This window comes from Arthrobacter sp. Z4-13 (genome assembly GCF_054792705.1).
Genome location: NZ_CP096458.1, coordinates 112747 through 168545, shown reverse-complemented (window position 1 = coordinate 168545; position 55799 = coordinate 112747). Strand labels below are relative to the sequence as shown.

At 60.2% G+C, this 55799-nt stretch carries 59 protein-coding genes and 1 pseudogene (1 of these 60 running past the window's edge); 24 read left to right on the top strand and 36 right to left on the bottom strand.

Annotated elements, in window-relative coordinates; translation table 11 throughout:
* Together M1E07_RS00830 and M1E07_RS00825 are read right to left on the bottom strand one after the other, a co-directional pair.
* A protein-coding gene (locus M1E07_RS00830) for a hypothetical protein (protein WP_461186810.1) crosses the window boundary here: on the bottom strand, positions 1 to 193 show its 5' portion. The gene continues 320 nt to the left of window position 1, outside the view; the window shows 193 of its 513 coding nt (coding positions 1-193); it begins with the start codon at positions 191 to 193; its stop codon lies beyond the left edge, outside the window.
* Entirely contained in the window at positions 190 to 1269 is a 1080-nt protein-coding gene (locus tag M1E07_RS00825) for a CHAP domain-containing protein (protein WP_461186809.1), read from the bottom strand. Before M1E07_RS00825 ends, M1E07_RS00830 begins: the two co-directional genes overlap by 4 nt.
* A 245-nt stretch (positions 1270 to 1514) precedes the next feature.
* On the opposite strand from M1E07_RS00825, the gene M1E07_RS00820 reads away from it, so the two are divergent.
* Positions 1515 to 2585, top strand: a complete 1071-nt coding sequence (locus M1E07_RS00820; protein WP_461186808.1) for an alpha/beta hydrolase family protein — start codon at positions 1515 to 1517, stop codon at positions 2583 to 2585.
* Here M1E07_RS00820 and M1E07_RS00815 read toward each other — a convergent pair.
* Genes M1E07_RS00815 through M1E07_RS00805 form a run of 3 tightly spaced genes read right to left on the bottom strand, consistent with a single transcriptional unit; the run spans position 2582 to position 4399 of the window.
* Positions 2582 to 3493, bottom strand: a complete 912-nt coding sequence (locus tag M1E07_RS00815) for a hypothetical protein (protein ID WP_461186807.1) — start codon at positions 3491 to 3493, stop codon at positions 2582 to 2584. The genes M1E07_RS00820 and M1E07_RS00815 overlap by 4 nt on opposite strands.
* A 6-nt stretch (positions 3494 to 3499) precedes the next feature.
* Positions 3500 to 3946 (bottom strand): hypothetical protein, encoded by a 447-nt coding sequence (locus tag M1E07_RS00810; protein WP_461186806.1) that lies wholly within the window; start codon positions 3944 to 3946, stop codon positions 3500 to 3502.
* Positions 3947 to 4399: a hypothetical protein gene (locus M1E07_RS00805; protein ID WP_461186805.1), complete on the bottom strand. Its 453-nt coding sequence runs from the start codon at positions 4397 to 4399 to the stop codon at positions 3947 to 3949.
* A gap of 651 nt (positions 4400 to 5050) precedes the next feature.
* Between M1E07_RS00805 and M1E07_RS00800 the strand changes: the two genes are divergently transcribed.
* Both M1E07_RS00800 and M1E07_RS00795 read left to right on the top strand, forming a co-directional pair.
* Positions 5051 to 5287: a hypothetical protein gene (locus tag M1E07_RS00800; protein WP_138605593.1), complete on the top strand. Its 237-nt coding sequence runs from the start codon at positions 5051 to 5053 to the stop codon at positions 5285 to 5287.
* Positions 5288 to 5587: 300 nt separating this feature from the next.
* Positions 5588 to 7330, top strand: a complete 1743-nt coding sequence (locus tag M1E07_RS00795; protein ID WP_461186804.1) for a MarR family transcriptional regulator — start codon at positions 5588 to 5590, stop codon at positions 7328 to 7330.
* Between the two features lie 140 nt (positions 7331 to 7470).
* On the opposite strand, the gene M1E07_RS00790 is transcribed toward M1E07_RS00795, so the two are convergent.
* The 12 genes from M1E07_RS00790 to M1E07_RS00735 all read right to left on the bottom strand — a co-directional run bounded on the left by M1E07_RS00790 (position 7471) and on the right by M1E07_RS00735 (position 21165).
* Positions 7471 to 8244 carry a hypothetical protein gene (locus M1E07_RS00790; RefSeq protein ID WP_461186803.1) on the bottom strand — a complete coding sequence of 258 codons (774 nt, stop codon included), beginning with the start codon at positions 8242 to 8244 and terminating at the stop codon, positions 7471 to 7473.
* Positions 8241 to 9182: a ParA family protein gene (locus tag M1E07_RS00785; RefSeq protein WP_461186802.1), complete on the bottom strand. Its 942-nt coding sequence runs from the start codon at positions 9180 to 9182 to the stop codon at positions 8241 to 8243. Before M1E07_RS00785 ends, M1E07_RS00790 begins: the two co-directional genes overlap by 4 nt.
* Before the next feature lie 1090 nt (positions 9183 to 10272).
* The gene (locus M1E07_RS00780; RefSeq protein ID WP_461186801.1) at positions 10273 to 11163 is read right to left on the bottom strand and encodes an AAA family ATPase; all 891 of its coding nucleotides are present in this window, start codon (positions 11161 to 11163) and stop codon (positions 10273 to 10275) included.
* A gap of 20 nt (positions 11164 to 11183) precedes the next feature.
* Positions 11184 to 12635 carry a transposase gene (locus M1E07_RS00775; protein ID WP_461186800.1) on the bottom strand — a complete coding sequence of 484 codons (1452 nt, stop codon included), beginning with the start codon at positions 12633 to 12635 and terminating at the stop codon, positions 11184 to 11186.
* Positions 12632 to 13213 (bottom strand): recombinase family protein, encoded by a 582-nt coding sequence (locus M1E07_RS00770; RefSeq protein WP_461186799.1) that lies wholly within the window; start codon positions 13211 to 13213, stop codon positions 12632 to 12634. Before M1E07_RS00770 ends, M1E07_RS00775 begins: the two co-directional genes overlap by 4 nt.
* A gap of 265 nt (positions 13214 to 13478) precedes the next feature.
* On the bottom strand, positions 13479 to 13727 hold the full coding sequence (locus M1E07_RS00765; RefSeq protein WP_461186798.1) for a hypothetical protein: 249 nt from the start codon (positions 13725 to 13727) through the stop codon (positions 13479 to 13481).
* Complete coding sequence (locus tag M1E07_RS00760; RefSeq protein WP_461186797.1) at positions 13724 to 14620, bottom strand: carbohydrate ABC transporter permease; 897 nt, start codon at positions 14618 to 14620, stop codon at positions 13724 to 13726. The genes M1E07_RS00765 and M1E07_RS00760 overlap by 4 nt, the downstream gene beginning before the upstream one ends.
* Complete coding sequence (locus M1E07_RS00755; RefSeq protein ID WP_461186796.1) at positions 14617 to 15654, bottom strand: carbohydrate ABC transporter permease; 1038 nt, start codon at positions 15652 to 15654, stop codon at positions 14617 to 14619. Before M1E07_RS00755 ends, M1E07_RS00760 begins: the two co-directional genes overlap by 4 nt.
* 6 nt (positions 15655 to 15660) lie before the next feature.
* The gene (locus M1E07_RS00750; RefSeq protein ID WP_461186795.1) at positions 15661 to 16944 is read right to left on the bottom strand and encodes an ABC transporter substrate-binding protein; all 1284 of its coding nucleotides are present in this window, start codon (positions 16942 to 16944) and stop codon (positions 15661 to 15663) included.
* Between the two features lie 236 nt (positions 16945 to 17180).
* Positions 17181 to 18869 carry a glycoside hydrolase family 13 protein gene (locus M1E07_RS00745; protein WP_461186794.1) on the bottom strand — a complete coding sequence of 563 codons (1689 nt, stop codon included), beginning with the start codon at positions 18867 to 18869 and terminating at the stop codon, positions 17181 to 17183.
* A 145-nt stretch (positions 18870 to 19014) separates the two neighbouring features.
* On the bottom strand, positions 19015 to 20040 hold the full coding sequence (locus M1E07_RS00740) for a LacI family DNA-binding transcriptional regulator (protein ID WP_461186835.1): 1026 nt from the start codon (positions 20038 to 20040) through the stop codon (positions 19015 to 19017).
* A 681-nt stretch (positions 20041 to 20721) separates the two neighbouring features.
* Positions 20722 to 21165, bottom strand: a complete 444-nt coding sequence (locus M1E07_RS00735) for a hypothetical protein (RefSeq protein ID WP_461186793.1) — start codon at positions 21163 to 21165, stop codon at positions 20722 to 20724.
* Positions 21166 to 21805: 640 nt separating this feature from the next.
* Between M1E07_RS00735 and M1E07_RS00730 the strand changes: the two genes are divergently transcribed.
* From M1E07_RS00730 to M1E07_RS00720, 3 genes are all read left to right on the top strand, one after another.
* Positions 21806 to 23704: a DUF262 domain-containing protein gene (locus M1E07_RS00730; RefSeq protein WP_461186792.1), complete on the top strand. Its 1899-nt coding sequence runs from the start codon at positions 21806 to 21808 to the stop codon at positions 23702 to 23704.
* Positions 23705 to 24090: 386 nt separating this feature from the next.
* Entirely contained in the window at positions 24091 to 24489 is a 399-nt protein-coding gene (locus M1E07_RS00725; protein WP_461186791.1) for a hypothetical protein, read from the top strand.
* A 104-nt stretch (positions 24490 to 24593) separates the two neighbouring features.
* Complete coding sequence (locus M1E07_RS00720; RefSeq protein WP_461186790.1) at positions 24594 to 25082, top strand: hypothetical protein; 489 nt, start codon at positions 24594 to 24596, stop codon at positions 25080 to 25082.
* A 138-nt stretch (positions 25083 to 25220) separates the two neighbouring features.
* On the opposite strand, the gene M1E07_RS00715 is transcribed toward M1E07_RS00720, so the two are convergent.
* The 4 genes from M1E07_RS00715 to M1E07_RS00700 form a co-directional block, all read right to left on the bottom strand.
* Positions 25221 to 25493 (bottom strand): hypothetical protein, encoded by a 273-nt coding sequence (locus M1E07_RS00715; protein WP_461186789.1) that lies wholly within the window; start codon positions 25491 to 25493, stop codon positions 25221 to 25223.
* A 179-nt stretch (positions 25494 to 25672) separates the two neighbouring features.
* Positions 25673 to 26419 carry an ATP-binding protein gene (locus tag M1E07_RS00710; protein ID WP_461186788.1) on the bottom strand — a complete coding sequence of 249 codons (747 nt, stop codon included), beginning with the start codon at positions 26417 to 26419 and terminating at the stop codon, positions 25673 to 25675.
* On the bottom strand, positions 26416 to 27978 hold the full coding sequence (istA, locus tag M1E07_RS00705) for an IS21 family transposase (protein ID WP_461186787.1): 1563 nt from the start codon (positions 27976 to 27978) through the stop codon (positions 26416 to 26418). Before istA ends, M1E07_RS00710 begins: the two co-directional genes overlap by 4 nt.
* Positions 27979 to 28194: 216 nt before the next feature.
* Entirely contained in the window at positions 28195 to 28989 is a 795-nt protein-coding gene (locus tag M1E07_RS00700; protein WP_461186786.1) for a hypothetical protein, read from the bottom strand.
* A 191-nt stretch (positions 28990 to 29180) separates the two neighbouring features.
* Here M1E07_RS00700 and M1E07_RS00695 point away from each other — a divergent pair, with 191 nt between their 5' ends.
* The 4 genes from M1E07_RS00695 (at position 29181) to M1E07_RS00680 (ending at position 32969) form a co-directional block, all read left to right on the top strand.
* Complete coding sequence (locus M1E07_RS00695; RefSeq protein WP_461186785.1) at positions 29181 to 30956, top strand: IS30 family transposase; 1776 nt, start codon at positions 29181 to 29183, stop codon at positions 30954 to 30956.
* Positions 30957 to 30960: 4 nt separating this feature from the next.
* Positions 30961 to 31326 carry a hypothetical protein gene (locus M1E07_RS00690; RefSeq protein WP_461186784.1) on the top strand — a complete coding sequence of 122 codons (366 nt, stop codon included), beginning with the start codon at positions 30961 to 30963 and terminating at the stop codon, positions 31324 to 31326.
* A gap of 421 nt (positions 31327 to 31747) precedes the next feature.
* Positions 31748 to 32401 (top strand): hypothetical protein, encoded by a 654-nt coding sequence (locus M1E07_RS00685; RefSeq protein ID WP_461186783.1) that lies wholly within the window; start codon positions 31748 to 31750, stop codon positions 32399 to 32401.
* Positions 32402 to 32540: 139 nt separating this feature from the next.
* Positions 32541 to 32969 carry a hypothetical protein gene (locus M1E07_RS00680; protein ID WP_461186782.1) on the top strand — a complete coding sequence of 143 codons (429 nt, stop codon included), beginning with the start codon at positions 32541 to 32543 and terminating at the stop codon, positions 32967 to 32969.
* Between the two features lie 119 nt (positions 32970 to 33088).
* On the opposite strand, the gene M1E07_RS00675 is transcribed toward M1E07_RS00680, so the two are convergent.
* The gene (locus M1E07_RS00675; RefSeq protein ID WP_461186781.1) at positions 33089 to 33304 is read right to left on the bottom strand and encodes a hypothetical protein; all 216 of its coding nucleotides are present in this window, start codon (positions 33302 to 33304) and stop codon (positions 33089 to 33091) included.
* A 195-nt stretch (positions 33305 to 33499) separates the two neighbouring features.
* On the opposite strand from M1E07_RS00675, the gene M1E07_RS00670 reads away from it, so the two are divergent.
* Entirely contained in the window at positions 33500 to 34015 is a 516-nt protein-coding gene (locus M1E07_RS00670) for a hypothetical protein (RefSeq protein WP_461186780.1), read from the top strand.
* A 241-nt stretch (positions 34016 to 34256) separates the two neighbouring features.
* Here the strand turns inward: M1E07_RS00670 and M1E07_RS00665 are convergent, their stop codons facing one another.
* Entirely contained in the window at positions 34257 to 34736 is a 480-nt protein-coding gene (locus M1E07_RS00665) for a hypothetical protein (RefSeq protein ID WP_461186779.1), read from the bottom strand.
* Positions 34737 to 35003: 267 nt separating this feature from the next.
* On the opposite strand from M1E07_RS00665, the gene M1E07_RS00660 reads away from it, so the two are divergent.
* Complete coding sequence (locus M1E07_RS00660; RefSeq protein ID WP_461186778.1) at positions 35004 to 35912, top strand: hypothetical protein; 909 nt, start codon at positions 35004 to 35006, stop codon at positions 35910 to 35912.
* A gap of 221 nt (positions 35913 to 36133) precedes the next feature.
* Here M1E07_RS00660 and M1E07_RS00655 read toward each other — a convergent pair whose 3' ends face one another.
* Positions 36134 to 36904 (bottom strand): hypothetical protein, encoded by a 771-nt coding sequence (locus M1E07_RS00655; protein ID WP_461186777.1) that lies wholly within the window; start codon positions 36902 to 36904, stop codon positions 36134 to 36136.
* A gap of 274 nt (positions 36905 to 37178) precedes the next feature.
* Here M1E07_RS00655 and M1E07_RS00650 point away from each other — a divergent pair, with 274 nt between their 5' ends.
* Entirely contained in the window at positions 37179 to 37703 is a 525-nt protein-coding gene (locus M1E07_RS00650) for a hypothetical protein (protein ID WP_461186776.1), read from the top strand.
* Positions 37704 to 38031: 328 nt separating this feature from the next.
* Here the strand turns inward: M1E07_RS00650 and M1E07_RS00645 are convergent, their stop codons facing one another.
* Positions 38032 to 38592, bottom strand: coding sequence for a phosphoribosyltransferase family protein (locus tag M1E07_RS00645; RefSeq protein WP_461186775.1), 561 nt, complete (start codon positions 38590 to 38592; stop codon positions 38032 to 38034).
* A gap of 202 nt (positions 38593 to 38794) precedes the next feature.
* On the opposite strand from M1E07_RS00645, the gene M1E07_RS00640 reads away from it, so the two are divergent.
* The 5 genes from M1E07_RS00640 to M1E07_RS00620 all read left to right on the top strand — a co-directional run bounded on the left by M1E07_RS00640 (position 38795) and on the right by M1E07_RS00620 (position 43569).
* Positions 38795 to 39361, top strand: a complete 567-nt coding sequence (locus M1E07_RS00640) for a hypothetical protein (RefSeq protein ID WP_461186774.1) — start codon at positions 38795 to 38797, stop codon at positions 39359 to 39361.
* Positions 39362 to 39385: 24 nt separating this feature from the next.
* Positions 39386 to 39937, top strand: coding sequence for a hypothetical protein (locus M1E07_RS00635; protein WP_461186773.1), 552 nt, complete (start codon positions 39386 to 39388; stop codon positions 39935 to 39937).
* A 343-nt stretch (positions 39938 to 40280) separates the two neighbouring features.
* A complete protein-coding gene (locus M1E07_RS00630) occupies positions 40281 to 41432 on the top strand; it encodes an MFS transporter (RefSeq protein WP_461186772.1) in 1152 nt (383 codons plus the stop codon).
* Positions 41433 to 41558: 126 nt separating this feature from the next.
* Positions 41559 to 42023, top strand: coding sequence for a hypothetical protein (locus M1E07_RS00625; protein WP_461186771.1), 465 nt, complete (start codon positions 41559 to 41561; stop codon positions 42021 to 42023).
* Positions 42024 to 42396: 373 nt separating this feature from the next.
* Entirely contained in the window at positions 42397 to 43569 is a 1173-nt protein-coding gene (locus M1E07_RS00620; protein WP_461186770.1) for a hypothetical protein, read from the top strand.
* Positions 43570 to 43946: 377 nt separating this feature from the next.
* Here M1E07_RS00620 and M1E07_RS00615 read toward each other — a convergent pair whose 3' ends face one another.
* The 3 genes from M1E07_RS00615 to M1E07_RS00605 form a co-directional block, all read right to left on the bottom strand.
* Entirely contained in the window at positions 43947 to 44231 is a 285-nt protein-coding gene (locus tag M1E07_RS00615) for a hypothetical protein (RefSeq protein ID WP_461186769.1), read from the bottom strand.
* Between the two features lie 668 nt (positions 44232 to 44899).
* Positions 44900 to 45313 (bottom strand): DUF1990 family protein, encoded by a 414-nt coding sequence (locus tag M1E07_RS00610; protein WP_461186834.1) that lies wholly within the window; start codon positions 45311 to 45313, stop codon positions 44900 to 44902.
* Between the two features lie 56 nt (positions 45314 to 45369).
* Positions 45370 to 45516, bottom strand: coding sequence for a hypothetical protein (locus M1E07_RS00605; protein WP_461186768.1), 147 nt, complete (start codon positions 45514 to 45516; stop codon positions 45370 to 45372).
* A 248-nt stretch (positions 45517 to 45764) separates the two neighbouring features.
* Here M1E07_RS00605 and M1E07_RS00600 point away from each other — a divergent pair, with 248 nt between their 5' ends.
* Entirely contained in the window at positions 45765 to 45947 is a 183-nt protein-coding gene (locus M1E07_RS00600) for a hypothetical protein (RefSeq protein WP_461186767.1), read from the top strand.
* Positions 45948 to 45979: 32 nt separating this feature from the next.
* On the opposite strand, the gene M1E07_RS00595 is transcribed toward M1E07_RS00600, so the two are convergent.
* From M1E07_RS00595 to M1E07_RS00585, 3 genes are read right to left on the bottom strand one after another with little or no spacing between them, the layout of a single operon-like run.
* Positions 45980 to 46366 carry a hypothetical protein gene (locus M1E07_RS00595; protein ID WP_461186766.1) on the bottom strand — a complete coding sequence of 129 codons (387 nt, stop codon included), beginning with the start codon at positions 46364 to 46366 and terminating at the stop codon, positions 45980 to 45982.
* Entirely contained in the window at positions 46359 to 47003 is a 645-nt protein-coding gene (locus tag M1E07_RS00590) for a signal peptidase I (RefSeq protein ID WP_461186765.1), read from the bottom strand. Before M1E07_RS00590 ends, M1E07_RS00595 begins: the two co-directional genes overlap by 8 nt.
* Positions 47004 to 47046: 43 nt before the next feature.
* A complete protein-coding gene (locus tag M1E07_RS00585; RefSeq protein WP_461186764.1) occupies positions 47047 to 47655 on the bottom strand; it encodes a TasA family protein in 609 nt (202 codons plus the stop codon).
* A gap of 357 nt (positions 47656 to 48012) precedes the next feature.
* Between M1E07_RS00585 and M1E07_RS00580 the strand changes: the two genes are divergently transcribed.
* Positions 48013 to 48453 (top strand): hypothetical protein, encoded by a 441-nt coding sequence (locus M1E07_RS00580; protein WP_461186763.1) that lies wholly within the window; start codon positions 48013 to 48015, stop codon positions 48451 to 48453.
* A gap of 248 nt (positions 48454 to 48701) precedes the next feature.
* Positions 48702 to 49571: a hypothetical protein gene (locus tag M1E07_RS00575; RefSeq protein ID WP_461186762.1), complete on the top strand. Its 870-nt coding sequence runs from the start codon at positions 48702 to 48704 to the stop codon at positions 49569 to 49571.
* Between the two features lie 144 nt (positions 49572 to 49715).
* On the opposite strand, the gene M1E07_RS00570 is transcribed toward M1E07_RS00575, so the two are convergent.
* Positions 49716 to 50453 carry a hypothetical protein gene (locus M1E07_RS00570; protein WP_461186761.1) on the bottom strand — a complete coding sequence of 246 codons (738 nt, stop codon included), beginning with the start codon at positions 50451 to 50453 and terminating at the stop codon, positions 49716 to 49718.
* A gap of 452 nt (positions 50454 to 50905) precedes the next feature.
* Here M1E07_RS00570 and M1E07_RS00565 point away from each other — a divergent pair, with 452 nt between their 5' ends.
* The 3 genes from M1E07_RS00565 (at position 50906) to M1E07_RS00555 (ending at position 52016) form a co-directional block, all read left to right on the top strand.
* Positions 50906 to 51067 carry a hypothetical protein gene (locus M1E07_RS00565; protein WP_461186760.1) on the top strand — a complete coding sequence of 54 codons (162 nt, stop codon included), beginning with the start codon at positions 50906 to 50908 and terminating at the stop codon, positions 51065 to 51067.
* Positions 51068 to 51164: 97 nt separating this feature from the next.
* Positions 51165 to 51863: an SOS response-associated peptidase gene (locus M1E07_RS00560; RefSeq protein WP_461186833.1), complete on the top strand. Its 699-nt coding sequence runs from the start codon at positions 51165 to 51167 to the stop codon at positions 51861 to 51863.
* Positions 51864 to 51872: 9 nt separating this feature from the next.
* Positions 51873 to 52016, top strand: coding sequence for a hypothetical protein (locus M1E07_RS00555; RefSeq protein ID WP_461186759.1), 144 nt, complete (start codon positions 51873 to 51875; stop codon positions 52014 to 52016).
* Here M1E07_RS00555 and M1E07_RS00550 read toward each other — a convergent pair.
* The 4 genes and pseudogenes from M1E07_RS00550 to M1E07_RS00535 form a co-directional block, all read right to left on the bottom strand.
* Positions 52013 to 52927, bottom strand: coding sequence for an ATP-dependent DNA ligase (locus M1E07_RS00550; RefSeq protein ID WP_461186758.1), 915 nt, complete (start codon positions 52925 to 52927; stop codon positions 52013 to 52015). The genes M1E07_RS00555 and M1E07_RS00550 overlap by 4 nt on opposite strands.
* Positions 52928 to 53430: 503 nt before the next feature.
* A complete protein-coding gene (locus M1E07_RS00545) occupies positions 53431 to 53766 on the bottom strand; it encodes a hypothetical protein (protein WP_461186757.1) in 336 nt (111 codons plus the stop codon).
* Positions 53767 to 54007: 241 nt separating this feature from the next.
* Positions 54008 to 55216 (bottom strand): IS110 family RNA-guided transposase, encoded by a 1209-nt coding sequence (locus M1E07_RS00540; RefSeq protein WP_461186756.1) that lies wholly within the window; start codon positions 55214 to 55216, stop codon positions 54008 to 54010.
* Between the two features lie 247 nt (positions 55217 to 55463).
* Positions 55464 to 55772 (bottom strand): annotated as a pseudogene (locus M1E07_RS00535) (hypothetical protein); the annotation flags it as partial.
* Positions 55773 to 55799 lie beyond the last annotated feature (27 nt).

The window sequence follows — 55799 nt, the reverse complement described above, 5'->3', positions numbered from 1 at the left end:
CCTGATCCCAGGTGATGCCAATCGTGGCCGGGACCGTGCCCCCGGGAGCCTGCGGGCCACTGCTGGCGCTCAACGAAACCGGCGCGGAAGGCGTGACGGTCGTGGGTTCCGCCGGTGGTGGCGTGGTGTTCGCTGCCGGTGCGCACGCGGCGCAGAGCAGGGCTACTGCGATCAGGGCCAGGGGCTTCTTCACTTCTTCTCCTCTTGGGTAGGCAGGTACAGGAACGCTGAAGGGATCTCGTTGCCGACGGTCCGGGTGTAGTAGTTGTGGTCATCAGGGGGCGGGTTGCCGTTGTAGCCCTCTTCGACGTAGGTCCCGTCGTCTTTGACTTCCTTGACCACGGCGACGTGGCCGTAGGTTGGGTCCGCTCCCCCTGCCCCGGGCGCGTACCAGACGACCGCCCCCACACGGGGGATGGAACCGGTGGGCCAGCCTTTGGCGTCCCAGCCGGCCTTCCACGTCAGCGCCGAGCCAAGGCGCTGGCCGTCCGGGCGGAACGTGCCATTGAGGAACTCAAAGGGCTCACCGGTGGACCCCATCTGCTGGTTCACCCGCCACAGCGCGAAGTCCACGCACTCCCGGTAGTAGAAGTTCAGCGGTGAAGTACTGGCGTCGTTGGCTCCAACCTGCACCCAGGTAGGAGAGTCTTTCCAGGGGTAGTCATCCCCCGCACCCGACTTCCCAGGGATGGCGCAGTCGCCGCCTTCCAGCGAGAACTTTTCGTCCGAAAGCGCCTCGACGAGCTTGACCGCCTCCGGCCAGTACTTCTGGTAGTGGTACGGATCGGCGTTGCGCTGGACCTTGTTCCCGGCGATGGTCGGCTCCAGCAGCTCCCAGCCCTCGACCTTCTGCAGGGCATTGATGAAGTTCGTGGCGCTGATGGTCGGGTCCATGCGGTCCGCGTAGGAGCCCCACGCGCCGTTGTCTCGCTGCTGGAACAACCCACGGGAATCCGGGCCCGGTCCGTCGCCGTAGTCCAGCACCCGCAGCCCCGACTCCCCCAGGGACACCATGACACTGATCATCTGCCCCTTCAACGACAGGTCCAGCGCCTTACCGGCACCCATGATCGCCGCGGCGTTTTTCAACTGCTCCTCGGTGTAGCCATCGACTTTCGTGTCGCCGTTGATAACCACTGACACGGTCGGGCTGCAGTCGGCAGCCGCGGGCTTTGCCGGGGCAAGGAATACGAGGATGGAAAAGACCAGCCCTATCAAGATGCCGGGGACCACGATCAGCGCCACGAGACCGAGTGACTTCCGCTGCATGCAACTCCCCCTTTGGGCCCCCAACTGGCCCAGACCAAGACTACCTGCCGGTAGTGGACATGTCCAACGCCTGTAGTGTGCGCGTCTCATACATATTCAAGGTTAGAGGAGCGTTTACGATGATTGGGCTTCGATACTCTTCCCGGGTCGGCGCTGGAGGGCGATACATGATGACGAAAAGGCGTGGCCTCGCCTGCCTGGCGTTCCTCGTACCCGTGGGCTCACTATTCGGATTCGCGGTCATCATGGCCCGCAAGATCGTTAGACGGGGCCCAAAGGATTACCGTCGCGCCGAGCTGACAGCTGATGGCCGCAGAGTCCGCATCGACTTGGATGACTACACCAAAGCCGACGGCGACTTCGCCGTGTTCGACCCTGCGGCCGAGCGCTACACCAGGGTCGGCGAGGTCACCCTGATCGACGAAGATCAAAAGTTCGTGGAGCGTCGAATTCATCCGACGGGGTCCGGGCCGGTGACTTTGGGACCCCTGGTCGACTGGACGCCCGATGTGTTCTTCGAACCCTCCGCCGTGGGCGGGCGGTTTGAAGAGGTACACATCCCCACCGCCTACGGCGCGGCGCCGGCATGGCTATTTGAAGGTAGGAACGCGGACACATGGGTGATCCACATTCATGGCAGCTGGACCGACCGCTCGATCATGTTCCGTGACGTCCACGCCTTCAGCCCCTTGGGATTCACCTCCTTGGTGCCCTCATTCCGCAGCGACCTGGAGGTCAGCCCGCCACAGGCCGAGTCGAGCCACCTTGGTCAAACAGAATGGCGGGACGTGGAAAGCGCTGTGGCCTACGCCGTGACTCACGGCGCGCAGCGAATCATCCTCTCGGGCTGGTCAATGGGTGGGACGATTGCCCTGCTCACAGCGGAGCGCAGCGCCTACCGGGACCGGATCGCCGGGATCGTCCTGGTAGGACCGGTCACGAGCTGGCGTAAAACCATCACGGCAGGAGCGGAGGCCGCCGGCGTGCCTGCGGTAGGTGCCGGCCTTGTCATGTCCTTGCTGCAGGCTCCCCCATTCGCGAAGATGCTCGGGCTGGACGAACCGATCAACTTCGATGCCCTTGAATGGGTCGACGTACCTAACCGGGTGTCAATCCCGACCTTGGTTCTGCACTCGAGCGCGGATCAGGAGGTTCCTTGGGAAATTTCGGCGGAGTTCCAACGCGCGAACCCCGACACCGTCACCCTGATTCCCTTACCTGAGGCGCACCACACCCAGGAGTGGAATGTGTCACCTCACACCTTCACCAACGAACTCACGAGTTGGATCAACAAAACGATCCTGCCCGAAGGCTAGACCCGCGCGTCCAGCTTTGCCTCGATCTGGCTGATCCTGCCCTGAACAGACTCCGGGAACGGGCACATGTTTCCCCGCTGGTAGTTATGCAGAACAATGAGGCTTTTGTAGACCCCATTTTCCAGCGTTTCATTGAACAGATCCCATGCCGGACTAACCCGAGACTGATCTGCATTTATCCGGATCCTCAGCGCAGTGAGCCAAAGCGCATCGATCATCCAGAGCCGCAACCTCGGCAGCTGCTTGGACAGGAAAAGAATTAGCCACCCCGCAGCCGTCACCGAGAGGCCGGCATAGAATAGACGGTCAAACCAAGCTCCGATTGACTCTGCGAAGGCATCCCAGGGCGTGAAGTGGAACAGCAGCACATATGCAATGTGGCACGAGACGGCCGCCGCAACCACGGCCAGGCCCGCTGAGAATGTTGCGTACAGGCCCCTGCCCTTGTGCCGAAGCATGTAGATGATCCTAAGCACGGTGAATAGCAACGCGAACATGTAAGTGCCGCTGTACGTGGCGGTCGCGAGTTGGTCCATTCGGTAATCAATGAAGTCCGCAGAGGTTGGACCTTTGTCCTCAATGAGGGCGAAGCTGACAATCATGATGGGAATGCTCAGCAACGGAGCATAGTAAGTCCACCTGACTGGTACGGTTGCTAACCGCCGCACACTGTCGTTGAAGAAGAAGATCGCCAACAGCGCGAAGATGGCTTGAAGAAGGTTCGTCACATTGACGCCACCGAGGTAGCTGTCGATGGACACCAGCGGCGTAACCGTTCCCAGGACATAAAGCGCCGCCAGGCCGAACATCGATGCGACCCACGATGCCCGGGCTTCCGCCACCTTGACTACCGAGGGGATCCGAAGGAGGCATAGGGCACTTAGCAGCGTAAAGAGCAACTGTTTCATGTTCTATCAGAGGAAAGGATCAGTCTCGGAGGAGTTACGCGCGCGGGTCTTCTTTGACATCTCGAATGCAAAATCCTCCACCCAGCGTTCTACGGGATGATTCTGAACAGAACAGCAGCTCATGCTTTTCGCGCCGGCAGCCTCCTTCAGCATCTCTTCAGAGAAATCGGGCAGAACCAAGTGGCCTTGGAAGCTCTCCAGATATATGTGTCCGAGCTCGTGATAGATGCAGTGAAGCTTGTACTGCGTCGAGTTTTGCGGCGGGACATAGATTTTGAAGTGATCTTCAAAGTCCAATTTGAAGGCTGTCAGAGTTCCCCAAGACCCCTCCTGCTCGATCAGCTTGATCGGCTTTTCGCAGATGACGGCCAGACGTTCGAGGACTTCCGCCATTGACGTCGTGCCGTCTCCGCATAACTCCCGGACCTTTTCTGCGACCGGCGGGAGGCCCATTCAGTCTTCCTCTTCGCCGTTCATCGACGCATCGATGATTTTGGTAATCGTCCGCAGCATTTCGGGCGAGGTGGCCCCCAGGTTTCTCGCCGCAAAGTTCTTCACCTTGAGCTTGCGCATCTGCACAAGGAACTCCATGCGCGCTTCCACCTCCGGGGGAGTCTCACTATTGAGGTCACACAGATAACTGGCGGGTACAGCAAAAACGTATTCTGCTATCCCCTTTAGCAGGTCCTGATCGGTCACCAGGCTGCCGGTGCCGTTGATCAAGTAGGACCAACGCGTCCGTGACAGGTGGATTCCGTGGGCCGAAAGTGCTTCTTCCACATGAGGGTATGTCAGAGCAGTGTTGTTATCTGCCTCCCAAATGTCCACCAGAATGCCCATGCGATCCGCAAGCCGTTCTTTCTTCTGATGCTGCGTAAGAAACACGCTGCGGCCCCCATTTGCCATCTATACAGCTCCTTAGCCAAGCTCCGCGACTTGTGTAGGCCGCCAACACAGAGCAGGCGGGCAGCTAACAGAGATGTTACCCGATGACTACCCGAGGGTACAGGCAGTGAGTTGTGCATGTGCGGAGCATGTATGTAGTCTGTCGATTGCTTGGTCTCTTTCAAGGGAGGACTGGGTGCCGTCGCGGCAGAACCTGTAGGTCTACAGGTTCTCTGGAACCGAAGTGAGGGTGAGTGACATCGAGGAATACCGGCCACCCAAGATGCTCGGTAAGAAGGCGCCGCTGAATTGCCTTGTGCACCCGGACCAGCACTACGCCGCCTGGAAGGCGAAGCAGCGGTACAACATGTCCTTCGGCGAGTATGTCGGTGCTCTGATAGACCGCGCGGAAGGGCGTCCCAACAGGCTTGATGGCATGCAACCGAGGGCGTCGCCTATCGAAGAGTCTCAAGACGTCAGGGGCCTCACATGCTGAAAAGTCACATACGCGACACGCTTTCGTTTTCTGAAAACAAATCCCAAGGGGTTCAGTTGCCCGGTGGTAGTTTCGGAGCAGCCGCAGGGGCTTTCAGGTAGTCCTGGTGGCAGGCAATACAACGATGAAGCTGTAACCGACCGTTCAGGCGGCTACAAAATCAAAGGACACAGCAAATGACGGCAGTAGCAGTAAATCGAGGCGGCGGGCGCCCCAGCAAAGGCCTGCGTAAGTTCATTGGTTTTCGCTCACCCGAACCCACCGCTGACGGTATCGCCAAAGTGGCAGCTCACAAGGGACTGACCGTCACTGAGTACCTTTTGTCCGTTGTCGAGCCACAACTGAAGGAAGATTTGGCCGCACTCGATCAGGACGACTACCAGCAGGAGCTGCCCATTCGCATCGCCTCATAACAAAAGAAGGCCCGCACTAGGCGGGCCTTCGAAGCTTGAGACTTACCCTCTGGATTGCTTGCCGGCGGATCAGATTGTAAGTCGTGGAGGGCCTGAACAGGCCATCCTTTGTGTTGCTATGAAACCGATCTGGCAGGATCGGCCCTTTTTCATACCTCAATCCCCGGAAGGATTACTCACATCGTACATCAGCACGTCTCCGTGCTGCCAGCACGCCCCGCTGTTGGCGTGTCCACGCAGCCAGACGATCCAGCAACCGTTTGGGCAGCTCTAGCTCCCTTGCTGGCCGGCCAGCCCAGAATGCGTCTCTCTCGTGATGCGGGTAAAACGTACCCGCAGAAGCACGAACGGAACCTGACAGAAGCACTCCCCTCGCTGCCCGCGGCCGTGAGAATTTTCGGTAAGGACGGTACCTGCGCGGCGATCTTTCTCGACTTTGACTCCTCAGTAGCCGGACTCGATTGGGTACAGGCCGACGTCCGCGCGGTCCAGTCCTGGCTGTACTCGGTCGGGGCCCGCTGGATTGAGGACTACTCCCCCAACGGCGGTCGCCACGTCTATGTCCCGCTCGTACGGCGGGTCACCTTTTCAGAAGCGCGTGACCTTGTCGAGGCGCTGGGTACCCGGTACCGGAGCCTGGACAAGACCCCACACCAGAACCTCCTTCACGGCTGCATGCGAACTCCCGGCTCACCGCATAAGCGAGGCGGCTACCAGAAACTGGCGATGAGCCTGTCCGTGGCCTACGACATCGCCCGCAGGCCCAACAGCGCCGCCGTCTGGGCGGCCATGACCAACGACCTGGCCGCCGAGATCAAGGCCGTCAGGGCACTTCGGCTAGAGGAAACTTTCACTCCGGCTAGCTCTGATGTTCCCGTGGTTGAGCAACCGGTGGGGCGCATGTCCCGGGCCATGCAGGTGCTCGCCCAGACCGGCATGTACGACACCACCCGGTACGCCTCTGATTCCGAGGCCCGCCAGGCGGTCATCCTCAGTGCCGCGGCCGCCGGCTTGGAGCTGGTGGATGTGGAGCGCCGGATGCTGCAGGGAACCTGGCCTGGACTGGCCTCCTTCTACGCCCGATACGCAGCCCGCCACCGCTCCCCGTCACTGCGCCGCGACTGGATGAGCGCCGTCAGCTTCTTGAGCAAAAAGACGGCCCAGACCGACCCGAATGACAATGTCCGCAGATCCCCCACAAGCCAGCCAAATACACAGCCGGCAGAGGTAAAGGGGATCCGCCCAATTTCAAATCCCGATGCAGAGCATCGGTTTATTCGGACATGGCGAAACGCCTTGCGTATCAGGGAGGTGAATTACCAACAATCCAGGACTGGAATGGCGCGGCGGATGGTTCTTAGGGCATTAGGGGAGGCAGCCCACATGACGGCGTCTCGGTTCGTTGAATTCGGCGTGCGGTCCATTGCCGTGGCCACGGGTCTCGACCACACCACTGTTGGCCTGCACTTGAGGCAGCTGCGTGCGGAGAAGGACCCTCTGGTTACCCTCGTTGAAAAAGCCAGGGGAACCAAAGGTGATCTCTACATGCTGGCCATCCCCGAAGAACTGAAAAGTGTTGCTGAGGATGCTACTTGGCAGAGAGGGAAAATCCACGCACTGCGACCTGTCTTTCGGGAACTGGGGCTGCCGGCCGCGTTCGTTTACGAAGCGCTGGAGCACTCCCCCGGGTTGCCGACCGCCGAGATTGTGCGGATCACCCGGCTGTCTCGTTCCGCCGTCCATGAAGCCCTGGAAGTCCTCGCCGCTTGGAACCTGGTTGTCCGTAGTCCCAGGCGGGTCTGGTCAATCGTGGCTGGGACATCACTGAGACAGCTCGCTGAGCAATTCGGGGTCCTCGAGGCGGTTGCCGTCCAGTTGCAGCGCTACCGCAACGATCGGATCATCTGGCGGGAATGGCTGGCCAGGAACGTCGCTACCGTCCCGGAGCTGCTCTCCCCCGACGAAGATTATCCCTGGGAGATGTTCGAGGGGCCGCCCGATGAATGGTCACTGTCCGACCTAGCCTTCAACAGAACCGGATGAGGGTCAGCGCAGAGGCCTGTCAGTGTGTGAGCCCATCATCCACTCGCAACGTAATGTTTGCACGCTCCGTTTTCGAGCCATAAGTTATGCCATAAGCACTACGGGAAGACATGCCATGCTTGTCTCGAAGAGGTCCTGCATCACTCCCCCGCAGTCTGTCCCGCTTGCATATGAAGCTTGAAGACGGCCGAGACGAGCGCGCTGCGCGACGGTGCGTCGAACTCCCTGACCTTCTCATCCAGCCAGGCAACCTGCAGTCCGTCGAGGCGCAGCTGGATCTGAATGCCGGCCTCTCCCCGTTTCCGCGGTGCACGGCGGGGCATGCCGGAGTTGGTCAGCGTGGTCTCAGGACTGAACTCCTTGGCGATCTGCTTGTCGTCGACGGCTTCGAAGGCGTCAATCAACAGGTCCGCGTAGGTGGTCCGCTCCTGATATACGGCATCTTTGACTTGGGCCAGGAGTGCCGGCGGCAGGTACACCCCAACGTTGCGTAGCGCCCCGGGAACCAGCTCGGAGGCTTTGGTCGCGTTAGCTGCCTTTTTTGAAGCAGGCTGCTGCTGCGTAGTGGCCTTTGGGGCCTTGACGGGTGTAGGCGCGGGCTCCTCCTGCTCCCCCGCCTCCTCAAGAGGCGCCTCCTCAACAGGTGCTTGCTCAGTGGCGTGCTTATCTGCCTGCGGCTGCTCAGTAGGTGCCTGCGGCTGCTCAGTAGGTGCCTGCGTGTCAGCGGGAACGGGCCCTGCTGCTGGCAGCACCAGGGTGCGTTCCCGGGCCGGTGCCTCCCCGGACTCTCTGGTTTCGGGTTCCGGCGCGGAGGCACCCCTCCCCCTTTTCGGAGCCAGCAACCCTTGCAGTGCTGCACCACGGGCAGGCGCTACAGGGGCGAAGGCCTCGGCAAGGCTCTGTCGACCGCTCATTCGTGGTTCCCGCTTTCGATCTCGTTCAGTCGCGCGAGGATCTCACCGGTCAGCTGCTCGTACTCTTCAGCCAGTCCCCCGGCATTGCGCGAGAAGAAACCGTCCACCGGCTTCTCCCCCGCCCGGAGCGCCTTCAGGCGGTTCTTCTGACCGTCGGTAACGGCACCTTCGAGTTCGTGGAAGAGCAGGCCCTTACGGCGGGCGTCGGCGCTTGCGCTCTCCAGGTTCCTAATGCGGGTTTCGAAGACCGGGGCGACGGTGCCGAGCATGTCTGCCAAGGTGTCTCGGACGCTGCGTTCCAAGCGCAAGGAGCGCGGTCCGACACCGAATAGGACGATGCCCGCCAACTGCAGGGACGGGTTTCGGTCACGTACCGCCATGAAGCGGCGTGCTATGCGTTCGACACCGTCGATGCTCGCATCATCTGAACGGGTAGGAATGACAACGGCGCTGGAGATCGCGAAGGCGCCTTCTACGAGGATCCGCTCCCCCGGCGGGGTGTCGATCAGGATCAAGTCGTAATCGTCGGCCAGCGGGGCCAGAACGGCGTAGAGCATGTCGCCGAAGTCGCCGGCATCGGAGCGGCTGGAGCGGGACACCATGAGGCCCTGGATGTCTTCGAGGTCCTGGCCACCGGGGATGACGTCAAGGTTTTCCCGCACGTCGCGCAGGATCATCGGCGTTGTGCCGGTAATGAGGGCTTGGAAGAATTCCCTGCCCGACTGCCGCTCGTATCCGAGGTCGCGGGCCAGGTCGCCCTGCGGGTCAAGGTCGATCAGCAGTACGCGGGAGCCGGCCAGCGCTACGTACCCGCCAACGTTGGCTGCAGTGGTCGTTTTGCCGACTCCGCCCTTGCCGTTCGCCAGAGAGACGACACGGTCAATGGCCCGTGTCGCATGGGGTTTGGGGGGTGCGGGGGTTTGCAGTGATCGTGCCATTGGTCGGCGACTCTCCTACTTGCTGGGTTGCATGTTGTCCTGCTGTCAACGCTATGTGCACTCCTCTGGGAAAGTTGGTAGTGACACGCATAAGAGGGATAACAGTGCCCAAAGCAGGGTCATATATTGAGGTTCACGTTATGGGAATTGCTGGGCGTCACGCCTGCTCCCCCACGTACTGCCACGTCAGATGAACAATTGGCTCTTCAACGTGATCCTGTATTGCGCCTATTGCTGTAGATCCTGTGCTGGCCCTTATTGGGTGACCCGTTGCTGTGCCCGTGTGGAACCCCGCCTGTCCGCTTACTTATCGACACGTTGGGCGTCAGGCTTGGCCAGCTATTGCCGCTTCTATTGTTCGCTTAGCTTGCCGCTAGACATTACTTCTTACGGGACGAGTGGCTGGAGTCCTAAGGATTCATCCAGCGAGTCTTGTAGCTGAGCGTCAAATAGGTCGTATGGCATGGCTTATGGCATGAGCTGTTGTTGGCCGCGCAATGGACCCCATAACCTGTGGGTCAACAAGCGGCATGGCTGCGCTAAAGCATGTAACCATGCTAATAGGGCCCCCGCGCAGAGGCCGCCGTCGGCCGGAGGAATTAACACAGTCGCGCGGTAAATCGATGGCCGGTGGTTAGCGCCAGGTGAGAGGGCGGGGGAGGCACCACCGGACAAAGGCCCGGCCTGCCGGTCGGGCCCGGACCACCCCTTTCGGTGGCAGCGAGGAATGACGTCGTTCGGATGCACATCTGGCCCAACTCGATCCGGACTTTGGCGGATGCCGGCACGGAGGTTTTGCAGTTCCTCTAGCCGGTGCTGCCAGCTCGGCCGCGTCGTCGGCCTCTCGCCTTGAGGGCTTGTCCCATCCGGGGTCGGCTGCCAGGGCCTCACGGTAGATGGGGGAGAACGGACCCGGGCATATCCAATACTCCCCAAAGCGACTCCCAAAGCTCATCAAAGGCCACTTTCCCTTTGGCTGAGAATAGATCACCTGAGACACATTGTTGAGACAACGCACGGTTTGCTGGAACCGCTGGAGTGTGATTTTCCACGGTATTTGGCGTCTATTTAGCGGCGCTATTTGGCGCGGTCAGGTGCCGATGAGCAGGGTTTCGCGCGCCGCTTCGACGACTTCCTTGGTGATGTTGTTGAGCTGGTTGATGCCGCGTATGCGCGTGATCTGAGTGAAGAGGCGTTGGATGAGCCGGAAGTTGCCGTTGGTGATGCCGGCGACGGCGGCGATTGCTTCGGCGTCCGTGAAGTCGTGGGGGTCGATAGTGAGGCCGAGTTCCTGCCAGCGGTTTGCCAGGACGAAGGTAAGTTCCTCGGTGCTGAGCGTCCGGTAGTGGTGGGCGAAGCCGATGCGGCTGTAGAGCTGGGGGTAGCGGGCGAGGCGTTTTTCGATGCCGGGCATGCCGATAAGGATGACGCCCATGGTGTGGCGGTCGTAGTAGTCCCTGACCTGCTCGAGCGCTGGAGGTTTGAGCCGGTCGGCCTCGTCAATGATGAGGAGTTCGGTCAGGCCGGAAGCCCGGGAGTCGCGGTGCTCAAAGACGTCGATGTTGCCGTCCTGGGCATATTCGACTGCCCAAGAGATTCTCTGGCAGGTCCGGGGTAGTTGCCGGTCGATCTCTCGGGGGCTGATGGTTACTGTGGGCGTCCAGAATGCGGTTCTGGCCTCAAGCACGCGGGGAGGGATGGGCTCGGTGTTGGTTTGACCGGTCCGTTGCCATTGTTCCCATTCGGTCGTGCCGGCGTAGGTGCGTGCGGAGAGGGTTTTGCCGACGCCGGGTGGGCCGTAGCAGACGCCGATATGGCGGTTGGTTCGGACTGCGGTGGCGAATTCGGTGAAGCGCCGGTGCTCCTTGGTGATGAGAAATGCCGGTGTGTCGGGTGGGACCGGTGGCGGGGCGGCGGAAATCTCGCCGAGATCGGCGGATAGGAAGCGGCGGCCATCGTCGTTTTCGTCCTTAGCGGGCATGGGCGTTCCTCTCCTGGGGGTCAGTCTTCGGCGTAGATGCGAAGCTGATGCGGCTTTTCATCACTAGGTTGCTGGCTGGCCTTTGTCGGTTCGACGCGTGCCGGCGGCGCGTAGCGGTCGTCGGTGGGGAGGGCATCGGCGAGGCTGAGCTTGCTGCGCAGCTTATTCTTCAGTTCGTTCCGGCGTGCTGATCTGGCCGCCTTGAGCTGCTTGAAAGTGATGGTTCCGGTGGCGAGTTCCGGGGTGATGGCACGGCAGATGAAGTTGTCCTGGTGCCAGACTCGGATCTCGGCCATGTCCCGGGGGTCGTAGCGGATGGTGACGACTTCGCCGACAAAGGCCGAAAGGGTGAGGTCCAGGTAGCGCAGGCCGTTGAAGTGGATACCGTCGCGGTGGACGATGCGCTGGTGTGCGACGGTCAGGAGCAGGAGGTCAAGGTCCTCGGGCCGGGCCGGCATGCGGGGGATGTAGCCGCCGGCCTGCCAGCGTGCGGCGGGGACCTCTCCGGTTTCGGAGTGCGTGCGGTGGTTGTATTCGTCAACGATGAACCGCTCAAGCGCGGTATCGAGCTGCTCGAGGGTCATCGTCGGTTCCGTCACCGGGGTCCCTCGGGTACCGTGCGGGATGAAACCGGGCAGATGGGGCAGGAGCCCTTCGGTGAGGGTGCGGTAGAACCGCTCGATCTTCCCGCGGCCCTGCGGCACGCCGGGGATGGAATGGATGAGCCGGATGTGGGTGTCGAGGCAGACCCGTTCGAGGTGGGTGCTCATGAAATCCGCGCCGTGATCGCTGTAAAGGACATCGGGCAGACCCAGGACAGGCCAGGCCGGATGTTTCTTGCGCTGCACGGCCTGGTGAAGGGCCAGTGCCGTCTGGAGCGCGGTCGGCGCACCGGTGAAGACGGTGTAGCCGGCGACGGCGCGGGAGTAGTCATCGAGGACGACGGTCAGCCACGGGCGTGCGCGGGCCCCGGCGGTGTCGACAATTTCAATGTCCAGCTCGGTGTGGTCGCACTGCCACTGCTCGTTCGCGCGGCTGGCGGTGCGCCGGTAGACCAGCTCGAACCGGTCCCGGTACGCGGCGTCGCCCTCGAGCGCGATCGTGCGCAGTCCCGGATCGATGGCGGAAACCACAGCCCGGACGGTCGTGTAGCCGGGGGCCGGAAGGCCGCGGTCGAGCGCGACGTCACAGATCCGCCGGTGTATAAACGCGATGGTCGGTGCCGGGCGGCGGAGCGCGAGGCCTTCGATCGCGCCCACGATTTCGGGCGGGAGCGAATGGCTCCCACGGTCCGAGCGTGGCCGGCGGCCCAGGGCCTTGACCGAACCGGCAGCGCGGAATCCTGCCGTCCACCGTTGCAGCGTGCGGAGGGGTATGCCGGCCTGGTCAGAGATTCTGGCGAGGGGAACACCGTCATCGAGGTGCTGCCGGAGCAGCGCCGCGCGGTCTTCGGCCGACAGTCCATGCTTCATAACCGGGAGGCCGCCTGCTGATGACGGTAAAGCGTCGCGCGGCTCCAGCCGACGAGTCGGGCCGCTTCCTCAGCGGTGCGGCCCTTGGCGCGAGCGTCCTGGGCGATCGCGAGCTTGTCGGCGATGACGAGCGGGTCGGACAAGGGCCGGCCGAAGCGGGTTCCGCCCTTCCTGGCCGCGGCGATGCCCGCGTTCACGCGTTCGACGATCAACTCCCGCTCATACTCGGCCAAAGTCGCGAGCATGTTCAGCATCAGGCGGCCCGACGTTGATGTGGGGTCAATCCCGTCCGAGATGGACCTCAGATACACGCCGCGCTCCCGCAGCAGGTTCACCGTGTTCAAAACATCAATCAAGGACCGACCGAGCCGGTCCACCCGCCACACGACGACGGTATCGCCCGGCTCCAGATACGCGAGGAGCTTCTTCATCCCGGGCCGCTCAATAGCGGCCTTGCTCCCGGAGGTGACATCGGCGAACACGTCCCGTTTCTGCACCCCGGCGTCGACCAATGCATCGAGCTGTAACTTCGCGTCCTGGCCCGACGTACTCACACGCGTATACCCGAGATGTCTCACCCCGCCATTGTGCCTCAGAAACCCCCGGCCGGCATCCGCCTGAGACGATCCACGATGAGACATCTTTCCAAGACACCGGGTGGCCCGGCACGACGCTGAGTCCCTTGACGCTTCAAGTCGCGACGCCCGCGTCTCGAAAAGCTTTTGTTTTTCAAGACACCCGTTCAAATGGTCCAGCTACTTCCGTGGCGGGAACTCATCGTTTCGTTTTCGTCGTCCCGCTCAGATTGTTGAGGGCACGCTTGACGCTAAGCTGAGCCGTGTTTTATCTGCGTGCCGGGAGTTTCCGGCGGAGCCGCACCATCCAATACAGCGCCAGGAGTGTTGCCAGCAGGCCAAGGGCCCAGCCGAGCGCCGGCTGGGCCGTCACCTCCATCCAGACGGTGACCACCAGCAGGACCAGGGCCCAGAACCTGAGGAACCCAATGATGATGTCAAAGTCCTCCCCGCTCCTCTCACGCCGGCGGCTGCTTCCCGCCCCCGTGGACCGGGGGCGGGAAGCATGGCCCGTCACTTGACCGCACCTGCCGTCAGGCCGGCAACGATCTTGCGTTGGAAGACCAGCACCAGGATCACCAGAGGAATGGTGACAATGGTGCCCGCCGCCATGATTGCGGTGTACGGAATCTGGTTCGGTTGCGCGCCGGCAAAGTTGGCGATGGCAACCGTCACCGGCTGCGTCGCGTCGTTGGACAGCTGGCTGGCGATCAGGAACTCATTCCAGGAGGAGATGAACGCCAGGATGGCGGTGGTGAAAATGGCCGGGGCGGCCAGCGGCATGATCACCTTCCGAAACGCCTGCCCCTGAGTGCAGCCATCCACTCGCGCCGATTCCTCAAGCTCCCACGGCATCTCGCGGAAGAAGGACGTCAGCGTGTAGACCGTCAGCGGCAGGACGAAGGAGATATTCGGGATGATCATTGCCTGGTACGTGCCCATCCAGCCAATGTTGGTGAACAGCTGGAACAACGGGGTGATGAGGGCTACGCCCGGGAACATTGACGCGCCCAGGATGAAACCCAGCACAAGGTACTTGAACCGGAAGTTCAGGCGTGCAAGGGCGTAGGCCGCGAACACACCGATGACCAGCGAAATCACCGTGACAGTGACACCGATGAACACGCTGTTTATCAACGCTTGGCCGAACCTGTTGCCGAACGACGTGTCGAATGCCGTGAGGAAGTTGTCCAGCGTCACGTGGGTTGGCCACGGCGTGGTGTCGTACGTGAATCCAACCTCCCGGAAGGCCGTCACCACCATCCAGTATGCGGGTGCAAGGCACCAGATCAGGATGACGGCGGCGCTCATGTAGGTGCGGACGCTCGCCCATTTTTCCCGGTTCTGCGCCGTCTTGCGGCCCTTGTCCTGCTGTTCCCGCAATGCCGTTGAGGCAGCTGTGGTTGTCATTTCTTCCCCTTACCGGTGGCTCCGCTTTGTTCCACAACGTTCGCGCCAAGGAAGCGGACAAAGATGAACGCGACCAGGAAGATGATCAGGAACGTGATGGTGGAGAGCGCGGCCGCCGAGTTGAACCCTTGCCTGATCTGGTTGATCACCAAGATGGACAGCGTGGTGGTGTTGTTGGCACCGCCGGTGAGGATGTACGGCAGGTCAAACATACGCAGCGCATCCAGGGTGCGGAACAGGATGGCCACCATCAACGCCGGTTTGACCAGGGGCAACGTGATCAGCCGGAAGCGCTGCCAGGCAGTTGCTCCGTCCACCTTTGCGGCTTCGTAAACCTCGGCCGGGATCATCTGCAGGCCGGCGAGGATGAGCAGCGCCATGAACGGCGTGGTCTTCCAGGTATCGGCAATGATCACGGCCCACTTCGCCGGCCATTCACTGCCGGTCCACAGTATCGAGGCATTGAACAGGTTGTTGATGATGCCGTTGAAGTCGAACATGAACAGCCACAGCTGGGCGGTAACAGCGGTGGGGATGGCCCACGGCACCAGCACGGCAGCGCGGACCAGGCCGCGGCCCTTGAACGTGCGAGCCATGATCATGGCCATCCAGAAACCCAGCACCGTCTCGAAGGCCACGGTGATAACCGTGAAGAAGAACGTGGTTCCGGTGGCACTCCAGAACTGGCCGCCCAAGGTGCCCGGCGGACACGCAACGGTGCCGCCGCCCGGGGCGGCACACTGCTGGCCAAGCCAGTTGACGTAGTTCTGGATGCCGGCGGGGCCGCCGGCCGTAAACAGGCCAGTGGCAGGATCCAGCCCCGCGTCCTTCTGGAAGGACATCACGATGGCGCTGATGATCGGGTAAACGATCACAATGCCGAGCGCAATGATGGTGGGGGCAAGAAGCCACGAGGCCCACTTGCCCTGGCTGAGGATCCTGTTGTCTTCACCAACGCCCTTGGGTCCGTGGTGGACATCGGTACCGCCCGACGCCGGCGGCTTCACCGGCGTCGGGCCCAAGTCGGTAGCCATGGCCTGCTACGATCCTGCACTAGCGGACTCGATGGACTTCTGCATGTCGGCCAGTGCCTGCTCAGCCGACTTCTCGCCCTTGATGGCAGAATACGCGTTCTCTTGGATGGCCTTGGTGACTGCGGGGTAGAACGGGGTGACCGGGCGGGGAACAGCGTTCTCGATGGACGTCTTCAGGACGGGCAGGTACGGCAGCTTAGAGACGAGTTCCTGGTCTTCGTACAGCCGGGTTAGTACGGGGGCGTAGGAGGCTTGGGTGGCGAAGAACCTTTGGGTCTCCTCCGAGATGATGAACTTTAGGAAGTCGGCGGCAGTGGCCTTGTTCTTGGAGTACACACTTACACCGACGTTGTGGCCGCCCAGCGAGGACGCGCCTGGCCCGGATGTGCCGGGAAGCCCCGTCATGCCCAGGACGTCCTTGACCTTGGAGGATCCTTCCGTTGTGGCCAAGGTGTACATGTATGGCCAGTTGCGGTGGAAGAGGAGTTTGCCGTCCTGGAAGGCCTGGCGTCCCTGTTCTTCCTGGTAGGTGATGGCTTCCTTGGGGATGTTCCCGTCGGCATATGCCTTGGCGAGGTTTTCCAGCCCTGTTTTGGCTTCCGCCGTGTCCAGGCTGGGTTTGCCGTCCTTGTCCAGGACGGTACCGCCGGCCGAGTTGATGGCCTCCGCCGCGTTGACGGTCAGTCCCTCATACTGGGAGAACTGGCCCGCGTAGCAGCCGATGTTGTTCTCCTTGGCGATGGAGCACATGCCCATCATTTCGTCCCAGGTCTTAGGCGGGGTCGGAACCAGGTCCTTGCGGTAGTACAAGATGCCGCCGTCGGAGGATTGCGGTGCCGCGTAGAGGGTTCCCTTGTAGGAGGCACCTTCCAAGGTCGAGGGCAGCATCCCGGCGGTGTCGATCGCCATAGTGTCCTTGAGCGGCTGCAGCCAGCCCTTGGCCGCGAACTCTGCCGTCCAAACAAGGTCCACGGACATGACGTCATAGCCTGTGTCCTTGGCCTGGAAGTGCTGCACGAGATCATCGTGTTGCTGGTCGGCTTGGTCGGTCTGCTCCTTGAATGTGACCTTTTCATCCGGATGGGCGGCGTTCCACTTCTCGATCAGCGGGCGGATCACATTGTTGTTGTCCTTGCCCTGCACGTAGGTAATGGGTCCGCGGCCATCCAGATTTGTTGCCGCGTCGCCACCGCCGGCGGTGCTGCCGCTGCTCGTGCTTCCTCCGCAGGCGGACAACGCCAACGCGCCCGCCATCATCAGTGCCGCCGTGGCGGTCAGCTTTGCTTTCATGATTACTCCTTTGTAGGTGAATCCTGGCCGGTGCTCCGGCAGCTTGGTGGGTGGAACAGATGATTCAGGTGCGGGTGTCCGCAGGAAGCTTTCAACCCGAGGCGGGGCGCCGGCGGCGACGTTTTGTGTCAGCTCCTCCGCCCGTCCTCCAAGGGGCATCCGGGACGGGGGTCTTGCCGCCGCGTCCGGTTCGGTGTTGCACCGGTCGCGGGGGTTGAGCCTGATTGGCTAATGGGTCAGATGATCCAGGCAGTCGTGTTGGCTGGAAGCCTGCCGCGGTCCAACGGAGCGCTGCTGAGCAGTACGGTTCCGGCGGGAAGGTCGACTGCGGTGGCCCCGAAGTTTGTCACCGACTGCCAGCTGTTGGGACGAGCGAAGTGAAGGACGGATTCACCTGACGGCACCCATTTGAGCTGTTCGTCAGTCTGCAGCTGGCGGCGGTACCGCAATGCTTGCCGATACAGCTCCAGCGTGGAGTCCTCGACGCCATCCTGTACTTCCACGGCATAGCGGGTGAACCAGTGCGGCTGCGGAAGGTGTGCACCGCGGGAACCGAAGCCATACGAGGGTCCGGAGGCGGTCCACGGCAGCGGTACACGGCACCCGTCCCGGCCAACCATTTCGCGGGGCTCGCGGAAGAACGCGGGATCCTGTCGTTCAGTGTCGGGAATGTCGCCGACTTCCTGCAGACCCAGTTCCTCACCCTGGTACAGGTAGGCGGACCCCGGGAGGGCGAGCATCAGCAGCGTAGCAGCACGGGCCCGGCGCAGGCCCAGTTCGGCATCGACATCAGAGCCAAGGCCTCCGTCGGCCAGCCACTTCAGGCAGTGCCGTCCGCTGCCTTCCGGGAGACCGTAGCGGGTAGCGTGACGGACGACGTCGTGGTTAGAGAAGACCCACGTGGAGGAAGCACCGGTTGCAGCAGCCTCGGCCAGGTTGCGGGTGATGATTTCCTGGAACTCCTTGGCCTTGAAATCGGCTTGCAGGAGGTCGAAGTTAAAGGCTTGCCCAAGTCCTTCAGGGCTGGCGTAGCGGGCACGCCGGCTGGCGTGCACCCAGGCCTCGGCGACGGCCGTGCGTGGCGGGTTGTACTCGTTGAAGAGCTTCCGCCACTCCGCATAGATCTCATGCACCTCGTCGCGGTCCCAGAACGGGTGTGAGCCGTCTTCGAAGCCGTCAGCGCCGGTATTGAGCGCGCCCAGTTCAGCCTTGGGGGACAACGGTTCGCTCAGTTCCTTCGTGAGGGCATGGGCGACATCGATGCGGAACCCGTCCACCCCACGGTCGGACCAGAAACGGAGGGTCTTCAGGAAGTCCTCGCGCACCTCCGGGTTGTCCCAGTTGAAGTCAGGCTGCTCCTTCGCGAATATGTGGAGGTACCACTGCCCTGGCGTGCCGTCCGGTTCGGTGATGCGCTCCCAGGCCGGGCCGCCGAATACCGAATCCCAGTCTGAGGGCGGCAGCTCCCCGTTTTCTCCCAGCCCGTCACGGAAAATGTAGCGTGCCCGGGCAGGAGAACCCTTCGGCGAAGCCAATGCCTCCTGGAACCAGGCGTGGCGATTTGAGGAATGATTTGGGACGATGTCCACGATCAGCTTGATGCCAGCCCCGTGCAGGGCGTGAACCATCTGATCAAAGTCCATCAAAGTGCCAAGCCGCGGATCCACGTTGCGGTAGTCATCCACGTCGTACCCGCCGTCAGCTAACGCCGAAGGATAGAACGGGCTTAACCAGACGGCGTCAATCCCCAAATCCCTTAGGTACGGAACCTTATCGGTGATGCCTTTGATATCCCCCAGACCATCCCCGTTGGAATCGGCAAAACTGCGCGGATAGATCTGGTAAACCGAGGCTTGACGCCACCAGCTGGGATCGGCCATGCGCTCAGCGTCGGTGCGGCTTGCCTTGGCGGCGGTAGTGAACACGGTGATCCTTCGACTCTTCAATGATGGGTTGAATGGTGGCAGCGAGCTTCACATGCGCACGTGCCAGAGATACAAATCGTCGACGCGCGTCGTCGACGCGCGTCGATTAACCATAGAAGGTGACGTGAGGCACGTCAAGGGGGTCCTAAGGGAGGCGTTTGCCCAAGGAACGGGGAACGGCGGTACTGCCTCGTTCGATCAATTCAGGAACGACGAGGGTCTGAAAGGCCGAATGGTCCTCTCCGCGCAAGCGTCTGGTGAGGTAGCTGACGGCCAACTGTGCCATGTCCCGGTGATTAGGGGACAGGCTCGTAAGCGCAGGTTTGCTCATCTGCGCGGCGTTTTCACTCACGTTCACCGCAAGGATGGAAACGTCCTGAGGGATGCGTATGCCTTCCTCCGCCGCGGCAGCCATTAACCCAAGAGTCGCGGGCTCATTGAGTTCAAGGAGAGCGGTAAGACCGGGGGCTGTCTCCTTGATTTCCCTGAGGACGTCCCAGCCGGCCAGGAAGGTAGCAGGGGCCGTGAAGACGTGCACCCGGACGTTCAGCCTTTTTGCTGCCGCTAGAACCGCTTCCAGCGTTCTCACAACCGGCCCATGGCCAGCGTCCATATCGGTTTGACTCCTGGCAAGGAATCCGATTTCCGAATGCCCCAACCCTGCGACATATTCCACGGCCATTGAACCACTGGCCTCAAAATCCGTATCCACGTAGGCGAGTTCGTGCGGATCTGCCGTGCGGCCGATTACCGTAAACGGAACACCTGCCTCAATCAGGAAGGGAACACGTTCATCCGTTGTCAGTACTTCCATCAGGACCACACCCTCAATCAAACCTTGATTGACGGCCGTGCGGACCTCGTCGATTTCGTCGGCACCGAAGGGCCAGAGGAGAAGATGGTAGCCATCTTTACGGGCTTGTTCAGAAGCCGCGTGAATGTACTCATACTCAGTGACGTTGAACCCTGACTCACTCAGCGGGAAGAGAAGGGCGAGAATTCCCGTTCGTCTGCCGGCTAGGCCCTGAGCCAGAACATTGGGCGTGTAATTTAGCTCTTGCATCGCTCGGAGGATTTTTTGGCGAGTCCCGTCCGAGATAGGCCGGGTGCCGCTGAGAACATACGACACGGTGCTCCTGGAAACCCCGGCAACACGTGCAACATCGGCCATCGTCGCCACGTAAGAATTTCCCTCCGACTAACGTGCGTCACCAGCAGGACCAAGGCGGGCTACAGTCAAGCACCGGGTCAGCGACGCGCTTCGCCTATCATAGGCCGCTCCTCAGCTTTCACTTGGCATCGTCAGGGGTCCCGAATCAGTAGCACGAGCACATCTAATGAGGCTATTGAGCCTTCATCAGGGTCCCCTATTTGCAGCATCTGCCATCGCCGATGACGTCATGGAAGCAGCAGGAAGCATCCTGATTAGCGGAACCTTAGCGACACTCAGCGAACACAAAAAGCCGCCACCTAACCGACAAGTCCACACCCCATGTGCCTGAAATACCACTCCCGAACCGTGGCGAGATGCCCCGCAACAGGTTCCCCTTGCGGGCTGCACCACGCGCCAAATAGCGCGGTAAAAACACCGCCATTTGTCGCCGAAAGTCACACCGCTGGAGTGCAGGCTCTGGAAATAGTTGACGACGAGCTCGCCCGGTCTTGTTAAAGGATCCATAGATGAGACACCGAATTGCCAGGCCGGGGGGGCGGGTGCACTAAAAGTAGTAGGAGTAGTTCTACCTTGGAAGATTCCGCAGTGTCCGTGCGGCAGCCGCTGCCTTCGACCATGGTTGGATGCAGCGTAAATCCCTAGGCGCGGGGGCGACAACACCGCGCCTACCTTGTCGCCTCATTTCTGAGGTTCTTCAGATCCAGGTAGGACACCGGACCAAGTCGAGCCACCCATGTTGGGAAGCACCGCATTCTTCATCGCGGAGTCTCCAGTGACACCGCCGGATTCGTAATAGGACCTGAGGTCCGGGACGTTGGGGTTGAATGGTGTGTAGAGCCCAGGTGCGAGAGCAACGACTTGCCCGTCAACGAGCTGACCTTCCAAGGCACTGGCCACTCGCCAGTCGAGTGAGGCAACATTCACTATCAGCGGGTAGCCGGGGTAGGCGGCACTGATTTCGTCCGCTTTGGATTTTTGAGGTGCTGGAGCAGCCTGACTTCCTGAACCACTGTCATAGGGGCCGCAAAGGGTCAGGAGTTCTGTTGCTGCCGCTTTCCACGCAGTCAAGTCTAAATTGGGGGACGTCTGCGTCCCGTCCGCCAGTCCGATGACGTCATCCATAGGGGCCGAAAGTTCCGTCAACAGGGGGACCAAGCTATCAGGGGCATGCTCAGCTATGCCCGCTACTTCCTCGACTAGGAGGCGGGCGTTGTCGACTACGGCAGCCCCATCACTCTCTCCGTTAAGTTCCGTTACCAAGGAAACGACTCCGAAGAGTGGACCGTCAGAATTAGTGCCAAGAAGCTGCGTGCACGTCGTTTTCTCCGAAACTTTGAACGCAGCCTTGGCGGTTTTCGTGGCCGAGGGTTCCGGTTTTTGAGAAGGAGCGCTGGATGATGCTTCCGGTGTAGCTTGGGGTGCACCGCAGCCAGAGATGAGAATCAAAACTAGTGCAGAGACGATGGCGTATTTTCTCACGTTTTCCCCCAGGGACATCGGATGGTGTATCCAGGCGCTGGGCTCGTTTGAAGACTCCAGTCGGGATCGTCCTGGAATCACGAGTTCATCGCGTATTGAATAACGTTGTAAGCAGAATGATATCGGTAACTGGGACCAGTTCCGGCGGCGCTCTTCTCGTCGCAAGTGTTGGTTTCAAAGGAAGAGGGCCAGTAAAAGTAGGCTGACAAGCGAGGGCACACTGCCCTTGGCATCCGTTTCTTCAGCGAAGCGGGCGTTGAAACTAGCATGGGGGAGAGCTGCCTTGGAAATTCAGCCGGAGAAAGAGAATCTGGACAGAACATTCTCGCAAACGGTCTTCAATATTGACTTCTACCAGCGAAGCTACAAGTGGGGGTCAGAACCCGTTCGCCGTCTCCTCGACGATGTCTTTTTTCAGTTCGATGAATCCTGGACCAAAAACTCCTTTCTCGAACCCACTGTCGAAAACGTGGTGGATAAGTACCCGTGGTACTACCTCAACACCTATGTGACCAACAGGGTAGACGGCAGGGTCTACGTGGTCGACGGCCAGCAGCGGCTCACCACCCTGACGCTAGTACTCATCAAGCTTTTCCACCTCTCGCGACGCGTTGAGTCTTCCCACCAACACTGGATAGAAAGCAAAATTGTGGGTCATTCCGGTTCCGGCCGGAAGTTCTGGATGAATCACGCTGGGCACTTGCCGGTCCTCCACGCCCTATACGAGGGAACCGACCCCCTTCTCATCAACACTGCTTCCGGGGTGACAGCGGAGAACATGGTCGCGAATTACCGGATCATCAGCACTCAGCTAGACAGCAATCTCACCGAAGTTATTCGATTCAACACCTTCGTGATCTTCTTTTTGCAGCGCCTTGTCCTCGTGAATCTGGACGTTGACTCAACCCATGTCCCCATGGTCTTCGAAGTCATCAACGACCGCGGGGTGAAACTGAAACCCCACGAGATCCTCAAGGGAAAGCTGCTGGGGCAAATTGAGAAGATGGAACTGTCTCGCCTGGGACTTAACGAACTCTGGGATTCCAGGGTTGAAAGGCTCTCGGCGTACGGCGAAGACACCGTGGATGACTTCTTTCGAGCATGGCTCAAAGGCAGGTATGCGGACACCCGTTCCACAGGGCGGCGGTTTGACGGCGACTACCACCGCGAAATGTTCAAGCAAGACCTGAACAATATTCTTCACCTCGAACACAGTCCCAGCGATGTCAAAAAGTTCCTGACCGAAGACTTCGACTACTACACAGACCTGTATCTGCGGGTGCAAAGTTACGCCCGGACCCTCACTGAAGGATTCGATGCGGCATATTTCAACGGCTCCGCAATCAACAAAATTGATTCCCAGTCATCTCTCATTCTCGCGGCCTGTTCGGTAAAGGACCCGGAAGAGGACGAGAAGATTGTCGCGGTCACTGACGGCATCGACAGGATGTCGACTCTCCTTCGCCTGCAGGGCGCTTACAACTCGAATGAGTTCCTGGACCGGATGTTCCTGGTAGCCGCGGAACTGCGGAACAAGACGGCCGACGAGATCCCCAAGGTATTCGAAAGCCACCTTGCAGAGGAGATCGCCCTACGCCGAGGAATCGAGAACCCAGGCGCATTCAATCGCCAGCTCTTCAACACAATGACAGTGGACCGGCTCGGCAGCCGATTCACCCGCTACTTCTTCGCCCGAATCGAAAAATTCATCGCTGCCGGCATGAAGAAAGAAATGAAGCATTCAATTGAGGACCTGGTCACGAAGACAGGGCCCAAGTACGGGTTCCACATTGAGCACATTCTGTCCTATAACGCTGAAAACAGAGCCCTGTTCGACGGAGATGACGAGCGCTTCGAATCCGAGCGTGCGCGGCTGGGCGGCATCCTTCTCCTTAGGGGGCGGGACAACATTTCCAGCAACAACGAACCGTACTCCCACAAGCTCCGGTCGTACTCCAATAGCCTTTACTGGAACGAAACGCTGCGTGAGGACACCTACAAGAGCAAGAAAGATTTCACTGACTTCATTGCCGTGACGGGCCTTAAAATGAGTGCGATACCGGAGTTCGGCCCAGCGGCACTCCACGAAAGACATTCACTGCTGGGAGACATCGTTGAACTACTGTGGCCGGTGCAAACACGTACGGACACCGGCGCAATCCCTCTGCGCTCCCCGGAATAAACCTGATAGGTCGACGGCTGTCTTCTAGACGGTCAGGTTAGGAGGCCGACAATCCCGGATTTTGCCTGCGGTTCAAGTGGGTCACGGCAAAGGAGCGACCACTTGACGGCAGCTGAATGCCCGCGAAACAGAGGGTTCAGAAGGGATGCGGTGCTATCGTGACCTCGACGTGCAGAGCGTCCATTACTTTTCATGGGGGAAAATTGAGCGACAACCCGAACGTCCCGTCTCAGCAGCCTGAACCGCAGTTGGGACAGTTTCAGCCGCCGCACCAGGGGCAGGGGGAGCAGCCCTTCCCGCCGCAGTACCCGTACCCTCAGCAGGGACAGTTTCAGCCGCCGCACCAGGGCCAGCCATATCCGCCGCAGTATCAGCAGGCGCCCTATATGCCGCAGACCCCGCAGCCGCAGCAGGAAAACCGCCGGAAAGATCCAAATCGGGTTAAAGGTCGTTTCGGTGTCGCTTTCTGGATCGTGGGTGGGCTCCTGGCCATCGTGGTGCTGAGTAACGCTTTCAATGGGCGCGGTGAATCTATCCTGATGTACCTGGGTGTCGCCGCCGCGCTCACCGGCCTTTACGCTCTTGTTTTTAAGAAGCCGTCCTGGGCTGGCCTGCCGGGACAAAACACGGCAATCGCAGTGGCCGTTGCCGGTGCGGCCTCGCTCTTCATTGGCGGGATTGCTGCCGGAGCCGACGCTGGCCGGGACAACACAGCCGGCCCGGAAACAGTGACAAGCGCTACCCTCGAAGCTGACGCAGGTCGGGCACCTGATGCTTTCAACTGAGCGACTGCATGAAGCCGGAGAAGCTTTCGTCTTGTCGCTGTCACTCCAATCGGAACAGGAACGGATTGAGCATGTGCTTCCCGTGCTAAGGAGCGTGGCCGCGAGTGCCTCTCCAGTTCAAGGGAGACGATCTGTTCCCAGGTGTTGCCGTCCTTACCATCGAGAACAACGTGAGAAACATGCGATTTCTCCGTCTTTATGGCCGCCTTGCGACTCATGAAGTAGACGCAGCGGCCAAGCTGAAGACGCGCGAAGACGCCCTTGTAAAGGCTGAAGCTGAATCGGCAGCCAAACTCGCAGCACGGGAAGACGCTGTGAAGGCCAGGGAAACTGCCGTCGGTGGAGCAGAGGCTGCAGCTGCAGCGAATATCGTTAAGGAAGGCACCTGGACGGTTGGCAAGGACATCGCACCGGGCACGTACCGGACGACAAAGGAACTGACGACCAGCTGCTACTGGGCTATCACGGTGACCGGCTCCAACGGTAGCGACATCATCGAGAACGATAACGTCAAAGGTGGCTTCCCGCAGGTGGTCCTCAATGAGGGCCAAACTTTCGAGTCATCGCGATGCGGGACCTGGACCAAGCAGTAGGAAGTACCGAAAGCTGCTCTTCAGCTAAACGCCGGTAGTGCCATTTTTTAGAACAACATATACCGCTTAAGGTGTCCCAGTTCCAAGGAAACGGGACACTATTGAGGCCAGCGGACAGACCAGCTGGCAACGGGAATGCTACGCGCTGTGCTCTTCGTCTTGAGATGCTTGCAGAGCGGCTATCTCCTGGAGAGACAAGTACGTATAGTCATCGGTCGCGCGGAGCTCTATAAGCCGTTCGCGCACGGCGGGGCCCGCGGCAAGCCAGAGGGCATCCCGCTCGCGAAGCAGGTATTGCAACTCGAGCCAACGGATCTTCACGAACCGGGTCCTGGGCCGCTGCTTGGCGGCCTGGCGCATCCTCATCAGCCAGTAGGGCTCGGGTGATTCAATTCCAGATTCGTCGCTCATGTGACCAGCGTAAATTCGCCGGGCTGAGATGAAAGCGTACTCGGAAACCCTAGGGAAAAATTGCGGTGAGTATTTGAAGGTCTGGAGGCCACTGGATAGTGCCTTTCGGGGCCATTGATATTGCCGGTGGGGGCCAGCGGCCGGGGGTGTGGGGGCCACCGGCTCCCACCGACGTTTTCTTACTGCTTCGTGGTGGAGTGCTGGCGCATGTTGTGGTTGCCGGTATCGACCCAGATGGTGTTGTGCACGATGCGGTCCATGATGGCGTCGGCGTGGACTCCGGAGCCGAGCCGTTGGTGCCAGTCTTTCTTGGCGTACTGGGTGCAGAACACGGTCGATGCTGTGTCGTACCGGCGTTCAAGCAGTTCCAGCAGCATGCTGCGCATGCCCTCGTCGGGGTGGTCGAGGAGCCATTCATCGATCACGAGCAGGGTGAAGGCCGCGTACTTGTTCAGGAATTTGGTTTGTCCCTGTGGCTTGTCCTTCGCCAGCGCCCAGGCTTCCTCGAGGTCGGGCATGCGGACGTAGTGGGCACGGATCCTGTGTTGGCAGGCCTGCTTCGCCAGGGCGCACCCCAGGTAGGACTTCCCGGATCCGGTGAATCCCTGAAACACGACGTTCTGCTGCCGTTCGATGAATGAGCACGTGCCGAGCTGGGCGATGACGTTCCGATCCAGGCCGCGCTCGTCCACGAGGTCGAGCCGGCGCAGATCCGCGCCCGGGTAGCGTAGCCCGGCCCGCCGGATCAGTCCCTCGACCTTGGCGTGGTTGAACCCGGAGTGGGCCTCGTCGACTACCAGCCGCAGCCGTTCCTCGAAGGCCATGCCGAGCACGAGCGTCTCGTCCTGGGCCTCGAGCGCGTCCAGCATCGGGGCGGCGCCCATCTCACGGAGCTTGCGCTTGGTTTCGATATCGATCCCGCTCACTTGGCACCACCTGCGTAGTATTCGGCGCCGCGCACGTATCCGCCGTGTTCGACCGGTTCATACCGTGGTGGCCTGAGCCCGGCGGCTTTGTCCTGCTCTGTGACCAGGATCGGCTGCAGATGCGCATAACGCGGGGACCGCACGCGGCCTGCCAACGCAAGCCGGCAGGCTGCCTCGAGGCGTTCGGCGGAGTAGCGGCGGGAGAGCCGCAGCACTGCAAGTGCCGCGTCCAGGCCCTGCTCGTCGACCGGGACGGATTCGAAGGTCCGGTTGACCACGGTTACCGTTGCCGGGCCGAGCCGTCCGGCCCACTCCCGCACCCGGACCGGGTCCCACTGCCGGTACTTCTCGCCGGCGGGCAGATCGGCGTCGTTGGTGCGGTACTCGTTGGCCGCGCCCTCGGGCAGCAGCAGGTGGCTGGTCAGCCGTTCGGTGCCCCGGTAGGCCTGAATCACCCGGTCGGTGATCCGCAGGTCCACCGTGGTGCCGATATTTGCAAAGGGCACCGAGTAGTAGTTCTTCTCCCAGACGACGTGCCCGTTTCGGCCCACCCGGCGCCCGTAGGCCCATCTGCTGATCTCGTAGGCCGCCGCCGGCAAGCCCGTCAGCAGCGGCTGCTCCTCGGCCGCGAACACGCTGGCCCTGGACCCGGGGCGCTTCTGGAACGGCTCCGCATTGTAGGCTGCCACCCGCTCGATGATGGCGGCCCTGAGCTCCGGCAACGAGGTGAATTGTCGCTGGCGCAGCCCGGCGATGATCCAGGTAGCCACGTGGGCGACCGTGTTTTCCACGCTGGCCTTATCCTTCGGCGCTCTGACACGTCCGGGCAGCACCGCCGCCGAATAGTGCGCCGCCATCTCGCGGTAAGCGTCGTTGAGCACGACCTCGCCCTCGCGCGGATGCTTGATGACACCGGTCTTCAGGTTGTCCGGCACGATCCGCGGCACCGAGCCTGTGAAGGCCTCGAACATCGCCACATGGGCGCGCAACCAGGTGTCCTGCTTCATGTCGAGGGCGGGTTCGACGAACGCATACCGACTGAAAGGCAGGCAACCCACAAACAGATACACGGTCCGGGCCTTGCCCGTGACCGGATCGGCCAGCTGCATCGTCGGCCCCGACCAGTCGACTTCCACCGTCTGACCGGCCTTGTGTCCGACCCGGGATGCCACTCCCGTTACTAGCACGTGCCGCTGGTAGGTCCTGCAGAACCGGTCATAGCCCATCACCGGCTCGCCGGCAGCGGCGCATGAATCGGAGTACTCACCATGGAGCAGCTTCAGCGTCACCCCGACCCGGGCCATCTCCCGGTGGACCTGGTCCCAGTCCGGCTGCGCGAACACGCTTTGATGCTCACCGCGCCCAGGGAACAACCGGGCATACACCTCCCGGTCCGAGCTGTCGGCGATCTCGTCCCACACCACACCGGCCGCGTCGGCAGCCTCCAGCACCGCCGTGATGCTCTTCCGGGACATTCCCTGCGACGCTGCGATTGCCCGGCCTGACAGGCCCTCGGCGCGCAACTGCAACACGAGCTTCGCTCTGATCTTCCGTACCATTGATGATTACTCCTTCCGCCGTGCGCCCTATACACACGACGGAAGGAGCCTAAGCTGAGTGGCCCCCAACGACGCCACTGCCCGGCTCCCAAGACCGCTACTGCGCGCTCTGCCCACCGGCCCCCAAACATACGACAGGTGGACCCCAAAAGAGCGAATATTCAGCGGTTCCCCCATTACCCGTTACCCCTACAGGAGCTCGGGGGTGACGTCGGTTCAGTTAATGACTTCGGCGTCGAAGATCTCGGCCTCTTCGGTCCTGTGTCCTGGCTTGGTCAGCTCCAGGCTGGCGAGGTGCTTTTGCAGCCGCTTGGACATAGGGAGGAACGTGCCCAAGGTGAGGCCTCCAGAGAGAACTGCACCGACGACGGGGATGACCTTCGCGACTCCGCTGGCGAAGAGCTTTTTGGTCATATTCACACCGAGATAGCTGGCTACCTTTTTCACGATCGGGTAGATGACCCCTTGGGTGAGCGCCTTCTGCGGTAGCTTCTTAGCCACATTGCCGGCGATCATGCCCGCGACCCTTGCCACTCCACCCTGGGCGATCTGCACACCGAACATCACACCCACGAAAAGGATCAGCATGCTCTCAGTTGCCTCATCGACTTCGTCGCCATCGTCGGCGAACAGATCGGGCCAGCTGTAGATGTAGGCAAGCTTCTGGGCAATCCGAAGCATGTGGCCCATGTACTGCGCGAGGTCGGCTGGCACAGTGCCAACCATCGCCAGGCCGCCAGGGATACCTGCGAGAGTTGAGAGGCCGGTGACCTTGCTCGTTTCATAAGCGATGGAGATGTTAGCGACCTCAGAGATGACCTTGAGCGGGATACCCGCTGCCGCTGGACTCTCGTCGATTGCCCTCTTGATCTGTTCCTCGGTGCAGTGGCGCTTGAGCGCCGTTCGCAGGTAGGCGGCTCTATTGATCCTCACGCCCGGCAGTTTCGCCGCAGCGTCCAGCACTTGGGTGAAATTCGATCCAGCGTTATCAATCTCTTGGGTTTCGGTCATGGGGTAGATCGTATCGGTGGACGTCGACCTACACCTTCATCTGAGAAGAGCCTTCAAAAGGGAGGTGATTGGTATTTCCAAGGCGTCCCAGTTCCAAGGACGTGGGACAGCGCCAGTCGTTTGGCCTGGTTGCAGTTGGCGGACCCCGGATTCTGTTGATCGAAGCAACACCCGATAAGGGAGTTCCTTCGATGTACCAACAGTTCGATTCGCCCACCGGTGTCAGGTTTCTTGCTCTCATCAAGGAGGGCAAGAGTTTCAGAGAATCAGTACGGGTGACCGGAATCGGTAAGGAGACCGGTTATCGGTGGCTGCGTGATGAGTACCTCAGATTCCGCAGTAAAGGACGCGATCATGCGGCAGCCCAGACAGAACTGGGGTTCACCTCACGCAACGCCGAGGAATGGAATAAACGCTTCCTAAGAGGCGCCGGCCGCCATCATTTCCAGGTAGACCCAGCGGTTGAAGAAGCGTTCTGGTCCTCCTACTCGACCGGCGTGAGCGTAGGGGCCGCTACCGCATCGGCAGGCGTGAAGCATACAACCGGTTACCGGTGGGTTTACCGCCGTTTCGTCCTCTTGCGAAGCAGGCTCCCGTTGGCCGAGGTTGTAGAGGCTCTACGACTCTCCCCGGGGACCTCCGTTAGTTGGGAAACCCAACGGAGACAAGAGCGGGAAGCCGAAAAAGCGCGTCTGCAGAAAGCCGAGCGGGACGCAATCCGGACCGCGAGGATCATTGCCGAGAGAACGGCAGCTCCTTTGTCACCAGCACAAAAGCGGCGCGCTTTACGGGAGACACGATATTGGGAGTTGGTGGGCTCCGGTGCATCCAACGCTGCGGCCTGCAGGATGTTGGGCGTGAGTAGGGTTATCGGGACGAGGCTTCGAAGCCAGCGGGCGGCGCAGCCCCCAGGACAGACCCGGCTGTCCTCCGGGCGGTATCTGTCGCTTCGGGAACGGCTGCAAATCGCGGATCTGCTCCGGTTGGGCTGTTCCCTGCAACGCATCGCCCGAGAACTGGGGCGTGCCGCGTCAACAATCAAGCGCGAGCTGGACCGACACCGGGACGAGCAGGGCCGATACCTGCCCCACACCGCTGACCATAACGCCCTATTGGGCCGCAAGAGGCCGCGGGAGAGAAAGCTAAAAACGAACCGGCGCCTTCGCGCGCTCGTGCAAAACAAACTCAACCGGAACTGGTCCCCGGAACAGATCTGCGGGTGGCTCGCCCTGCGATTCCCCACAGAGCCGGTCCTGCGCCTATGTCCGGAGACGATCTACCGGGCGCTGCTCTTCAATGACGATGGCGGCCTGGATAAGAAATACCGTGACCGGCTTCGCACCGGCCGCAAGATCCGTAAACACCGCTGGCGGACCAGTTCCGGCCACGGCGCTACGGTGCAGAACATGACCATGATCGACCAGCGCCCGGCCGAGGTCGAAACCAAGACAGAGGCCGGCCACTGGGAAGGCGATCTAATCGTCGGGACTGGGTCGACCTCCGCCATGGTGACGCTGCGCGAACGCAAGACCCAGTACGGCATCATCATCAACCTGCCCACCGACCACACCGCTGCGACGACCAATAAGGCCATCACCGCAGCTTTTGAGACCCTACCCGCTCGCCTGAAACGGACCTTGACCTGGGACCAAGGCGTGGAAATGGCCCGCCACCAGGAATTGGCGGCTGCCACCGGACTCCGGATCTACTTCGCTGAGCGATCAAGCCCTTGGCAACGCGGCGCGAACGAAAACTTCAACGGGCTGGCCCGCCAATACTTTCCCAAAGGCACCGATCTGTCCAAGCACCCCGATGAATACGTCAGTACGGTCTGCAAAGAGCTGAACACCCGACCCCGCAAGACCCTGGGTTATCTCACTCCAGAAGTGCTATTCCAGACGGAAAGGCGCTCTGGCCGTTCGTTGGCTGAGTACACTCAGATGCAGTCGGCGCCGACGAAGAGGTGATGAATTGAGCACGAGATCGAAAAAGATCATGGTCATGGTTTTTGCCTGGATCGTGGGAGTCGGGGCAGGTGCCGGCATTTCTGCTCTGTTTCAGAACCCAGCGGATAAAGGGTACTGGTCAAGCGTCGCACTCCTTGCCGCTGTTCTGCTGGCAATGATGGTCGCCACCTGGGTACGGAATGACAGGCCGACTATGCGTCACGGGCTTTGGGCAATAGCACTGGCCCTCATCATTCCGGCGATCATCCTTGCACTCTCATTTGGAACCGGGCCCGCACTTGGTGCCGTCGCGGGGGGTCTAACGGTCGCGCTCATCATCACCTGGCCATACCTAACGGACAAGGGAACAGCATCCAATATTGGCAGCTAAGCAGGGCAGAACAGCTGCCCACTTAACTCCCTGCTGAAGCGCTGTTCCAAACGCAAAGAGGTCACTCCGTTCCGCCTTCTGCGTACAGTAAGAGACAGCCGACAGCCGTGCCACAGTTATCCATTGTTGCGTCGATCCCTAGAATCCGCCGGACCTTCATCGCGCAATGAATCGTGCGGGGTATTCGGGCCTCTCGACTCCCGCCCTGGCATGGGCAAGCGTTGTAATTTCTTGCGCCCGTTGATCGACCGGCTAACGGACGTTGCTCCGGGCATCCTGCAGTCCTCAAAATATAAGTCGCGATAGACGTGTCAGGGCTACCGTTGCAAAGGCGCGCAAATGTTGTTCCCTGCGAGGAGTTTCGATCAGGGGGTTACAGCATTTGTCCAACCGCGTTAGAAATGTCCATGGGAACAAACCGATGAGCGGGATTGACGGACTCAGGGCAGAGTCCAACGAGCGTTGGACAGAGGCCATTAGAAGAGCTCAGGGCATCCAGGACAACGGTCTCGGTGATGTCTTGAAAACCTATTTCACCCGCTACTTCCCGGTTGGATTGGTCCTCTCCGTCACTGCCGGCACAGTCATCGGTGCCCTAATTTTTCCGGACGCCCCGGAAAAGGGGCCGACCTTTCTGGCGGTTGGAATCGTCTTCGGCGCAATCGGTGTCTTGATAGGCGGACTGATCTACAACGCGAAGAAAGTGGCACCTGCCGCTCAGGTGGGGAGGATTGACGTACTGGTCTCGTTGGAGCCCGACGAACGAAAGCGCGTTCGCCGGCAAATCGCAGGAAAAGCACCCCTCGTCCAAGAACATCTCCCGGTCATCCGGGCCGCTGCGGTGCAATTACGGAAGAACCTTGCAACGCTTCTGCTCATCCAGCCGATAATCCCCCTCGTATTCATTCCTCAAGCCCTGAACTTTGCCCGACGTGGCGACAGCCTATTCGGCTGGGTGATGGCGATCGGCGCGGCCGTACTGGTCATAGGGCTTGGATTTCTCGCCCGTGACTTTCGGCGTGCGGGCCGCTTCCTGGCACTCACCCGCGCGCAGGCCGACCCAGAGAATTCGTAGCCTAACCTGAGCACCGATAATTCATCAGCCCGGGCTCAGCGCAAGCCCACTGGGAACTACGTCATGACGTCCCGTGGGTGCCCGGTACAGGATCCTCAATCGGACTCCACAGCTGTCCATGGACTGAGAGACTGTCAGCGTGACGATCGACATCAAAGCCATGCTGCACCGTGTCGTGGACGAAGTGTTTAACGAGACGTTTGCCGTGGTGGACGTTATCCCTGAAGCCGATCCCTGGCTGCACAGCGTTCGTGTGAGCGGCCGCTTCGGCAACGACCGCACGGCAAGGATCAGAGCCAGCTACGAGTGGGCGAATGTGTTCATACCTGAGCTGGACGTCGGCGCGATCCTCTTCGAATACGACGACGTCGAGGATGAAAAGGAAGCCGAACTCCGTAAGCTCTGCCTCGTGATGCGCGCCTACCTTCAAGGGCAAGGGCACATAGAAAAGCGGCGGCGGCTGTTTCGCCGAGGCGAGGTCTCAGTTCTTAAAATTGAAGTGGACGGCTACGAATGGCGTCTTGGCCGGTCCACCTCGTCGTATGGCTACATCGAGCCCGAGCGGTAGTGGCGAGCGGTCAGCGTCCTGCTGTCTCGCAGAAGGATCCTTTTCGTGCTGCAGTAAGTCTCACCGCTCAGCATCGAAAGCAGGCCCGCACCCCTGAAGGTCCCGCTCGGCCAAGCATCCTAGCTACCAGTTGCATCGCCGTTGAGTTTTCGTGCTTCCAGACGGTCTATCCTGCGGTTGTTGAAGATAGTAAAAGCAATGGCTGCTAAAAGAACCATCGGTGGCCAATAGCCAAAGCGGCTGTCATCTGAAACAGCTATGAATAACGAGATACACACGATCCCAGACAGGATAAGGGTCACAGTCGGTGTTTTCTTATCCCAAAAACGTGCCATTGGTCTTCCTTGACTCCCAAATGCCATCGAATGGATACGGGGGCCCACCAGGGGATTAAGGGTCAAGTGTCCCTTACCTACACGATGAAGTCGATGGTGCCCCTGCTCCCGAACCGGGAACCTCCCGTTGAAGGTTCCTGCAGCGGGGGCCACTGTCAGAGCCAGCGCTGGCTTCAGAGCTGGGAAACTAGATTTGTGGAGAAACTGATCAATTCACTGACGTTCGTTGAGAACGAGCTGGAGTGGACGGAGTCGAGGTTCCGATTGTTCCGCCGGCGGCAGGTAGTCCAAGTCCGCGCGCCCATTCAGGAAATCTACATAGACGGCCTACCGTTGCTCGCGCTGATCGAACCGTCCGAGGCAGCAGACAACCCCGATCGCAAGATCCCCCTGCCCTGGGCCGATAGCCCTAAAGAGTCTTTGGATCAACTGAGGCAGCTCCTTGGCGGCCCACTGCCAGCGGACAGGAATGGACGAACCTGGCTCTTGTACTGCCAATGTGGAGACCCCGGCTGCGGAGGCGTGAGCACCCGCATCAGCATCACGGAGAAAACTGTCACCTGGTCTGACTTCGGGTGGGACGACATCTTCGGCAACCCCACGGAAGCCGTAGAGATCGACAGGACGTTCGTATTCGAGCGGGCAGAGTATGAAACTCTACTTCACAGCCTCATCGGCCAGTTCTCAGGAAAATCCGATCGCAATCTCTGAGACCTGGAAGCCCCGATGCCGGCCATCGCGTTCGCTGTGGTCACTCGCGCCGATTGGGCTAGTCCGTCAGTACCGTTCCGGTAGCGGTTCCCCAAACGCGGCGTAGAAGCGTTGCAGTCGGCCACCCCCAAATGGGACGTTATGCGTGCAGGCCTCTTACGGACGTTTTTAATGCCCCAGGTTCTGACGGTCTTTGACCGGACGGACATTTAGAATCTGACTACGGTGATCCGGCTGGGTCTCAGCTAGTCCAGGTCAAGAAGCTGCGGCGTAATTGTTTAGCTGTACGATTCAGTGCGGCTTCATACTCGACGCGGCCGAACACCAGCGTCCCGACAGAAGTAATCACATCATCGTCATCGAAGGCCTCTATCTCATCTTCAGTAGAGGGCATGTCGTGGCGAAAGTCGCTCCAGGCCACCTGATCGGCTCCCACTTGAATCCTTACGCTGACTCCGCCGCAACCCTCGTCAAAACACACAGGGCAGAAGTAGAGCCAAACTCGCTGCGGAAAGAACTGACCTGGAAGCTCTCCCTTTAGACGACGTATCTGCTCCTGTGCGAGGCGGGACGAGAGTCCCCAGAATCCCCAGCGACGCAACGAGCTAACTTCACGCTCTTCCATGTCCTCGCCTTCGAAAAGCATCTCCCGAAGGAACCGACCGTCGACCAAAAAATCGAAGCCTCCGCTGGAATCAAAGCGCAGATCAAACTTATGCATGCTACCTCCCGGGCTTCCCTGATAATGAGCGGGACGCTTCATGCCTATAAGTATGTGTGGCGCCTCGCAACCGAGGATCCATGCCCACTGAAGCATCACAGCCGTCGTCTGTTGTCTCACCGCGACGGCGAGGCCATTGCCCATCGTCCCGTTTGAGGGACTCAATCGGCCCAACCTAGTACTGTGTCCTGAGTTCCGGTTCTTTCCGGCACTCCCGGCCACGGGGTTCGATCCCGGGTGCCGGTGGCCGCTTTCGTGAAGGACGCCATGGACCTCGAAGTATTCGTGCAAGAGGCACGGTTATGGAACCGGGATCCCGGACCCCAATCTGACGCTCTGATTAGGAGACTGCGCGCCGAGAATGGCGAAACGATCATCGATCTCTATGAGCAGGCCCTGCGAAGCGCATCGCAAGTGTTTCTAGAGTGGGAGTCCCGGCCCGAGCCCAAAGCCCTCTTCGAGGCAAAGATGGCCGCAGCTGAAAGCGGCCCCTTCGACCCTCAGAAATTTGACCCGACAGCCCCGCCAATGTTGGGCAGGCAACCGGACGAACGTGAGCCGTACAGCTATGAGCAATGGCTCCGGGGCTGGTGCCTTTACCAGGTTCTCGTCGGCAACGTACCAACACCCGAGGGGCACTTCCTGGAACACCCGGACAGGCCGGCGATGTTCGACTTCTTCATGGGCATGATCGGCAACGGTATGCATGCAGACTTTCGGGACGCCTACGAACGCAGCACCGACACGCTGTGGCCCTTAGCCCCCCGTGAAGACGAACCAAGATTCCTCGAATACGGCGAACAACTCGAGCACGCCCCGTACCGGGTACAGCTCTACCGGGCAACGGCACGGGAAGTCACGATGGACCTCAACGCGTCAGCAGCATGGCGGCAGTGGTGGTTGAGCGGCCCGCTACGGTCACTGGAGTTCAGCATCTCCGAAAGCCACAGCTGGTTTCCCGGCGCTGCCGCTATGCACACCGGCGATACGCCGACCACGACCCGGATTAGGAAAGTGGGACTAACGGTGAGGGGAACCATCACCCCAAACCTGGACCGGATTCTCGAAACAGAAGAGCAAGACATGCGCCGCTTGGTCATCCAAGACCTGACCGCGCTTCTTCTCAAGGTGCACAAGAAGTACGGGTTTACCGCTGAACTGCCCAAGGCGGAGTAGGCGCTTCCCGGCAAGGCCAGGCGAGCTTTAAAGTCAGCTGGCGCTCATACGTCTTGTGCGTCCCGTAAAGGGATGCCCATACGGGCATCCATCCCCCTCTCCCAGTCCGGCTGGACCTGTTTCAGAACCTCTGCGCCTCAAATGCGAGGGTTGTTACTCTCCTGATTTAGCGAGTCAGAGGAATACCCCCCGACTGGGGGCGCAAATGCGCCAACTTCTCGTCAACGTTCCTCCTCAGTTTGATAGAGGTTTTCGATGACCCTCTCGGCATGAGTTGCACCAATCTTCGGATACATGATGTGCAATTCCTTAACGGCAGCCTCATGCCCCTGATTTACGTGGATAGCCCGCAACCAGACAATCTGCATGCCAGAGAGGCGAAGCCCTCTCTTGGACATTTGGTGCTGTTCTGCAATCCGCCAGATACTCACCATCGCCTGGGCGAATCCAAGCGTGAATATCAAGAACGTCCAAGCATCCGCTCTTAGCGGAGTGATCAAGTACAGCACTGTAAACCAGATCACAATCAGCAGAGTCCCCATACCGAAATCCTGTGATCGCATCCAGTCTAAAAAGCTCATCGACTCCATCGGCGGAACCTCAGCGAGCAGAGCCGATTCCGCTGGTTTTACCGAAATTGCCAGCGAACTGAGAAACAGGACCAGTGACCAAAAAGGAGGACTACCAGGATCCCGAAGCTCGGGCACGGCCGCGAAAACGGATCCGACGACAGCCGCGGGAAAGACGGCTAAGAAGGCATCTGCCAGCTGCGGTCGCATAAGCACGGTAGGCGATGATCGGCGGTCCCAAAAAAGAATGACGCACCCTTGGATAATGGCCATAGCAGCGAACCCAGCGGTGAACGCGGCAACTCGGCCGTTTGCGTTCTCGTTCAAAAGTACTGCAGCCTGCCATAGGCAAAAGCCCGCGGCAATAACGACAATTCCACCACCCAGAACAGATACCCGCTTGGCGTTACGAATTACCCGCATGAACGACGTTCCTCCCACTAGGGCAGCACCCCCACTACCGCATAGCTGCATCCTAGACCCGGAATTTACGGGACTCTCTCGCCGGGTTCGTCCGGTAAGGGATGGGTCATCGAACCCGTTGAGGGTTCGGCTTACGGGCACCAAGGTGACGTCTTTATCACCGGAATCGTGTGCAGCCCCTTGGTCTCCAAGCTGATACCCCAGATCGAATGGGCTGTGTTCCTCCCCATGGGATTAGCCACCGGTATGCGAACTCAACATATAGGATTCGCGGATGAGGATGTCTTACCCGCACTGGATTCAATTTCAAGGTCAAAGGCTTGGCCTCGTGTGGCAAACGGATGACGAGGCTGGTGACGAAGATACGGACGGCGTTCTCGTCCACAACGGCCAGATCGTCTGGGCCCGTAGCCAAGAGGACTTCTCGGAGTTGGCCCGCCAGCACAACCTCACCTTGGACTTAGACAACGAGGAACTCCAGAACCTTGATGGGATCGAAGACCTTCTCCAGCTGCCCGCATCCGATGACACCTGCGCGCAGCTGCTGAATGCGTGGAACCTTCTGGGCGACATTGCACGCAGCGTGAACGCATCCCTTGATGACCGCGGACCAGAAGCAGACAAGTGTTACGACAAACTCTTCTACGGCAACAATCTCCCCAGCATCACCCCACCAGGTGAGCACTACAGCCCGCTTTTCGATGACCACGAGCAGCGTGTCATCAGCGAGATATTGAACCGTGGCCGGGTGATCTTAACCAACCGCCTCGACCGCAGCGCGACGACGCTCGGAAACTGACACGGCCATGAGGCCCGCCGGTGCTTTCATTCCGGTTGCCAGTCCCGACAAAAGATCAGGGCTTGTAGATCCGGTGCGCCGTTAGCGCTCCTACTCCCGCCTTCCTGGCTACTTCGCCTCCGGCATCTCCCGCTCGCTTCCTAAGGGTGGGCACTCCTGGTTCCTTGCGCAGCCGGGCTCGCGTATCTGTTTTATGTGCGCGGTCGCGACGGTCATTACTGGGATGAGGAAGAAGCTCGGCGGGCAGACTGGGATCGTGGGGGCAGGCAGCTTTAGTCGGGACATTAAGGATCCGAAGGCGAACCCACAGTGAAACAGTCTTCGTGGGTTAGAGCTCCCGAATATGGAAGACAGCCTTGAGATTCAGCTGACGGCGCGGCTGGCTTTCCTTGAGGTTGTCGATCAGAACGGACGCTCCAACCCACGTCGCTCCGGTCTCCGCGATGAGTCTTTGCAGTGCCAGAAGCTGGCCACCGGTGTCGATTAGGTCGTCCACAGCGAGAACACGGTCTCCCGAGCGGATGAGGCCTTTGGGTATCCCCAGCTCAAGGTGACGATCTTTATAGTCGGGCGGGCTGGTGACTGTTACCCAGGGATCGCTGTCGAAGGAAGGCGCTGCGTCTTTAGGTATTGGGCAGAAGCCGGCACGCAAGCTGGCGGCTGTAAGGCTGCCGGTCAGGTAGCCGCTGGCGGATGGGCCAATGACCACAGTCGGAGCGGCGTCACGAAACGGTTCGGCAAGCAGGTCTCCAATGCCGGCTATGACTTCTGGCTCCCGCCACCAGGTGTACAAGTTGAAGTATTCCCGGCCGGTCTGGGGACTGACTTTCCACTGAAAGATCTCCGCCATTCTCTGTCGAAGTTCCTTGGTGGTGGTGATGGCAGCCATGGATTGAATCGTAGTTCGTTCCTTTCCCGGGCGGCGTCGGTGACCCTCTGGCTACGACTTCCTCGGTCCCCGCTTCCCCAGGTCACGGTGCCTTCGTGAAGTGTCCCGTTAGGAAGTGGCACATATCCTGAGACTTCCGGGCAGGCTCAAATTGACAGAGTTTGCCCTGTTCAGACAGGAGTACCTGTGTAACACTTCGGGCATGAACGATCCACGAAGCCGGATTCTGCCACTCCTTCGCCAGGGCGAACGACTTCTATGGGTCGGTCAACCCGACCCGAAGGTTCGCTTCACAGGCGCTGATGCATTCCTCGTGCCTTTCAGCATCCTCTGGGGTGGATTCGCGATCGTATGGGAAACCATGGCTATCACCCAAAGCCAATCACTTCTGTTCATTATCTGGGGCATTCCATTCGTCTTGGTGGGTCTGTACTTCATTTTCGGACGCTTTATCGTTAAAAAACGTCGGAAGATCGCCACCGCTTACGGCCTCACAGATAGTCGTGCGATCGTCTACACAGGGGACAGATCAGTTGCTGATGCTCCAGTAATTGGTATGCCAAGCAAGGTCGACAGATCCAGGGACGGCAAGCATGTGAGTGTGACATTCGGGTACCAGGGCGCGATGGGTCTTTTCGGCATGTATCAGAACACAGGGATGGACTTCTTCAGCTTTGGCTTGGGACAAAACGTCGCTTTTTTTGACGTCTCAGACGCCGATGGCCTGCTGATGGCTTTGGATCAGGTCCAGGCACGGAGTAGACCGTAACGGCAGAACCCTATCGTGCCTAGCGTGACCAGCATGAGGGAATGGGGTACCAAGCATCCCGGTCTCCTAGCCATATTGGGGGGTGTGGCTGGGGGTGTTCTCATCCTGGCCGTTGACCTTCTCTTCGCACGCCGTCTCGATCAGGCGATTTTCAACGCAGTCTTCTATGCGCTGTTTATTGGTGGGGGCTGGTACTTCACCGTGAAGAGATTCCGTAAGACCGCGGCCAGACTCGCCGAGCATGGGCAGACGGTGATGTTTCTGCGATATCCGAACTCACTACCCGGCTCTTTGAGTGGCATCTGGGACATGGGGGTTGCCACCCCATCTCCGGGTCGGATCGAGTTCCAGCCGGCCGTTTACGACACCTTGGTACCCAGGGGCAGCAGCAAGTCGCTTACCGGGCTCCGCGTCCTGGCGCCGCCGCGACGGCGGGAGCGCACCGACTCAAAGCAGGGAATACCGTTGAGGTTCCAAGTCATGGCACTCCAGTCGGACGGGGGAGTCCTCGAGATAGCCGCAAGCCCCGAAACCCTCCAAAAAATCCAGGAAACCCTTGATTCCACAGACCTGTGAGCGGGTTCATTCAATGAACGCCGTCCGTCGCATTGAGGGTTCCCCAAACGCGGCGTAGAAGCGTTGCATTCGGCCACCGGCTTGCGGGCAACCTTATGGCCAGCCTCGACCTTGAGTGGAAAATATGGTGGCTATCTACCCGTGGTAATTTTGCAGCGCTGCGGATAGCAATCGTTTGGTTTATGCGACGAGTTGCAACCGGGAATGGGCTGGGGACCCTGGGTCTGGGCGAGTGGCTCTTGCGACCCCGGCTTCGACCCTCAGGAATGATGTGCGCAGCCCTTTTACTCTGCTGAAGCAGTACCCAAAGTTCCGTCGTGTTCTGTTCGGTGAGGGCTTGGCTATGGCGGGCGAAGCTGCGTTCTCCATTGCACTGGCCTGGCTTGTCATCACAGAAACAGGGTCCATTGGTGCCCTTGCCGGCGTGCTGCTGGCACAGGCGATACCCCGTGGGACGCTGCTCCTTCTTGGTGGTGCGCTGACAGACCGGTTCTCCCCAGGGCGCGTCATGCTCGTGTGTCACCTAGTACGTGCCGGCGCGATGGCATCAGTGTCCGCCCTGAGCTTCACTGGTGCCGTGCAACTGTGGCAGCTGTACGTCCTAGCCGCTATCACGGGAACTGCTTCCGCATTCTTCACACCTGCCAGTGAAGCCGTGCTGCCACGCCTGCTCCCCGGAAAAGACCTACCGCAAGGCAACGCCGTTCAGGGAGCAGTCGCACAGGCTGCTTTCATCGCCGGCCCAATGGCTGGCGGCGTCCTAACCGGCTGGGGAGGCGCGGGACTCGCTATTGCCGTCACCGCTCTAACACTGACGGTTGCAGCCTTCACATCGATGAATGTCCCCCGGGGGCCCATCGGAAGTGGATCAGGCAGCGCCGCTGAAGTCATCCGCGAGATTGGCCTGGGTCTTCAGCACACTGCACGGTCCCATGAGACCCGCATCGTCCTGCTGGTTATTAGTGCTGCCACACTGAGCTACAGCGGCCTCTTCGCCATCGGGCTCCCGATGCTGGCCACCTCCCTTAGCGACTCACCGATTGCCCTTAGCATCCTCGTCTCCGGATGGGGCGTCGGGCAGCTAATCGGAACCGTGGCAGCGGCCGTGACCGGCCTTCCCCAACGGTGGGGCCTACTCATCATTTCCATGACTCTCGTGGAAGGCATTGCCTTTGCCCTCCTAGGCCAGACGACGGAAGCATGGGTAGCAGCCATCATCCTTGCCTTGGTCGGGATCGGCGTCGCCTACAGCACAGATGTGGCCCTCCCAACGTTCATCCAGACCCGCACGCCAAACCATCTGCTGGGGCGGGTAAGCTCCGTACTTGAACTGCCCAGAGTCGTTCTTGAACCGGTATCCATTGCCCTGCTCGGCCTGGTTCTCGCCGGTTCTCTGCAATGGGGATTCCTCGCAGCAGCTGCACCAGTACTCATCGCTGGGACAATTCTCTCGCTCAACAGAAAAGCCCGAACACTCACCGCAGACGGAGCCTGAAGCGCAGCCGCCCGGTTAGGGATCCTCTACCGGACACCGTGATGCCAGCCCGTGCCACGCTATTCCGCTGCTGTGGCTGGTCGAGGCATTCTCGGCCGTTCCAGCGGTCAGGATAACGTCAGAACTATGCGTGAACTGTTGATAGTGGCCTTCAGCTTGTTCTTTGTTGTCGGATGCATAGCGACCTTCCTATGGATCCGCACGCTTGAGCGCAGGACAAGCCACCTCGGATGGACGGATCCACGACAGGCGATCGGTAAGCGACGCCAGATTCAGTTTGCCTTGTGCGTGGCAGCCGCGGCGGGCATCTATTTGCTTGCCGCATACGGGCCCCTGCGGCTCCCGGGGACTGCAGGAGTTAACGGAGCTGGGCTGGTACTCCTTCTCGTGTCTACGGTTTGGTTCATATTCCGCAGAGATATAGCGCAGTATCAGTACCAGACCGTCATGGCAATGTTCAACCGCAACCGACCCGAGCAGGATGAAGCGCAACGACAAGTCAAAGCCATGGAATCCCTTGGAATTGGTTTCAGCATTTTGCTCTTCTCCACCGGGATCCTGTTGATCACCCTAAGCACCGTGTTCTCTTGACGCCGACCCTCCAACTGCCCGCCTTACGGGCGACTTTGGTGCCTCGCTTCGGGTGCGACGGCCCTGTCTGGAGGCCGCGTTCATCTGGGAAATGAGCGGATTTTTCATTGCTCGTAGGGGCCAGTGATGCACTGAACGCTTCAAGCGCGCGATCAGGGATCGGCTTACGGACTCGGCCTCCCGTCCTCATTAGTACCGCCCTTAGATAGCGGGATCACGTGATCAGCTGTCGGGTCAGACGTAGGCCACACTGAGCCCCGATCTGGACTCTGAGTCGCGTGTCCTAGTGCTTGTTTGGCAGGGGAACCGTACAGACTGAACCCGTGGCTGAAGAAGTTTTCCTCTCAGCTGAGGGCTAACAATGGGGAGTGACATGTCCGGGAACCGGAAAACGACCAACAACAAGAAACCGCTTGCCCCACCACTGGCCAGCGAACAGTACTCCGAACTCAACGCGACGTTCTATTCCTCAGCCGGTCCCACCGAGTACGTGCGTGCTCGTCTGCAGTCGATCATCTTCACTCTCTCGGACGGGGACGAGGCGGCTGACATCCTTAAGAAGGGGGTGCAGTATGGCGCGTTGCAGGGCGGCGCGGCGGCTCGCATGCCGCAGGAGTCCAGACTTCGCTACGCCTTCCTGGACAGCACTGTGCTGGTGCACCATGCCGGAGAGTCTTTGATGCGCCTCTGGCTGGCCCATATGAACTTCCCGTTGTGTCCGTGGGTCAAGGTTGCCAGCGTTACTCAACCAGGGGACTTCAAGAGGCAGGCAGCTAAGTTTGCGGAACCGGACACGAGCCACGTTGATCGAAAGACCGTTGCATCAATGTTCTTGGGCGGTGAGACAGCCGAAGACGCTGGCGTAGAGATGAATCAGGAGACATGGGAGAACTCGATTGAGGGAATCATCGAGTTGCTTCGGGTCGTGGCACACCGCCTGACGAATGAGAACGCCCTCTACAACGCCGCCAAGCACGGCCTTGTCGGGATACCTGGCGACCAAGGCGCCATCCGATGGAACGATCACCGGGTGGCTGGCGGCCCAGGAATTACGTATCTCGAAAGCAGGCGTGACGGCAAGTCCAACCCGCCGCAGTTCAGCATGTGGGTGACCTCCACATTCACAAGTCTTGAAGGAAACCTGCTGCTGATCGAGCTAATCATCCGAGCGACTCACTCGCTGTGGAGCGTGGCGCGAAGGAAGTACATAGGGCTTCCGGGTGATCTTGTCTTGGTCAGTCGCGACGAGGTCTATGCCACTGTGGCAATAGGGCCGATAAGAGACAAACGCCATTTAGTGGATTGGTCACAGAAGCTACCGACCTACACATACGAAACTGGGCAGCGGAAGATCTCTAACGCAGAATTTCATACGAACGCAATCGGGCTGGGTGACGACGTGCTCGAGGCAAGCGATCGACTAAACGGCCGGCCCGCTGAACCAGCCTTCGTTGATCTGCCCCTTCGCGCGGAGGATGAGCGAACCCCGTCTAAGTCCACTCGTTCGCTCTTCAGTTTCTCGCCAGCCGGCAGTTCGAGCGTCTGACACGAAGCGGCAACGTGCTCTTGCTTACGCCGGGCGCCCTAACCTCGAAACGCAACAGCAAGACTTAGGAGCACCCGTCGCGCCGTCCCCTCAACGCTGAACCCTTCGGGCGCTTCGCGGCCTTGACCGCCGTCACTCATGGGCGCTATTCGACCTATACCGGCACTGGCCCCGCTCACCGATCGCTGCGCGTCCACTTTCAGATAACCCTCAAGGGTCCACAGCTGCCTAAGGTCACCCCACCGTCCCAGTGGAGCCGCCCGAGAAAGTGCCCGATGAGGGATCGCTCATAGAACCTCATGCGGACACCCTCGTCTAAGCTCGGGGTCCTGCAGAAGAGTGCCTCACTTACTCGTTGTGTCGGCACCATGATCACGTCACGGGGTTGGAGCCATTCTTCTACGTTTGCGGGACCTCCTACGCTGCGCATTGCGACGGATGAGGTAGACAGTGAAGAGCACGAGGGACAACACGGCAAGCGCGACTGCGCGCCACCCGAAATCATGCGCGTTGGTAACGTCACCCCTGCTCTCAATTTCCTGGAACAGAATTAAAGTCAATCCTGCCGTTAGTAGCGCCAACACTCCGCTGGCGATCGAGCCGTAAAGAAGTATCTTCAGCCAGTTGCGCTGTTGGCTCATACTGCGATGAATCGTATTCATTTCGAATCAAACTCCTCTCGACATCATGCAGATGACCCTACCTCTGCTGCTAGTCAGACGATCCTGCCCGCTGAGGGATCCTCTAACGGGGCGGGTCACGGACGGGCATCTTTCGGGATGTGCCCAGGGCCGTCCCTCCGGCCCATGGAGTTTTCCCGCCAGCGCTAGGATCCGCTGCGAAGGCACGTCGAAAACCATTTACGGCGTCCTTGAGGTAACGGTCTTGACCAACTCCTTGCGGCAGGCGTGTTCTGCTGTTTGTCTGGTACTCATCTGATCGATGATGGGGGTCCAGGGTGGAAGCGTCAAAGTTGCCAACGAAGACGATGCGTACCGGGGTAGGTCTAGCTGTAATCGCTGCCCTATTGGTAATGATGAGCCCGCTCATCATTGGTAATTTCGGCACCGCTACATTCGCAGTGGACGCACCTGTGGCAATACTGGTTACGATGATCTGCCTGCTAGCACCAGTCGCGTGCGTCCTATTCTCTGCGGTCTTGGTTGCAGCTTCTCTGATCATGCGCCACGCTGAAGCGCTGAAAACAGGCTCTCTGGCTGGGCGTTAGAAGCGCGGTGAGCGATCCCCTTATGGACAGTCGAACACTTTTCCAAGTCCAGCTTGATGTGTCACTGTCCCGAAATTTGCTGCGCGGCTGCCTTTATGACCATTACTGCAGCGCGCGCAGGTACCGTCTCTGAACCATCCGCTGCGCGATAAGGATGAGAGGGAAGAGGAGCCGCCAAGGTTGTCGTGGTGCAGCTCGCGTCAGGGAGCGAATGGTCAGGTGTACTTCGTCGCCACGTCGATAAACGAAAAAAGCTTCCTCCCCATCTACCGGATGCCCAGGCAGGGTGCGGTAAGAAAACCCGCATCTTCCTGGTTCTTGGACAACGTCTACAACTTCCACGGGCTCCACAACAGTGAGGCCCAACAGCCGCGCAGTTACGACGACATGCTCACCCGGCGATACCGGCCCGAGTGAGTCCACGACAAAACCACTCTGGGTTTTTACCTTCCAATGGAGCACTTCGTGAATGGCACGCTGCCAAACCGCGTCGCCGCTCCCGACGAAGCCCGTCACTTCTGAGCGTTTGTACTTGTGGTCACTGGGAGGCCATTGATCTTGATGGGGGCTTGTCACGTGTCCTCTCGGCCGGTCTGCCCTGCGTCCGCACGCAGGCTCTGACGGGCTGCAATGATTCCGTCCCGCGTCGCCGCCCTGATGACTCCATAGAGGACATAAAAGAAAATGGCCGCAAACACGACAACCAAGACAATATTCATTGCTCTTCCCCCGCAGGTTGACTTGTCCAAGAAGGACAAAGCAAGCCTACTTCAGGCGCAGATACAGCCATGTTCGGGCGTCTGACCACCCTAGCTTTTCGAGACGGGAAGGTTTCGAGGCGCTGAGATTCGCCAATGGCGCGCTGCCCCGGTCCGTCGAGAGCACGCCTTCGGCGGCAGGAGCGGACACGCCAAGGCTATGGAGTGTCGGCGGCGATACAGTGGAGTTGAGGACGGAGGGGGCCTTGATGCATCTGAACGCACGGATCATTGCAGTCGAAGACGGCCGGATGGTGCTCAGCGTTGCTGAACTTCCGGCCTTGGATGTGCAGGTTTCAAGCTACGAAGAGATATCTGGTGCCGTACGTCGTGCTGCTGCGGGGCTGACGGGTCAGGAGCCGGAGGACTTCACCGTCGATGTCGAGTTCTAAGCAAGGCAACACTTTAGGGTGCCGCGCTGTCGTCATGCAGCCATGCCCAGGTCCCGGTGCGCTTCGAGCAGGATCGTCGGGGCAGTTTCGTACAGGGCGTGCACTTCGGCGCTGAGGTGTCTGGCGCTGGCAAGTGCCGGGCCGAACTGGCTGCTGCGGACCAGGGGTTCCAGTATCAGGCAACACGCTTCGGCGCTGACCGCACCGGACATGGCCGAGGCCACCTTCAGACTCAGGACCGCATCATGGGAGGCTTCCCGGTCGCAGTCCACGATTCCCCGCAGGATCCGCTCCAGCCGGTCCGGCAGCATCTCAAGGTATAACTCCAGGAACTTCAGGGTCTCGGCGCGGCTGTCGATCTGGTCCGCGAGGTCGCGGAGACTATCAAAATGGACCAGACTCCGGACTCCGTCAGGCAAGAGCTTCCGCCTTCGATGCAGCCGGCGATTCCTCCGTCTCGGGCCTCTTGCGCCAGATATTGGCGAGCATGCTGACCACGAGCACGGCCGGGGCACCGTACATGAGGACGTTCAGCACGATGGGCTGGCGCAGTGCCCGGATGGCGCTGCCAACGTAAGGGACGGTGGCCATATGGCGGTCCACTTTGGCCCCGTCGATGGTCGCCGTCCATGGGTCGGCCCCGTTGTTGGCGTCACCTTTGGTCCGGACGGCCGTGGTGCCGTCCGGGTTGGCAATCAGCTCAGTGATGCGGTGGGTCTCGATCCGGTGGTCCTCGACACGGATGCTGTAGGTGATGATGTCACCTACAGCAATTTCCCCCACAGGAACGGGTTTGGTGACAACGACGTCTCCCGGGTTGATGAGCGGTGCCATCGATCCGGTCAGCATCGTTGAGGTCTGGTAGCCGAGGAGGCGCGGGCCGATGGCCAAGGCCAGGAACGCAGCGCCAGCCAGGAACAGGAACGTTGTGGTCAGCACGGCCACTGTCTTCCGCAAAAGGCGCGAAGCCCTGCCGGTGGAACGGGGACCGGCCTGCCCCGCACCTGTGCTGGATTCACCCGCTCGGCGGATCGTGGCGAAATCGATGGCGGTCATGGAGAGTCCTCGTTCCAGGGGCTACGTCGGAGAAACGTTGACGCTACTTGGTGGTCGCGGTGCGCTGAGTTGCGGTGAACGTGAACTCGACCGTGCTGGTCAGCCTCTGGAAGGCGTTACCTGCGGTGGCGGGCAGCGTCGTGATGACCTTCAGGTTGTCCGTAGCGCCGGCGGTCAGTGCGGTCGGCAAGGTCAGGGTCTTGGCGGTGCCGGTGATGACCGGACCGCTGACCAATACTGTGGACTTGGTCCCGGCACAGGTGTAAGCCCCGGCGGTACCGGCCCAGGGGCTGGTGCAGTTCTCGATAGTCAGCTGCAGCCCATCGGCCGGATCCGTGGTCAGAGCCGAGGGGACGGTGGCGATGGTGTTCAGCGTGACATTGTTCAGGTCCGAGGTGCCGGTGTTGGCGAGGGTTGCGAGCCGCTCAACCTTGTCGCCGGGCAGGAGATCAGTGACCGGAACGTTCAGGGTGTTAGTGGCACCCGGAGCCGCCAGAGCGATGGTGACGTTGCCCGAGGCGACGGCCTGGCTGGCGGAGGTGCTGGAGGTGAAGGCACCGTAGGTGCCCATGCCTGCAACGGCGGCGGCAGTGCCGACCAAGGCGACGGAGGCGAGGATCTTGCCGGAGGTGGTTTTCATGCTGATGCCCATGACGGAGTTCCTTAGTTATGTAGGTCTGGGCCCACCCCCAGTGGGCCGGCCGAAGTTTGTGGGTCAGACGCTCTCGGCCTGACAGGAATGACTATTCAGGGACTGCCTCAAGGAGGGGGGACGCAAGGGCTCAAGACTTCGTCAAGAATTGATGTTGGCGCTGGTCAAGCCCACTTTGTGGCCCGAATCACCGCGATTTTTTTTGGCCCTTTTGGGGTCTTTGGGACAACCAGATGGGCCCTTGATGGTTCCTTGAGCTTGGTCCGGAAAAGTGACCGAAGAACCCCCGTAAACGCAATGGGCCGACGCCCGTCCAGCCGGGGGATGGAAGGAAAACCCTTGAAGGAGCGAAGGAACGTGCCGCAGCGTGAGCGGGCCACGCTAATCGGCGCACTTCTTGCGTGTCTTCTCGTTGGCGGCCCCGCTGCCCACGCAACCTTCACAGCAGCCGCCACTACCGCAATGAAGGCCAGCACCCTCGCTTTGGCCGCTCCGACAGGCAACAGCATCTCCGCCAACTGCTCCCCGATCGGTCAGAGCGGCAAGTCTCGCCTCAGCATCACAGTAAACTCCCACGGGACCGTACCCCGGGCCACTAACTACGTCCTGAAACTGGTCGATCCATCCGGCGCCATCCAGACCATAGACCTCATCGCCGGCAAGGCGATCTACGATTCAGGCCCATCGACCGGCGTCAGCCAGGGCATTTGGAAGTACTCAATCGAGGCACAATACCGAGTCCCTGGTACGACCAACGTCTGGACGTCAGCCGCGGCTCCGTCCCCCGTCACCTGCTAAACGGCGCATGGGACCGCTCCTGAGCCGGCGCGGAGTCGCCAACATTCACAGAGGTAAATGACGGCTTTTTCACGGCGCTATTTGTCGCATGGCGCAGCACGCAAGGGGATCGGCTAACGTGCGGCCGGCGATCCATAGTTCATGCGCCGATAACACTTGGGGGAGAGGGGTGAGTGGCCTGGATGTCGGACGTGGCCGGTAGATTCAGCTGGTGTGCAAAAGAGTGAGAGCAGCTGCGGAGAACATGTATGAGTGATCGGGAGACATACTTTCAGCAGCTGACCCAGCGCGAATCCGAACTGGCGTGGACGGGGATGAGATTCGATTTCAAGCGAATCGAAGAGTGGCACAAGTCTGGCCAGGAAGATTGGAACGTCGGCTCCGGATCAGTCCTAGACGCTGCCGACGCACTGACCGAGCCGCATCAGGTCTCGCACCTGATCGGCTACCTGCTCCATACCGCAGTGGACCATCTGCATGCGCTAAAGGCTCTGCTGGTTGATGCCGAAGCCCAACACACATTCGCGCCCTACACTCTGATTCGAGGCTCTATCGAAGCGGCCTCAACTGCTCTATGGATCCTCCAGGACGCTGATCCCCAACTCGTTACACGAAGGGCTCTGCATATGGAGTACCAGAATTTGTGGGATCAAAGGCGCGCCACAAGGTTGGTCGATAAGGACGCCGATTTTGACGAGGAACGTTTAGCTCTTCTTAAGAAGGTCCTGGATCGCAATAATGTGCCCACCGCCGTGGTCAAGAAGCAGCTTCACGTCAGCGAAATGCTGGCGACTGCAGCCGCAGTCTTCGCCCTGCCAGCTTCCCGTTTGACTTGGCAGATGTGCTCAGCGGCAGCCCACGGACGCCCGTGGGCTAAGCAGTTCCTTACCCTTTTTGAAGCCCATGATGAAGACGGAATTTCCAAAACCCTTAGCGGACAGCTAACTTCCAATCAACTGGCCATGGCGATTTCGCTCAACAATGCCTGCGAGGTCTTCGACAAAGCACGAACAGTTCGCAGCAACCACTCACGCAATCCCAACCACACAGGCTCAAGCTTCACCAATCCATCGCCAAGGCTGCATCTTGTAACCAAGACGCTGTTCACACCGAGGTAAATTGTGGCTTTCTGCGGCCGCCACTTTCTGCTGCGGTGACCGCAAAGGACCCCGATCTACGCTGGCGCGGATTTAGGGGTCTCGCAGCTCCTGCCACGCTTCGCTGTCCCACAGCCAACCCAGTCGGGACCGAGCATGGACCACCTAGAAGTGTGTAATGGCAGGATCCACCGCCGGAGCGTTCGTGGGGAGACCCCATCCGTCGGCTGCCCAAGAAGGTGCCTCATGACTGAGCGGACGGGCGATGTTGTACCAGGTGTCGTCGTTCAGCCACACAAACAAGTGGCGCTGGTCGGCCCCGGATGCAAAAAGCTTCCTCGCATTGTCACGCTTCTGATTGAGTTCCTCCATCAGTCGGTCAAGTGACTCGTCACTGCCGCTTACTGAACCGCCACTTCCGGTGCTGACAAAGATGCGGTGAACATGATCCGGATCCTCCGGGCGGTCTCGGTGCGGGACGTGAGTTGCTCTTTCTACGCCTGCTGTTAGAAGCGGTTGGTAGACATGGGAAAGTTCACCCTGTTCGAAAACGTGCAAGAGTGCGGGCTGATCGTCGAAGTACGTTTTGCCTGCGAACTCCAGTTCCGCGATCGCCGGTTGCACTCGCTGCACGAAGGTTTTCATCTGCTCTTGGGTGTCCGAGGCGTACACGAGCCAGCAGCCCTGCAGTCTCGTCGGAGAGCCCTTTGCCTCAGACTTGGAGAGCGCGGAACGAGCGCTCTGCCTCTCGCCGGCGGTGACGGCCGTAACTTCGAGGGCGATGGTGCCATCGGTGGAGACGTAATCGACTCCGCCGTGGGTATCCGCGTGGTTGAGCTGAATCCTCAGCACCCGCTCAACGATCTGCTTCGCGATGGCTTCGTTCGGACGTTCCTGGTTCATCAGCCTCTTCCACTCGCGCATCTCGTACGTGTGTCCCCTGAAGTAATTGTGCCCACTTCTTGATCGCCACGAGAATCCCCGGCCGGCGGATCCTCTGACGGAACCGGCGTTTACAGTCAGGCTGGATAGTAACCGCCGTGAGCAAGGTGCCGCCCTCTACTGTCAAAAGGGTCCGACACGCGCACCGTCCCACCGCCAGCGAACGGGTCGCAGGACAGTGCAAACAGAGGCACCGGACAAGCCGGCGCACCGAGTGCTCAAAGGAGCTGCAAATGAATCCCCAGACCATCTCCTCAGCGGAGACCCACTACCGCGTACCCCCGTCACCCTTCCTGCTGCATAGAAGTCATCAGAGGCCAACCGCCCCCGCCGCGCCCTGAGCGTGTCGAGTCACCCTTCCAATAGGAACCGGCCGCAAACCGGGACTAGTACTTCAACAGCAAGGACCTACTATGAATCTCTTCTTGTCCCTCCTCGCCGACAGCTCTGTCTCATTCGCGACGCCGTTCAGCGTCGTCTGCCTGCTGCTGCTCCTGCTCGTGGTCCTGTACAAACCAGCGAACCGCAACGCCGTGCGATTGCTACGCGCATGGAAACGCCCCTCGGGGAAATGATTCGCCTTGTGCAGCCGCTGGGAGGCTCATCAACTTCAGTGTCCGAGCACAGTCTCCGCCCCTCAGGCAGAATGGCCTCATGTGCGGCAGATACGTGATGTCCAAGGCAAGCGGGGACCTACTGAGCCACTTTGAGGCCAAAGAGGTCGAGGGGAGCCCGCCCCCGCCGAGCTGGAACGTCGCGCCTAGCCAGAGCGTGCCGATCGTCGCTGAACGCCTGGACGAGGGCACCATCGACCGACACCTGCTCATTGCCCGGTGGGGTCTGGTCCCGTCTTGGGCAAAGGACATCAAGATTGGCTCCAAGTTGATCAACGCCCGCAGCGAAAGCATCTTGGAGAAGCCGTCTTTTCGGAAGGCTGCTGTGAAGCGCCGTGCGATTGTCCCGGCCGAAGGCTATTACGAGTGGCAGAAAACTGAGGACGGGAAGAAGATCCCGAACTACCTGTTCTCCGAGAAGGAGCCCTTGTTGGGCTTTGCCGGCCTGTACGAGTGGTGGGCTGACCCGTCCCTGCCCGAGGATGACCCGGAAAGGTGGCTGCTCAGCTGCACAGTGCTCACTACGACGACGCAGGACGCGCTGGGGCACGTTCATGACCGTTCCCCGGTCATTATCCCGCGAGACCGTTTCGCTGAATGGTTGGACCCGGACCTGACCGACAAGGACGACATCCAGCACCTGCTGGACTCCCTGCCGGAACCGACCCTGACACCTCGGATTGTCAGCCCTCGGGTCAACAGCGTGCGCAACAACGGCCCGGAGCTCATCGAGCCCGCCGAGCCTCCGGCCACATAGGCTCATGCGGTGATACTCACCGGCACCATTACCAACCCGGACGGCAGCTATAACCACATTGAGGCCGAGGGCGACACCTACGAAGCAGCACGGGAAAACCTCTACGCGCTTTTGGAAGAGGGCCAAAACCTCATAGCCATCCGCAAGGACTAACCTGCGTCAAGACGGTCCGGGAGGACGACGTCGGCAGGGGTTAGCTCCGGCCGGGCCCGGAGTATCCGTAGGGGGTGCCGGAAGGACCTTCCGGACCACGCGGTGTCTGCGGAAACTTCAACAACCACGGGTTCCACGAGTGTCAGGGCCACGGGTTCCTTGTCCCTGTTGAACCTGTCCAGGGCCGTACCTTTCACAATGGCCGGCCAAGGATGCTGATCCTTCGGCGGTTGCAGCCAACGGGCCAGTTCCCGGCTTTCCCTGGTCTTCAGTGGTGTGGAGCGTCCGACGATCCGCAGCTCGCCGTCCAGGATGAGGCCGGCGACGACCTCTGAGGGTTGGCTGATCGGGCCGATCACTGCGCCGCAGATGATGTCCAGGGTTTCCCTGCGCTTGAGCTTCAACCAGGAACGGACGCCCGGCGTGTAGGGCTGGTTGGTCCCCTTGATGACCAGCCCTTCGATCCCGGTATGCGGCAGCTCTTCGAGCCACTGCTCGGCAACACTACGGTCCGTGGTGGTGGGGGAGAGGGACAGCGGCGGATCCCAACCCGTGGCCAGTTCTTCTAGGAGCGCCCGCCGGCCGCTCAGAGGCAGGTCCCTTGCGTCGTGCCCGGCCACGGCCAGGACATCGAAAGCAACGTAGTTGGCAGGCGCCGCCGAGACCAGCCCGGGCAGTGTTTTTGGTCCTGCGCCCAGGCGCTGCTGCAGGGCGTCGAAGTTCAGCCGTCCCTGGCTCCAGATCACGGCTTCGCCGTCGATCACACATCCCGGGGGAACGGCCGAAGCGATCGCTGAACAGAGTTCAGGGAAGTACCCAGTCAGTTCCTTCCCTTGCCGGGACCACAGTGTGGCGCCGTGGTCATTCCTGACTGCAACACATCTATACCCGTCCCACTTGGGTTCAAACATTAGAGTTCCGTGTGATGCGTCACCGCGTGGCATCTTGGCGATGGCGCGGGCCAGCGCGACTTTTACCGGCGGGGCAAGCCCAGCCGGTAACCCGGCTACGTGGTCCATGGCCCTACGCTACGCAGGGCCGGGATCAGTTGATGCTCCTATAGGTGTCAATCTTCTTGGAATCACTGCTGCTTTCTGTCGTCTTGCGTTCAGTCATGGTCTGAGACCCCGACACCCTGACGCACGCCCTCGGTGCTGATGACGAGAGTTAATTTCCATGGTAGAGGTATGCCTTGGTGTGATCACGGCGGCGAATACGGCGACCATGTTCAGGAACACAGGAACACAGGAACACACCGGCGCTGCCGGTCAGGGCCGATGTTATTCGCCTCTGGACCAGTGGCTACTTTTGGTTTTTGAGTCGAATGAGGGCACGCCTTAAGGGGGCCACGACCGACAACAACAGCTTGCCCTGCAGCCCACAGGTAAGACCTCTGGGCCAGACAAATTGGTGCCTAGACGGAGGAAGGGGATTCCGGATGGATGTCTTCTTGAGCGACCCGTCGATTGTGGAGCAACCGGATCAGAACCACCGGAGAGACTCCTACGAGCAGGAACATCACGAACTCAACAAGTGAGTCCGCTCCGCTCCCTTGCGAGTACAGAAAGGCACCGACGGCTATCAGGGCAATAGCGCCAATGAACAGCCATTTGCTACTGGCGCCAGATCGCATTGAGCTGTTATCGACGTAGGGAATCCGCCGCGTCGGGTTACTGATCACTTGAAGCATGCCCGATGCAGTAGATAGAGCACACGCGAGCATCAAGATAACAACAGCAAGAGTGTTCATTCTGGCTCCGTACACAACTAGTTATCGGTAGGACTAGCGGGTCTCGACGGCTTTGGTGCAGCCAAGGAGTGCCCCGAAGACCATTCCTAACCCTCCACCGAATATTCCGCCGAAGGCGCATCACTAGTAGCGAGGCCCACTAGCGCGCATGCTGATGAGCGTACGCTCCGGATCCCGGATAAACGAGGTGATGGCGCCCGCGGTACTTTCACAATCCGTGCGGATTAAGCTCCTGTAGGCGTCAATGTTCGCGGAGCCAGGTTTCATAGCGGCGGTGGAACACGTCGTCGCGGGTCAGTCCGCGCTCCAACCGGGACAGGGAAGATGGCCAGACATGGAGGTCATCTGCGGCGGCCTGCAGTGTGATTTTCTTCGTCTTGCGCAGTGCCCGGAGTGCACCAGCGTCGGGCGCCGGTTGGGGGTGCCTGAGTTGGTCATAGATCTCACGAGCGATGTAGCGTTTGAGGCAGCGCATGATTTCCCTTGTGCTCTTACCTTCCTGCCGTCGTTTGGCGACGTAGGTCCTGGTGCGGGTGTCGCTCATCATGCGAACTAGCGCAACGTGGTGGATAGCTTTGTTGGCCTGCCGGTCCCCGCCGCGGCTGAGCCGGTGCCGAGTCCTCTTTCCTGAGGATGCAGGGACCGGTGCGACACCGACAAGAGCGGCGAATTTAGCTTCTGTGGCGATCCGTTCCGGGTTGTCGCCCACGGTGACCAGCAGTTGGCTGGCCACCTCCGTTCCGACGCCCTGAAGGTCTCGAAGCATCGGTGCGTGGACGGTGATGAGCGCGTCGAGCTCCAAATCTATCAGGGCCAGTTCCTCATCCAGATGCCGGTAACGGATCGCGAGGCGCTTGAGCACAATGGCCGTGGCGTTCACCGGTTCAGACAGGTCCCCGGACGGTCGGGTCTTCTCTAGAACTGCCATCATCGAGGTGGCGGCCAGACCACGGTATCGTGCACGGAGCTGTTCGGGGGCTGCGACCAGAATGCTTTGGACCTGAGTCATGACAGCAACCCGGGCCCGCATCGCGGAGTTTCGTTCGGCACGCAGGACGCGCAGTGATTCGACTGCCCCGTTGCGGGCCTTCGGGATGGCAGTGCCACGGTCTGCGAGCACCGACTCAGCGGCCTGGTAGGCGTCCAGCGAGTCCGACTTCCCTCTCAGCCGTCGTCCTTGCCGATTCGGACGCATGACCTCCCGGACCTGAATGCCTTCCTGCGTGAGGGTCCGGGCGAGCTCGGCGCCATAGGTGCCGGTTCCCTCCACGCCGGCGGCGATGACGGCGCCGAAGCTGGTGATGAACTCCACGATGTTCCGGTACCCGGAACTGACAGCCAGGAATTCCTGGTCCGCAAGGTGCCTGCCGGTTTCACTGATCAGGGCCACATGATGTGTGTCTGCGTGGGTGTCGATCCCGGCGATGACTTTCACATCCTCTTTTGCCATGATGAAACTGCCCTTCCTTCCGTTGCGTGCGATGGGACAAAGATGGGCACGCCGGCCGGGTGGGCAGACAAGACGGTAATGGGACTCTTCGGAACAGGCTCCTATTAAGTCATGTCCACCAGGCCGCCGCGTTAACTGCAGCTGTGTTGCGGTGGACAGATCAACTGGAAGACAAGCCCTCCTTCCTGTGGAGAGCGTCAGTCAGTGATAGAGCCACACCAGCAACACAACCAATTCCATCATTACCGTCAGTGATGGCTTCCAGCAGCCACTGCTCCGAGAGGGGATCGCGGCGCAGTTCAAAGGTCCGCAGCTGTGAGTCCGAGCCGCCCAGACGAACCTGAACACGCCAGTGTTCGATGTCCACAACGTTTCCGACGCCGACGGGGACACTTCGGCGGGTCTCCCACCAGGAGTCCCTGGTGAACCAGTGGACAGGTTCTTCGGTCACAGCCCAGATGCGTCCGTCGTAGCGAACGGCCAGGGGAGTGCCGGCCTTGGTGAACCGGACGTCCACCGGGGCGTTGAGGGTAGGGGCTTCTGGGGTGATGGTCATGTGCTTGTGTTCTTCCTGGGTGGCGCA

Bases quoted from the DNA above. Each gene is read 5' to 3' on its own strand.
- M1E07_RS00655 (WP_461186777.1), bottom strand. From the start codon at position 36,904: ATGCGGGTAATTCGTAACGCCAAGCGGGTATCTGTTCTGGGTGGTGGA.
- M1E07_RS00760 (WP_461186797.1), bottom strand. From the start codon at position 14,620: ATGACAACCACAGCTGCCTCAACGGCATTGCGGGAACAGCAGGACAAG.
- M1E07_RS00780 (WP_461186801.1), bottom strand. From the start codon at position 11,163: ATGCCCGCTAAGGACGAAAACGACGATGGCCGCCGCTTCCTATCCGCC.
- M1E07_RS00805 (WP_461186805.1), bottom strand. From the start codon at position 4,399: ATGGCAAATGGGGGCCGCAGCGTGTTTCTTACGCAGCATCAGAAGAAA.
- M1E07_RS00545 (WP_461186757.1), bottom strand. From the start codon at position 53,766: ATGAACACTCTTGCTGTTGTTATCTTGATGCTCGCGTGTGCTCTATCT.
- M1E07_RS00640 (WP_461186774.1), top strand. From the start codon at position 38,795: ATGAACGATCCACGAAGCCGGATTCTGCCACTCCTTCGCCAGGGCGAA.
- M1E07_RS00785 (WP_461186802.1), bottom strand. From the start codon at position 9,182: ATGGCACGATCACTGCAAACCCCCGCACCCCCCAAACCCCATGCGACA.
- M1E07_RS00685 (WP_461186783.1), top strand. From the start codon at position 31,748: ATGAGCGGGATTGACGGACTCAGGGCAGAGTCCAACGAGCGTTGGACA.
- M1E07_RS00665 (WP_461186779.1), bottom strand. From the start codon at position 34,736: ATGCATAAGTTTGATCTGCGCTTTGATTCCAGCGGAGGCTTCGATTTT.
- M1E07_RS00605 (WP_461186768.1), bottom strand. From the start codon at position 45,516: ATGAATATTGTCTTGGTTGTCGTGTTTGCGGCCATTTTCTTTTATGTC.
- M1E07_RS00630 (WP_461186772.1), top strand. From the start codon at position 40,281: ATGGCGGGCGAAGCTGCGTTCTCCATTGCACTGGCCTGGCTTGTCATC.
- M1E07_RS00615 (WP_461186769.1), bottom strand. From the start codon at position 44,231: ATGAATACGATTCATCGCAGTATGAGCCAACAGCGCAACTGGCTGAAG.
- M1E07_RS00810 (WP_461186806.1), bottom strand. From the start codon at position 3,946: ATGGGCCTCCCGCCGGTCGCAGAAAAGGTCCGGGAGTTATGCGGAGAC.
- M1E07_RS00645 (WP_461186775.1), bottom strand. From the start codon at position 38,592: ATGGCTGCCATCACCACCACCAAGGAACTTCGACAGAGAATGGCGGAG.
- M1E07_RS00750 (WP_461186795.1), bottom strand. From the start codon at position 16,944: ATGAAAGCAAAGCTGACCGCCACGGCGGCACTGATGATGGCGGGCGCG.
- M1E07_RS00550 (WP_461186758.1), bottom strand. From the start codon at position 52,927: ATGTTTGAACCCAAGTGGGACGGGTATAGATGTGTTGCAGTCAGGAAT.
- M1E07_RS00775 (WP_461186800.1), bottom strand. From the start codon at position 12,635: ATGAAGCATGGACTGTCGGCCGAAGACCGCGCGGCGCTGCTCCGGCAG.
- M1E07_RS00600 (WP_461186767.1), top strand. From the start codon at position 45,765: ATGCATCTGAACGCACGGATCATTGCAGTCGAAGACGGCCGGATGGTG.
- M1E07_RS00620 (WP_461186770.1), top strand. From the start codon at position 42,397: ATGTCCGGGAACCGGAAAACGACCAACAACAAGAAACCGCTTGCCCCA.
- M1E07_RS00675 (WP_461186781.1), bottom strand. From the start codon at position 33,304: ATGGCACGTTTTTGGGATAAGAAAACACCGACTGTGACCCTTATCCTG.
- M1E07_RS00740 (WP_461186835.1), bottom strand. From the start codon at position 20,040: ATGGCCGATGTTGCACGTGTTGCCGGGGTTTCCAGGAGCACCGTGTCG.
- M1E07_RS00815 (WP_461186807.1), bottom strand. From the start codon at position 3,493: ATGAAACAGTTGCTCTTTACGCTGCTAAGTGCCCTATGCCTCCTTCGG.
- M1E07_RS00565 (WP_461186760.1), top strand. From the start codon at position 50,906: ATGAATCTCTTCTTGTCCCTCCTCGCCGACAGCTCTGTCTCATTCGCG.
- M1E07_RS00820 (WP_461186808.1), top strand. From the start codon at position 1,515: ATGGCCCGCAAGATCGTTAGACGGGGCCCAAAGGATTACCGTCGCGCC.
- M1E07_RS00585 (WP_461186764.1), bottom strand. From the start codon at position 47,655: ATGGGCATCAGCATGAAAACCACCTCCGGCAAGATCCTCGCCTCCGTC.
- M1E07_RS00825 (WP_461186809.1), bottom strand. From the start codon at position 1,269: ATGCAGCGGAAGTCACTCGGTCTCGTGGCGCTGATCGTGGTCCCCGGC.
- M1E07_RS00790 (WP_461186803.1), bottom strand. From the start codon at position 8,244: ATGAGCGGTCGACAGAGCCTTGCCGAGGCCTTCGCCCCTGTAGCGCCT.
- M1E07_RS00575 (WP_461186762.1), top strand. From the start codon at position 48,702: ATGAGTGATCGGGAGACATACTTTCAGCAGCTGACCCAGCGCGAATCC.
- istA (WP_461186787.1), bottom strand. From the start codon at position 27,978: ATGGTACGGAAGATCAGAGCGAAGCTCGTGTTGCAGTTGCGCGCCGAG.
- M1E07_RS00570 (WP_461186761.1), bottom strand. From the start codon at position 50,453: ATGAACCAGGAACGTCCGAACGAAGCCATCGCGAAGCAGATCGTTGAG.
- M1E07_RS00625 (WP_461186771.1), top strand. From the start codon at position 41,559: ATGCGTGAACTGTTGATAGTGGCCTTCAGCTTGTTCTTTGTTGTCGGA.
- M1E07_RS00560 (WP_461186833.1), top strand. From the start codon at position 51,165: ATGTCCAAGGCAAGCGGGGACCTACTGAGCCACTTTGAGGCCAAAGAG.
- M1E07_RS00660 (WP_461186778.1), top strand. From the start codon at position 35,004: ATGGACCTCGAAGTATTCGTGCAAGAGGCACGGTTATGGAACCGGGAT.
- M1E07_RS00735 (WP_461186793.1), bottom strand. From the start codon at position 21,165: ATGGATGACGTCATCGGACTGGCGGACGGGACGCAGACGTCCCCCAAT.
- M1E07_RS00800 (WP_138605593.1), top strand. From the start codon at position 5,051: ATGACGGCAGTAGCAGTAAATCGAGGCGGCGGGCGCCCCAGCAAAGGC.
- M1E07_RS00700 (WP_461186786.1), bottom strand. From the start codon at position 28,989: ATGACCGAAACCCAAGAGATTGATAACGCTGGATCGAATTTCACCCAA.
- M1E07_RS00695 (WP_461186785.1), top strand. From the start codon at position 29,181: ATGTACCAACAGTTCGATTCGCCCACCGGTGTCAGGTTTCTTGCTCTC.
- M1E07_RS00725 (WP_461186791.1), top strand. From the start codon at position 24,091: ATGCCGCAGACCCCGCAGCCGCAGCAGGAAAACCGCCGGAAAGATCCA.
- M1E07_RS00715 (WP_461186789.1), bottom strand. From the start codon at position 25,493: ATGAGCGACGAATCTGGAATTGAATCACCCGAGCCCTACTGGCTGATG.
- M1E07_RS00540 (WP_461186756.1), bottom strand. From the start codon at position 55,216: ATGGCAAAAGAGGATGTGAAAGTCATCGCCGGGATCGACACCCACGCA.
- M1E07_RS00650 (WP_461186776.1), top strand. From the start codon at position 37,179: ATGAGGATGTCTTACCCGCACTGGATTCAATTTCAAGGTCAAAGGCTT.
- M1E07_RS00795 (WP_461186804.1), top strand. From the start codon at position 5,588: ATGCGTCTCTCTCGTGATGCGGGTAAAACGTACCCGCAGAAGCACGAA.
- M1E07_RS00755 (WP_461186796.1), bottom strand. From the start codon at position 15,654: ATGGCTACCGACTTGGGCCCGACGCCGGTGAAGCCGCCGGCGTCGGGC.
- M1E07_RS00590 (WP_461186765.1), bottom strand. From the start codon at position 47,003: ATGACCGCCATCGATTTCGCCACGATCCGCCGAGCGGGTGAATCCAGC.